Annotated in this window: 54 protein-coding genes, 5 tRNA genes and 1 pseudogene (2 of these 60 cut by a window edge); 19 read left to right on the plus strand and 41 right to left on the minus strand. The window is 61.2% G+C overall.

The window, feature by feature from the left end:
* Positions 1 to 2277: the 3' portion of a TonB-dependent siderophore receptor gene (locus HX869_RS22610; protein ID WP_178903665.1), read on the plus strand. The gene continues 18 nt to the left of window position 1, outside the view; the window shows 2277 of its 2295 coding nt (coding positions 19–2295); the start codon falls outside the window, past its left edge; its stop codon occupies positions 2275 to 2277.
* Positions 2278 to 2412: 135 nt separating this feature from the next.
* Complete coding sequence (locus HX869_RS22615) at positions 2413 to 4938, plus strand: sulfite reductase flavoprotein subunit alpha (RefSeq protein WP_178903677.1); 2526 nt, start codon at positions 2413 to 2415, stop codon at positions 4936 to 4938.
* 149 nt (positions 4939 to 5087) lie between these two features.
* Here the strand turns inward: HX869_RS22615 and HX869_RS22620 are convergent, their stop codons facing one another.
* The 4 genes from HX869_RS22620 to ptsP all read right to left on the minus strand — a co-directional run bounded on the left by HX869_RS22620 (position 5088) and on the right by ptsP (position 12319).
* Positions 5088 to 6629 (minus strand): alkaline phosphatase, encoded by a 1542-nt coding sequence (locus HX869_RS22620; protein ID WP_178903666.1) that lies wholly within the window; start codon positions 6627 to 6629, stop codon positions 5088 to 5090.
* A 186-nt stretch (positions 6630 to 6815) separates the two neighbouring features.
* Positions 6816 to 8528 (minus strand): PTS fructose-like transporter subunit IIB, encoded by a 1713-nt coding sequence (locus HX869_RS22625; protein WP_003215951.1) that lies wholly within the window; start codon positions 8526 to 8528, stop codon positions 6816 to 6818.
* Positions 8529 to 8539: 11 nt separating this feature from the next.
* Positions 8540 to 9460 carry a 1-phosphofructokinase gene (gene pfkB / locus HX869_RS22630; protein ID WP_087694617.1) on the minus strand — a complete coding sequence of 307 codons (921 nt, stop codon included), beginning with the start codon at positions 9458 to 9460 and terminating at the stop codon, positions 8540 to 8542.
* Positions 9461 to 12319, minus strand: coding sequence for a phosphoenolpyruvate--protein phosphotransferase (ptsP, locus tag HX869_RS22635; RefSeq protein ID WP_102369918.1), 2859 nt, complete (start codon positions 12317 to 12319; stop codon positions 9461 to 9463).
* A 294-nt stretch (positions 12320 to 12613) separates the two neighbouring features.
* Between ptsP and cra the strand changes: the two genes are divergently transcribed.
* Complete coding sequence (cra, locus tag HX869_RS22640; protein ID WP_003215943.1) at positions 12614 to 13609, plus strand: catabolite repressor/activator; 996 nt, start codon at positions 12614 to 12616, stop codon at positions 13607 to 13609.
* Between the two features lie 5 nt (positions 13610 to 13614).
* A complete protein-coding gene (locus HX869_RS22645; protein ID WP_178903667.1) occupies positions 13615 to 14391 on the plus strand; it encodes a TatD family hydrolase in 777 nt (258 codons plus the stop codon).
* A 32-nt stretch (positions 14392 to 14423) separates the two neighbouring features.
* On the opposite strand, the gene HX869_RS31880 is transcribed toward HX869_RS22645, so the two are convergent.
* The 5 genes and pseudogenes from HX869_RS31880 to HX869_RS22665 all read right to left on the minus strand — a co-directional run bounded on the left by HX869_RS31880 (position 14424) and on the right by HX869_RS22665 (position 20232).
* A complete protein-coding gene (locus tag HX869_RS31880; RefSeq protein WP_371135982.1) occupies positions 14424 to 15353 on the minus strand; it encodes a methyl-accepting chemotaxis protein in 930 nt (309 codons plus the stop codon).
* A pseudogene (locus tag HX869_RS31885) lies at positions 15330 to 16421 on the minus strand (methyl-accepting chemotaxis protein); the annotation flags it as partial. The pseudogene HX869_RS31885 and the gene HX869_RS31880, both read right to left, overlap by 24 nt.
* Positions 16422 to 16614: 193 nt before the next feature.
* Positions 16615 to 17451 carry a regulatory signaling modulator protein AmpE gene (gene ampE / locus HX869_RS22655; protein ID WP_178903669.1) on the minus strand — a complete coding sequence of 279 codons (837 nt, stop codon included), beginning with the start codon at positions 17449 to 17451 and terminating at the stop codon, positions 16615 to 16617.
* Complete coding sequence (ampD, locus tag HX869_RS22660) at positions 17448 to 18011, minus strand: 1,6-anhydro-N-acetylmuramyl-L-alanine amidase AmpD (RefSeq protein ID WP_003215934.1); 564 nt, start codon at positions 18009 to 18011, stop codon at positions 17448 to 17450. The genes ampE and ampD overlap by 4 nt, the downstream gene beginning before the upstream one ends.
* Before the next feature lie 61 nt (positions 18012 to 18072).
* The gene (locus tag HX869_RS22665) at positions 18073 to 20232 is read right to left on the minus strand and encodes a DUF1631 domain-containing protein (RefSeq protein WP_087694621.1); all 2160 of its coding nucleotides are present in this window, start codon (positions 20230 to 20232) and stop codon (positions 18073 to 18075) included.
* A 282-nt stretch (positions 20233 to 20514) separates the two neighbouring features.
* Between HX869_RS22665 and nadC the strand changes: the two genes are divergently transcribed.
* Entirely contained in the window at positions 20515 to 21363 is an 849-nt protein-coding gene (nadC, locus tag HX869_RS22670; protein WP_008437288.1) for a carboxylating nicotinate-nucleotide diphosphorylase, read from the plus strand.
* Positions 21364 to 21497: 134 nt separating this feature from the next.
* Here the strand turns inward: nadC and HX869_RS22675 are convergent, their stop codons facing one another.
* The 4 genes from HX869_RS22675 to HX869_RS22690 all read right to left on the minus strand — a co-directional run bounded on the left by HX869_RS22675 (position 21498) and on the right by HX869_RS22690 (position 23961).
* Complete coding sequence (locus tag HX869_RS22675; protein WP_008437299.1) at positions 21498 to 21803, minus strand: DUF6388 family protein; 306 nt, start codon at positions 21801 to 21803, stop codon at positions 21498 to 21500.
* 136 nt (positions 21804 to 21939) lie between these two features.
* A tRNA-Thr gene (locus tag HX869_RS22680) sits at positions 21940 to 22012 on the minus strand.
* Positions 22013 to 22051: 39 nt separating this feature from the next.
* The gene (locus tag HX869_RS22685; protein ID WP_178903670.1) at positions 22052 to 23461 is read right to left on the minus strand and encodes an O-antigen ligase; all 1410 of its coding nucleotides are present in this window, start codon (positions 23459 to 23461) and stop codon (positions 22052 to 22054) included.
* An 86-nt stretch (positions 23462 to 23547) separates the two neighbouring features.
* The gene (locus tag HX869_RS22690; protein ID WP_087694624.1) at positions 23548 to 23961 is read right to left on the minus strand and encodes a pilin; all 414 of its coding nucleotides are present in this window, start codon (positions 23959 to 23961) and stop codon (positions 23548 to 23550) included.
* A gap of 201 nt (positions 23962 to 24162) precedes the next feature.
* Here HX869_RS22690 and HX869_RS22695 point away from each other — a divergent pair, with 201 nt between their 5' ends.
* The 4 genes from HX869_RS22695 to yacG are packed head-to-tail and all read left to right on the plus strand — an operon-like array spanning position 24163 to position 27063.
* Positions 24163 to 25371: a type II secretion system F family protein gene (locus tag HX869_RS22695; protein ID WP_218646314.1), complete on the plus strand. Its 1209-nt coding sequence runs from the start codon at positions 24163 to 24165 to the stop codon at positions 25369 to 25371.
* A complete protein-coding gene (locus HX869_RS22700; protein WP_372865587.1) occupies positions 25368 to 26246 on the plus strand; it encodes an A24 family peptidase in 879 nt (292 codons plus the stop codon). Before HX869_RS22695 ends, HX869_RS22700 begins: the two co-directional genes overlap by 4 nt.
* Positions 26243 to 26866 (plus strand): dephospho-CoA kinase, encoded by a 624-nt coding sequence (coaE, locus tag HX869_RS22705; protein ID WP_008437307.1) that lies wholly within the window; start codon positions 26243 to 26245, stop codon positions 26864 to 26866. Before HX869_RS22700 ends, coaE begins: the two co-directional genes overlap by 4 nt.
* Positions 26863 to 27063, plus strand: coding sequence for a DNA gyrase inhibitor YacG (yacG, locus tag HX869_RS22710; RefSeq protein ID WP_003215918.1), 201 nt, complete (start codon positions 26863 to 26865; stop codon positions 27061 to 27063). The genes coaE and yacG overlap by 4 nt, the downstream gene beginning before the upstream one ends.
* Here the strand turns inward: yacG and HX869_RS22715 are convergent.
* From HX869_RS22715 to HX869_RS22725, 3 genes are all read right to left on the minus strand, one after another.
* A complete protein-coding gene (locus HX869_RS22715; RefSeq protein WP_003215917.1) occupies positions 27060 to 27275 on the minus strand; it encodes a hypothetical protein in 216 nt (71 codons plus the stop codon). The genes yacG and HX869_RS22715 overlap by 4 nt on opposite strands.
* Before the next feature lie 65 nt (positions 27276 to 27340).
* Positions 27341 to 28030 (minus strand): energy-coupling factor ABC transporter permease, encoded by a 690-nt coding sequence (locus tag HX869_RS22720; RefSeq protein ID WP_177020439.1) that lies wholly within the window; start codon positions 28028 to 28030, stop codon positions 27341 to 27343.
* On the minus strand, positions 28027 to 28494 hold the full coding sequence (locus HX869_RS22725) for an FAD/FMN-containing dehydrogenase (RefSeq protein ID WP_178903671.1): 468 nt from the start codon (positions 28492 to 28494) through the stop codon (positions 28027 to 28029). Before HX869_RS22725 ends, HX869_RS22720 begins: the two co-directional genes overlap by 4 nt.
* Positions 28495 to 28596: 102 nt before the next feature.
* Here HX869_RS22725 and HX869_RS22730 point away from each other — a divergent pair, with 102 nt between their 5' ends.
* The 3 genes from HX869_RS22730 to HX869_RS22740 all read left to right on the plus strand — a co-directional run bounded on the left by HX869_RS22730 (position 28597) and on the right by HX869_RS22740 (position 30848).
* Positions 28597 to 29226, plus strand: coding sequence for a DUF1780 domain-containing protein (locus HX869_RS22730; protein ID WP_008437312.1), 630 nt, complete (start codon positions 28597 to 28599; stop codon positions 29224 to 29226).
* Between the two features lie 89 nt (positions 29227 to 29315).
* On the plus strand, positions 29316 to 29489 hold the full coding sequence (locus HX869_RS22735) for a DUF3094 family protein (RefSeq protein WP_010174986.1): 174 nt from the start codon (positions 29316 to 29318) through the stop codon (positions 29487 to 29489).
* Positions 29490 to 29549: 60 nt separating this feature from the next.
* On the plus strand, positions 29550 to 30848 hold the full coding sequence (locus tag HX869_RS22740; RefSeq protein ID WP_003215906.1) for an NAD(P)/FAD-dependent oxidoreductase: 1299 nt from the start codon (positions 29550 to 29552) through the stop codon (positions 30846 to 30848).
* A gap of 192 nt (positions 30849 to 31040) precedes the next feature.
* Here HX869_RS22740 and HX869_RS22745 read toward each other — a convergent pair.
* From HX869_RS22745 to rluD, 7 genes are all read right to left on the minus strand, one after another.
* A tRNA-Pro gene (locus HX869_RS22745) sits at positions 31041 to 31117 on the minus strand.
* Between the two features lie 94 nt (positions 31118 to 31211).
* A tRNA-Lys gene (locus tag HX869_RS22750) sits at positions 31212 to 31287 on the minus strand.
* 5 nt (positions 31288 to 31292) lie between these two features.
* A tRNA-Pro gene (locus HX869_RS22755) sits at positions 31293 to 31369 on the minus strand.
* Positions 31370 to 31379: 10 nt separating this feature from the next.
* Positions 31380 to 31455: transfer RNA gene (locus HX869_RS22760), tRNA-Asn, on the minus strand.
* 300 nt (positions 31456 to 31755) lie between these two features.
* Entirely contained in the window at positions 31756 to 34320 is a 2565-nt protein-coding gene (gene clpB / locus HX869_RS22765; RefSeq protein ID WP_003215904.1) for an ATP-dependent chaperone ClpB, read from the minus strand.
* Between the two features lie 151 nt (positions 34321 to 34471).
* Positions 34472 to 35197, minus strand: coding sequence for a peptidoglycan editing factor PgeF (pgeF, locus tag HX869_RS22770; protein ID WP_008432852.1), 726 nt, complete (start codon positions 35195 to 35197; stop codon positions 34472 to 34474).
* Complete coding sequence (rluD, locus tag HX869_RS22775; protein WP_003215899.1) at positions 35194 to 36156, minus strand: 23S rRNA pseudouridine(1911/1915/1917) synthase RluD; 963 nt, start codon at positions 36154 to 36156, stop codon at positions 35194 to 35196. The genes pgeF and rluD overlap by 4 nt, the downstream gene beginning before the upstream one ends.
* A 149-nt stretch (positions 36157 to 36305) precedes the next feature.
* On the opposite strand from rluD, the gene HX869_RS22780 reads away from it, so the two are divergent.
* Together HX869_RS22780 and HX869_RS22785 are read left to right on the plus strand one after the other, a co-directional pair.
* On the plus strand, positions 36306 to 37331 hold the full coding sequence (locus HX869_RS22780; protein WP_102369923.1) for an outer membrane protein assembly factor BamD: 1026 nt from the start codon (positions 36306 to 36308) through the stop codon (positions 37329 to 37331).
* A gap of 126 nt (positions 37332 to 37457) precedes the next feature.
* Positions 37458 to 37691: a PP0621 family protein gene (locus tag HX869_RS22785; RefSeq protein ID WP_026078011.1), complete on the plus strand. Its 234-nt coding sequence runs from the start codon at positions 37458 to 37460 to the stop codon at positions 37689 to 37691.
* Here HX869_RS22785 and thiO read toward each other — a convergent pair.
* The 5 genes from thiO to pilV form a co-directional block, all read right to left on the minus strand.
* Positions 37678 to 38787: a glycine oxidase ThiO gene (gene thiO, locus HX869_RS22790; RefSeq protein WP_178903672.1), complete on the minus strand. Its 1110-nt coding sequence runs from the start codon at positions 38785 to 38787 to the stop codon at positions 37678 to 37680. The two genes, HX869_RS22785 and thiO, sit on opposite strands and share 14 nt — an antisense overlap.
* A gap of 62 nt (positions 38788 to 38849) precedes the next feature.
* The gene (locus HX869_RS22795) at positions 38850 to 39251 is read right to left on the minus strand and encodes a type IV pilin protein (RefSeq protein ID WP_003215892.1); all 402 of its coding nucleotides are present in this window, start codon (positions 39249 to 39251) and stop codon (positions 38850 to 38852) included.
* Positions 39252 to 39263: 12 nt separating this feature from the next.
* Entirely contained in the window at positions 39264 to 39791 is a 528-nt protein-coding gene (locus tag HX869_RS22800; protein WP_178903673.1) for a PilX N-terminal domain-containing pilus assembly protein, read from the minus strand.
* A 7-nt stretch (positions 39792 to 39798) separates the two neighbouring features.
* On the minus strand, positions 39799 to 40506 hold the full coding sequence (locus HX869_RS22805; protein ID WP_178903674.1) for a PilW family protein: 708 nt from the start codon (positions 40504 to 40506) through the stop codon (positions 39799 to 39801).
* The gene (pilV, locus tag HX869_RS22810; RefSeq protein ID WP_003215885.1) at positions 40503 to 40979 is read right to left on the minus strand and encodes a type IV pilus modification protein PilV; all 477 of its coding nucleotides are present in this window, start codon (positions 40977 to 40979) and stop codon (positions 40503 to 40505) included. Before pilV ends, HX869_RS22805 begins: the two co-directional genes overlap by 4 nt.
* Before the next feature lie 219 nt (positions 40980 to 41198).
* On the opposite strand from pilV, the gene HX869_RS22815 reads away from it, so the two are divergent.
* Positions 41199 to 41780, plus strand: coding sequence for a GspH/FimT family pseudopilin (locus HX869_RS22815; RefSeq protein ID WP_003215883.1), 582 nt, complete (start codon positions 41199 to 41201; stop codon positions 41778 to 41780).
* Here HX869_RS22815 and ispH read toward each other — a convergent pair.
* From ispH to murJ, 6 genes are all read right to left on the minus strand, one after another.
* The gene (gene ispH / locus HX869_RS22820) at positions 41734 to 42681 is read right to left on the minus strand and encodes a 4-hydroxy-3-methylbut-2-enyl diphosphate reductase (protein ID WP_003215881.1); all 948 of its coding nucleotides are present in this window, start codon (positions 42679 to 42681) and stop codon (positions 41734 to 41736) included. The two genes, HX869_RS22815 and ispH, sit on opposite strands and share 47 nt — an antisense overlap.
* Positions 42682 to 42797: 116 nt before the next feature.
* The gene (gene fkpB / locus HX869_RS22825) at positions 42798 to 43235 is read right to left on the minus strand and encodes an FKBP-type peptidyl-prolyl cis-trans isomerase (RefSeq protein ID WP_003215879.1); all 438 of its coding nucleotides are present in this window, start codon (positions 43233 to 43235) and stop codon (positions 42798 to 42800) included.
* A gap of 7 nt (positions 43236 to 43242) precedes the next feature.
* On the minus strand, positions 43243 to 43752 hold the full coding sequence (gene lspA, locus HX869_RS22830) for a signal peptidase II (RefSeq protein ID WP_003215877.1): 510 nt from the start codon (positions 43750 to 43752) through the stop codon (positions 43243 to 43245).
* Complete coding sequence (gene ileS, locus HX869_RS22835; protein ID WP_087695246.1) at positions 43745 to 46576, minus strand: isoleucine--tRNA ligase; 2832 nt, start codon at positions 46574 to 46576, stop codon at positions 43745 to 43747. Before ileS ends, lspA begins: the two co-directional genes overlap by 8 nt.
* 13 nt (positions 46577 to 46589) lie before the next feature.
* Entirely contained in the window at positions 46590 to 47528 is a 939-nt protein-coding gene (gene ribF / locus HX869_RS22840; protein ID WP_003215874.1) for a bifunctional riboflavin kinase/FAD synthetase, read from the minus strand.
* Between the two features lie 118 nt (positions 47529 to 47646).
* The gene (murJ, locus tag HX869_RS22845) at positions 47647 to 49185 is read right to left on the minus strand and encodes a murein biosynthesis integral membrane protein MurJ (RefSeq protein ID WP_008432837.1); all 1539 of its coding nucleotides are present in this window, start codon (positions 49183 to 49185) and stop codon (positions 47647 to 47649) included.
* 254 nt (positions 49186 to 49439) lie between these two features.
* Here murJ and rpsT point away from each other — a divergent pair, with 254 nt between their 5' ends.
* On the plus strand, positions 49440 to 49718 hold the full coding sequence (gene rpsT, locus HX869_RS22850; RefSeq protein WP_003215870.1) for a 30S ribosomal protein S20: 279 nt from the start codon (positions 49440 to 49442) through the stop codon (positions 49716 to 49718).
* 100 nt (positions 49719 to 49818) lie between these two features.
* Here the strand turns inward: rpsT and HX869_RS22855 are convergent, their stop codons facing one another.
* The 5 genes from HX869_RS22855 to rplU form a co-directional block, all read right to left on the minus strand.
* A complete protein-coding gene (locus tag HX869_RS22855) occupies positions 49819 to 50283 on the minus strand; it encodes a CreA family protein (RefSeq protein ID WP_008432835.1) in 465 nt (154 codons plus the stop codon).
* Positions 50284 to 50300: 17 nt separating this feature from the next.
* The gene (proB, locus tag HX869_RS22860) at positions 50301 to 51419 is read right to left on the minus strand and encodes a glutamate 5-kinase (RefSeq protein WP_003215866.1); all 1119 of its coding nucleotides are present in this window, start codon (positions 51417 to 51419) and stop codon (positions 50301 to 50303) included.
* Between the two features lie 123 nt (positions 51420 to 51542).
* Complete coding sequence (cgtA, locus tag HX869_RS22865) at positions 51543 to 52766, minus strand: Obg family GTPase CgtA (RefSeq protein ID WP_003215864.1); 1224 nt, start codon at positions 52764 to 52766, stop codon at positions 51543 to 51545.
* Between the two features lie 193 nt (positions 52767 to 52959).
* Positions 52960 to 53235, minus strand: a complete 276-nt coding sequence (rpmA, locus tag HX869_RS22870; RefSeq protein ID WP_003215862.1) for a 50S ribosomal protein L27 — start codon at positions 53233 to 53235, stop codon at positions 52960 to 52962.
* Positions 53236 to 53269: 34 nt separating this feature from the next.
* A complete protein-coding gene (gene rplU, locus HX869_RS22875; protein ID WP_003176051.1) occupies positions 53270 to 53584 on the minus strand; it encodes a 50S ribosomal protein L21 in 315 nt (104 codons plus the stop codon).
* A 239-nt stretch (positions 53585 to 53823) separates the two neighbouring features.
* On the opposite strand from rplU, the gene HX869_RS22880 reads away from it, so the two are divergent.
* The 3 genes from HX869_RS22880 (at position 53824) to HX869_RS22890 (ending at position 55777) form a co-directional block, all read left to right on the plus strand.
* Positions 53824 to 54792 (plus strand): polyprenyl synthetase family protein, encoded by a 969-nt coding sequence (locus HX869_RS22880; protein ID WP_003215860.1) that lies wholly within the window; start codon positions 53824 to 53826, stop codon positions 54790 to 54792.
* Positions 54793 to 54980: 188 nt separating this feature from the next.
* The gene (locus tag HX869_RS22885) at positions 54981 to 55322 is read left to right on the plus strand and encodes a zinc ribbon domain-containing protein YjdM (RefSeq protein ID WP_102369929.1); all 342 of its coding nucleotides are present in this window, start codon (positions 54981 to 54983) and stop codon (positions 55320 to 55322) included.
* Positions 55323 to 55519: 197 nt separating this feature from the next.
* The gene (locus tag HX869_RS22890) at positions 55520 to 55777 is read left to right on the plus strand and encodes a hypothetical protein (protein WP_003215856.1); all 258 of its coding nucleotides are present in this window, start codon (positions 55520 to 55522) and stop codon (positions 55775 to 55777) included.
* 54 nt (positions 55778 to 55831) lie between these two features.
* Here the strand turns inward: HX869_RS22890 and HX869_RS22895 are convergent, their stop codons facing one another.
* Together HX869_RS22895 and HX869_RS22900 are read right to left on the minus strand one after the other, a co-directional pair.
* A complete protein-coding gene (locus tag HX869_RS22895; RefSeq protein ID WP_034115957.1) occupies positions 55832 to 56449 on the minus strand; it encodes an FKBP-type peptidyl-prolyl cis-trans isomerase in 618 nt (205 codons plus the stop codon).
* A gap of 113 nt (positions 56450 to 56562) precedes the next feature.
* A protein-coding gene (locus HX869_RS22900; RefSeq protein WP_003215853.1) for a TIGR00645 family protein crosses the window boundary here: on the minus strand, positions 56563 to 56867 show its 3' portion. The gene runs 184 nt beyond the window's last position; the window shows 305 of its 489 coding nt (coding positions 185–489); the start codon falls outside the window, past its right edge — the gene reads right to left on this strand; the stop codon is at positions 56563 to 56565.

Raw genomic sequence — 56867 nt, forward strand, 5'->3', positions numbered from 1 at the left:
AAAACACCTGCCAGTTCACCACGTTTGCTGGCCTCGGCCATCGGCGTTGCCATCAGCGCCAGCTCTGCCGCCCAAATGGCGCAAGCTGCTGAAGACACCGAGCAGAAAGGCGAGCGCAACAGCATTTCCCTGGGAGCCACCAGCATCACCGGCCAGGAACAGGACAGCACGTCCTACCAGGTCGAAAAAGCCTCCTCGCAGAAGTACACCGCGCCGCTGGTAGATACTCCGCGCTCGGTCACCGTGGTGCCGCAGCAAGTGCTCAAGGACACCGCCGCCACCTCGTTGCAGGACGCCTTGCGCACCGTGCCGGGGATTACCTTCGGCGCCGGTGAAGGCGGCAACCCGCAGGGCGACCGTCCGTTCATTCGCGGCTTCGACGCCCAGGGCGATACCTACCTCGACGGCGTGCGCGACACGGGCGGCCAGAGCCGCGAGATCTTCGACATCGAATCCATCGAAGTCAGCAAAGGCCCCAACTCGTCATTCGGCGGCCGCGGCTCGGCCGGCGGCAGTCTCAACCTGGTGAGCAAGACGCCACAGGCGCGGGACTTCACCAACGGTGGCTTCACCTACGGCTCCGACCAGACCCGCCGCTATGTGCTCGACGTCAACCGTCAGTTCCTCGACAGCGCGGCCTTCCGCCTGAACCTGATGAGCCACGAACAGAACGTCGCCGGGCGTGATGCCGTCAACTACGACCGCTGGGGCGTGGCGCCGTCGCTGACCTTCGGCCTGGGCACTCCGACCCGAGTCAACTTCAGCTACTACCACATGGAAAGCAACGACCTGCCGGATTCGGGCATTCCGTATAGCTACAGCAACAGCGGCGCAAGAGCCGCCCACGTGCATGACAAGCCAACCGACGGCGGCGACAGCAACAACTTCTACGGCCTCAAGGATCGCGACTTCCGCAAGACCCGCGCCGACATCAGCACGTTCTCCATCGAGCACGACCTGAACGACAACATGACGCTGAAAAACACCCTGCGCCACGGCAACACCGGCCAGGACTATATCGTCACGCAACCCGACGACAGCCAGCACAACGTCAACCAGTTCGGCACCGTGTGGCGCCGAGCGAACACCCGCGTGTCCACCACCGAGACCACCACCAACCAGACCGATCTGTTTGGCAGCTTCCAGGCGCTGGGCTTCAAGAACACCTACTCCACCGGGCTGGAATTCACCGGCGAAGAAACCCGCTACAGCGGCTACACCGTCAGCCCGAACAGCAACCCCGGTTGCCCGGCGCCCGGCAAAGGCGGCCAGTGCACCTCGCTGGGCAACCCGAACCCGGACGATGCCTGGACCGGCAGCATTGCGCGCAACTACAACGGCACCAACACCAAGGCCACCAGCCGTGCCGCCTATGTGTTCGACACCATCGAGCTGGACCCGAAATGGCTGCTGAACGTCGGCCTGCGCTACGACACCTTCGACACCGTGGCCAACACCAATGCGGTGCCGACCGCCACCGTCAAGGCCCGCAGCAAGATCAAGAACGACAGCCAGTTCTTCAACTGGCAGGCGGGCCTGGTCTGGAAGCCGGTTGAAAACGGCAGCATCTATGCCTCCTACGCCACCTCAGCCTCACCGGCCGGCGGCCTGGTAGGTGAAGGCGCCGACGGCAACCCGCTGTCTGCCGGCGCCGCCACCAGCGACCTGAAACCGGAAGAGACCGTCAACTACGAGCTGGGCACCAAGTGGGACATGTTCCACGACCGCCTGTCCCTGACCGCTGCGGTGTTCCGCACCGAGAAGAAAAACACGCGGATCCTGGTGGACGCGCTGACCTATGAAAACGGTGGCGAATCCCGCGTCGACGGCCTGGAGCTTTCCGCCAGCGGCAAGCTGACCGATCAATGGCAAGTGTTCGCCGGCTACAGCTACCTGAAAAGCGAACTGGTGGACCCGGGCCTGAACGGTCGTAACGGTGTCGTCAGTGCCGGCTCGAACAAAGGCAACCAGATGCCCAACACGCCGAAGAACACCTTCAGCCTGTGGACGACGTATGACGTGACACCGAAGCTCACCATCGGCGGCGGCGCGTTCTATGTCGACGAGGTCTACGGCGATGCGGGCAACACCGTCTACGTGCCGTCCTACACCCGCTACGACGCCATGGCCAGCTACAAGCTGACCAAGAACGTCGACCTGCAGTTGAACGTGCAGAACCTCACCGACAAGACCTACTACGACAAGGCCTATGCCTCGCATTTTGCCAACCAGGCAGCCGGGCGTACGGCCCTGCTGACCACCAGTTTCCATTTCTAAACCGATACAAATGACTGCACGAAACCCCACGCATCGGATGCGTGGGGTTTTTGCGTGTAAAAAAGAATCTTTCTCGACAACTCGCGGCATAATGCGCGCCGTGAAACACCTAACCTGATGACGAGGCCGTACGACGTGTTGAAGAAAACCCTGTTCCAGTTGCATTGGTTCTTCGGCATTACCGCCGGGCTGGTGTTGGCCTTGATGGGGATCACCGGCGCAACGGTGTCGTTCCAGGATGAAATCATCGAGTTGCTGAACCCGACGGTGTTGACGGTGGAAAAGCGTCCGGCCGGGGTACTGCCGCCCGCTGAACTGGTGCACCTGCTGGAAGCCCGCGAAGGCAAAGTCGTGTCGATGCTCACGGTGCAGCCCGACAGCACCAACGCGGCCAAGGTCTGGTTCACCCCACCGCCCGGTGAACGTCGCGGGCAGATGCGCTACTTCGACCCGTACACCGGCGACTACCTGGGCGATGCCGTCGGCCAGGAATTCTTCGGCTTCGTGCTGCAACTGCACCGCTTCCTCGCCATCGGCGACACCGGCCGGCAAATCACCGGCGCCTGCACGCTGATCCTGGTGTTCTTCTGCCTTTCGGGCCTGTACCTGCGCTGGCCGCGCCAGGTGGCAAGCTGGCGTGCATGGCTGGCGGTGGACTGGCGCAAGAAAGGCCGCAGTTTCAACTGGGACCTGCACTCGGTATTCGGCACCTGGTGCCTGCTGTTCTATCTTCTGGCGGCACTGACCGGACTGTTCTGGTCCTACGAGTGGTACAGCAACGGCATGACCAGACTGCTGTCCGACGCGCCGCAGAACGAACGCGTACGCAAGCGCGGCCCGGCCCCCGAAGGGCCTGCGCCGGTGGCCAATTACGCCGCGATCTGGAGCAGCATCTACAGCAACGCCGGCCCCGGCTTGAGCGGCTACAACATCCGCATGCCCGCGGTCGCCGGCCAACCCGCCACCGTCTACTACCTGCTGAAGACCTCGCCCCACGATCGCGCGCTGAACCAGATCAACCTCGACCCGGCCACCGGCGAAGTCAAATCCCATGACACCTACGCCAGCAAAAGCTTCAAGGCGCAGATCCTGACCAGTATCTATGCGCTGCACACCGGCAGCTACTTCGGCCTGCCCGGCCGGATCATCCTGACGTTCAGCGCGCTGCTGATGCCGCTGTTCTTCATCACCGGCTGGCTGCTGTATCTGGACCGCCGCCGCAAGAAACGCCAGGTGCGCGATGCCCGCAAAGGCCTGACCGGCAACCACAGCGACGCGCCGGCCTGGCTGATCGGCTTTGCCAGCCAGAGCGGCTTTGCCGAGCAACTGGCCTGGCAGACCGCCGGGCAGTTGCAGGCCGCCGGCGTGCCAGTGAACGTGCAGTCGCTGGGCAGCGTCAGCGAAGAGGATTTGCGCCAATCGAGCCATGCGCTGTTCGTGGTCAGCACCTTCGGCGACGGCGAGGCACCGGACAGCGCCCGCGGTTTCGAGCGCAGCGTGCTCGGCCAGGACCTGTCCCTCAAGGGCCTGAACTACTCGGTGTTGGCCCTGGGTGATCGCCAGTACCAACACTTCTGCGGCTTCGCACGGCGCCTGCATTTCTGGCTGACCAACCAGGGCGGCAACCCGCTGTTCGCCCCGGTGGAAGTCGACAGCGGCGACACCGATGCGTTGCTGCACTGGCAACAACAACTGGGCCAACTGACCGGCCATGCACCCGCTGCGGCATGGGCCAGCGCGACCTATGAAAACTGGACCCTGAAGCAACGCACCCTGCTCAACCCGCACAGCAGTGGCTCCGGCGTCTATTTGCTCGGGCTCACCCCGCCAGCCCCCCGAGACTGGCTGGCCGGCGACCTGGTGGAAGTGCTGCCACGCAATTGCCCATGGGCCATCGAACACTTCCTGGAAGGCCTGGGACTGGCCGGCAGCGAAGGTGTGGTAGTCGACGGCCTTGCACACACCCTCGACCAGGCCCTGGCCGGCCGCCAACTGCCGGACAATCGCGCACACCTGGTGGGCCTGCATGCCCAGGCGCTGGTCAATGCACTGGTGCCGCTGGGCATGCGCGAATACTCCATCGCCTCGATTGCCAGCGACGGTGTGCTGGAGCTGATCGTGCGCCAGGAGCGTCACCCCGATGGCAGCGTGGGCGTGGGTTCCGGCTGGTTGACCGAACATGCACCGCTGGGTTCGACCATCAGCCTGCGAGTGCGGCGCAACAGTGGTTTCCATCTGCCGACCGAGCCGCTCCCGATGATCCTGCTGGGCAACGGCACCGGCCTTGCCGGGTTGCGCAGCCTGCTCAAGGCGCGGGTTGCCGACGGCCAGCAGCGCAACTGGCTGCTGTTTGGCGAACGCAATATCGCCCACGACTACCACTGCCAGGATGAGTTGCAAGGCTGGCTGGCCAGCGGTGACCTGGCGCTACTGGACCTGGCCTTTTCCCGGGATCAGGCAGAGAAAATCTACGTTCAGGACCGCCTGCGTGAGTCGGCGGATGTGCTGCGTAAATGGGTGGCGGATGGCGCCGCGATTTACGTCTGCGGCAGTTTGCAGGGGATGGCGGCGGGAGTGGATCAGGTGCTGCACGATGTGCTGGGCAGCGAAGCCGTCGAACGCTTGATCGAGCAGGGCCGCTACCGCCGGGATGTTTACTGACCCCCTGAAGATACACCGATCAAAATGTGGGAGCGGGCTTGCTCGCGAAGGCAGTGGATCAGTCCATACATCTGTTGACTGACACACCGCCTTCGCGAGCAAGCCCGCTCCCACATTGGCTCTTCTTCAGTAGGTAGATTGCATTGCAATCACACTGGCGCCAGCTTCTGCTCAAACACCGAAACCCCATCCAGGTCCCGCAAAATCACCGTCAGCTCCGCCGTCTGCCCGTCAATCTGCACCTCGCCAAAAAACTGGAACCCGGCAAACGGCGAGCTGTTCTGCACCGTCGGCGCCTTCTCGAACACCACTTCCGGGCCAAAGGTTTTATCCAGCGGATTAGGCCCGAAACTCCCGGCATTCAACGGCCCGGCGACAAACTCCCAGAACGGCTCAAAATCCTGAAACGCCGCCCGATCCGGATGGTAATGATGGGCCGCGCAGTAATGCACATCCGCCGTCAGCCACACGTGATTACGCACCTGCTGCGCCCGCAGAAACGCGAGCAATTCGGCAGTTTCCAACTCGCGCCCCTGGGCCGGGCCCGGGTCGCCGTTGGCGATCGCTTCCCAACGCGGCACGCCGGGGCTGACCTCACCGTCGGGCACGCCCAGGCCAATGGGCATGTCGGCGGCGATGACTTTCCACTGCGCCTGGGAGGCCTTCAATTCGCGCTTCAGCCAGTCCAGTTGCTCACGCCCAAGGAACGGTTTTTCACCGCCAAGGTTGTCATCGTTCGGCCCGCGATAGCTGCGCATGTCCAGCACAAACACATCCAGCAACGGGCCGTAGCTGAGCTTGCGATAAATCCGCCCGCCCTGGTCGGCGCTTTGCCGGCGCATCGGTGAATATTCCAGCCAGGCCTGGCGCGCACGGCCTACCAGGGTATTGATGTCGCGAGTCTTGTAGCGTTCATCCAGTTGCTTGCTCGGCGACCAGTTGTTGATCACCTCGTGGTCGTCCCACTGCCAGATCTGCGGCACTTCGGCGTTGAAGCGACGTACGTTCTCGTCCATCAGGTTGTAGCGGTAGTTGCCCCGGTATTCATTCAGGGTTTCAGCGACTTTGCTTTTGGCTTCAGTGATGATGTTGCGCCAGATGCGTCCGTCCTCGGTGGTCAGTTGCGCGGGCACCGGGCCGTCGGCGTAGATGGTGTCGCCGCTGTGAATGAAGAAGTCCGGCAGGCGCAGGCGCATGGCTTCGTAGATGCGCATGCCGCCGATGTCCGGGTTGATGCCGAAGCCCTGGCCGACGGTGTCGCCGCTCCACACAAAGCGGATATCCCGGCGCTGCTGCGGCACGCTGCGCAGGTGACCGAACCAGGGCTCGCTGGCCACGCCGGTCTGGGCATCTTCAAAGTGCACACGGTAGAAAATCGCCTGGTCGACGGGCAGGCCGGTGAGTTCGACACGGGCGGTGAAATCGGTGCGGCTGTCGGCCAGGGGCGAGACGAATTTGCGCGGGTTGCTGAATACGCTGCGGGTGTCCCACTCCACCACCATCCGGGCCGGGCGGTCGCTGCGGCTCCAGATCATCGCGCGGTCGCCCAGCAGGTCGCCGGACTGCACGCCGTCGGTGAGTTGCGGGCGATCCTTGACCGAGGCGATCACCGCAGGCGCGAGGCCCGGCAGCAACAGGCCTGCGCCGACGGCTTGCATCACGCGGCGGCGGCCGAGATTGAAGTGGCTCATGCGGGTTCCCTCTCGAGCAGCAAAAGGGAAACTTAAGCATGACGGGATGAACGAGTTATGACACCGGCCTTATTGCTCACGGAGGTCAAATGTGGGAGCTGGCTTGCCTGCGATAGCCTCAACTCGGTTGCGTTGATACACCGAGGTGCCTGCATCGCAGGCAAGCCAGCTCCTACATGAACCGCGTTATGCCTGGGCGGGTGCGACAGAAAGTTCTACGGTCTCAGGGCGCTTGAGGAATGCATACACCACGGCCGTCAACAAACTGCCCGCCACGATCGCCAGCAGGTACAGCAGCGCATGGTTGATCGCATTCGGGATCAGCATCACAAACAATCCACCATGGGGCGCCATCAGCTTGCAGCCGAAATACATCGACAGCGCACCGGTCAGCGCACCGCCGGCGATGCTTGCCGGGATTACCCGCAGCGGGTCCTTGGCAGCAAACGGAATTGCGCCTTCAGAGATAAAGCACATGCCGAGGATTAGCGCGGCCTTGCCGGCTTCACGCTCGGTCTGGGCGAACTTGCGCCGCGCCAGGAAGGTGGCGATGCCCATGCCAATCGGCGGCACCATGCCGGCGGCCATGGTCGCGGCCATGGGGGCACCGCTTTGCGCTGCCAGCAGGCCGACGGAAAACGCGTAGGCTGCCTTGTTGATCGGGCCACCGAGATCGACGCACATCATGCCGCCCAGCAAGATGCCCAGCAGCACGGCGTTGGTGGTGCCCATGGTGCTGAGAAAATCCGTGAGGCCGGTGAGCATCTTCGCCACCGGCGGCCCTACCAGGTAAATCATCGCCAGGCCGGTGAACAGACTCGCCAGCAACGGGATGATCAGGATCGGCTTGAGGGCTTCCAGGCTCTGGGGCAAACGGATCGCGCGGCTGATGAATTTGACGCAGTAGCCGGCGAGAAAGCCGGCGAAGATCCCGCCGATAAACCCCGCGCCCAAGGTGCTGGCCAGCAGGCCACCGATCATGCCGGGGGCCAATCCAGGACGGTCGGCAATCGAGTAGGCGATGTAACCCGCCAGCAGCGGCACCATCAGCATGAACGCCTGGTCGCCGACGGTTTTCAGCGCGGCGGCCAGGGTGCCTTTTTCTTCAAAGGCATGAATGCCGAACACGAATGACAGGGCGATCAGCAGACCGCCCGCCACCACCATCGGCAGCATGAACGACACGCCGGTGAGCAAGTGTTTGTAGACACCGGTCTTCTCCGGTTTGGCTGCGGCACCACTGGCAGCGGATTCCTGCTTGCCTTCGGCCAGCGCCTTGTTGAGGGTCGCCTCGGATTGCTTGAGCGCGATCCCGGTGCCGCAGCGATAGATTTTCTTGCCGGCAAAGCGCTCGGTGGCGACTTCGATGTCGGCGGCGAGCAGCACCACGTCGGCGTCACGAATCGCCTCGGGACTCAGCGGCGTGCGGGCGCCCACGGAGCCCTGGGTTTCCACCTGCAAGTCATACCCGAGGCGCTTGGCGGTTTGCTGCAACGCTTCGGCAGCCATGAAGGTGTGGGCGACGCCGGTCGGGCACGCGGTGATCGCGACGATACGCGGCGTGCTTTTCGCCGGTGCCGCGTCAGCTACCTGCACCTGGGCCTCCTCGGCTCCGCGACGCAACACCGCGTCCACATCCTGCAACGCCTGGGCGGGCGTGCTGCGGAATACGCGTTTGCCGACAAAACGCTGCATGTCCACCGGCGTGCTGCTGACCAGCAATACCCACTCGGCGGCTTCAAGGGTGGCCGCCGACAATTGGCGTTCCGGATGCTGCACGTCGACCACTTCGACGCTGGTGCTCCAGCCCTGGCGTTGCGCGGCAGCATCCAGCAAGCGGGCGCACAGCACACTGGTGACCATGCCGTTCGGGCAGGCAGTAACAATGGCTAACTTCATGACCAACCCTCTTATTGTTCTGTCAGCGGCCGCACGTGGACGCCGCTCTGCAAAGTCTCAAGCTGCGCTTCGTCGGTGATGCCAAAGCCGATCTGCGTGACCGCCATCGCGGCAATGGCGGTGGCGCGGCCCAGGGTCTGCTCCGGCGTGTCGCCACTGAGCAAACCGTGAAGCATCCCGGCCAGCAGCGAGTCGCCGGCGCCTACGGTACTGGCCACGGTTACCTTGGGCGGCGTGGCGTGCAGCGCGGTATCCGGGCTGTACCAGCTCACACCCGCGGCACCGTCGGAGACCACCACATGCTCCACACCTTGCCGATGCAGTTGGCGGATGGCATCTGTGGAATGACCAAGGGCATCGGCCAGTTCTTCGGTATTGGGTTTGACCAACCACGGGCCGGCGTTCAATCCGGCGCGCAGCGCTTCGCCGCTGGTGTCCAGGGCGACTTTCAAGCCGAGGTTTTTCAGTTGCTGCAGCAGGCCCTGGAACCACTGAGGGGTGATGCCGCGTGGCAGGCTGCCGGCCACAACGACGGCGTCGTAGCCCGGAGCAATCCGCGCCAGTTGCTCAAGCAGTGCGTGTTGCGCCTGCTCGCTGACCAACGGGCCCGGCGCATTGACATCCGTGACCCGCCCGTCCTGCTCGGCGATCTTGATATTGCTGCGGGTTTCGCCCGGCACGCGAATAAAGGCATCGGTAAAACCACGACGGGCAATCAGCATCTCGAATGCCTGGGGATTGTCCTCACCAAGAAAGCCGCCCACGGTCACCTGATGACCAAGGTCGGCCAGCACCTGGGCCACGTTCACACCCTTGCCGGCAGCGTGGGTGATCATCGCTTCGCTGCGATTGACCTCGCCCGGTTCCAGGCGCGCCAGGCGCACCGTCAGGTCCAACGCCGGGTTCAGCGTCAGGCTTAAAATCCTTGCCATTTACACGGCCTCCACAAGCGCACGCACTTCGGCGGGGGAACCCACCGCCAGGGCTTTTTGTGCCAGGCCCTGGGCCTCGCTCAGACTGAATTCACGCACCCGAGCCTTGACCTCGGGAATGCTGCGCGCCGAGACGCTCAGCTCATCCACTCCCAGGCCGATCAGCACCGGAACTGCCAACGGGTCGGCTGCCAGCTCGCCGCACACGCCGACCCATTTGCCATGGGCATGGGCGGCGCGCACGGTGATGTCGATCAGTTGCAACACCGCCGGGTGCAGGCCGTCAGCCTGGGCCGACAGCGTCGGATGGCCACGGTCGATGGCCAAGGTGTATTGGGTCAGGTCGTTGGTGCCGACGCTGAAGAAGTCCACTTCCTTGGCCAGTACCGGCGCCAGCAACGCGGCCGACGGCACTTCGATCATGATCCCCAGTTGCAGGTCGGCCACCGGGATTTCCAGGCGCAGGCGCTCGGTCATGTCCCGGGCCTGGCGCCACTCGTCAACACTGCCAACCATGGGGAACATGATGCGCAGTGGACGGTTGTCTGCCGAACGCAACAGTGCGCGCAATTGCGCTTCCATGATCTGCGGGCGTTGCAGGGTCAGGCGAATGCCGCGCACGCCGAGGAAGGGGTTTTCTTCCTTGGCGATCGGCCAGTAAGGCAGCGGTTTGTCACCGCCCACATCAAGGGTGCGCACCACCAGCGGCCGACCGCCCAGGCCGTCGAGCACGCGGCGGTATTCGGCTTCCTGGGTGGCCTCGTCGGGCGCTTGTTTGTGGGCCATGAAAATCAGTTCGGTGCGCAGCAGGCCGATGCCTTCGGCGCCCTGCTCCACCGCGCCGGCAACCCCGGCGCTTTCGCCGATATTGGCGAATACTTCGACGGCATGGCCATCGCGGGTCAGGGCCGGTTCATGGCGTTGGGCGGCGGCGGCTTGCAGACGTTGTTCGCGGGTGTCGCGTTCGACGGTGGCGCGCTGCAAGGTGGCGGCGTCGGCGTCCACATGCAGGCGACCGCGCTGGCCATCCAGCAACAACGGCGTGCCCGAAGCCAACAGCAATACAGCAGGGCCTGCACCCACCAGCGCGGGAATGCCCAAAGCACGGGCGACGATGGCGCTGTGGGCGGTGGCGCCGCCACGGGCAGTGAGGATGCCGGCGACACGCACCGGGTCCAGGCGCGCCACGTCCGAGGGACCCACTTCGTCCATCACCAGGATGTAGGGTTCGTCCGGCTCCTGGGCGGTTTCGACGCCGCACAGTTGTGCCAGCACGCGGCGGCCAATGTCACGCAGATCGGCAGCGCGCTCGGCGAGCAAGGCGTCCTGCAACGATTCCTGCTGTTTGGCGGCGGCTTCGATCACGCTCATCCACGCGGCCTCGGCGCTTTCGCCCTGCTTGAGGCGCGTCTCGACTTCGTCGGTCAGTTCCGGGTCGTCGAGCATCTCCTGGTGGGTGATGAAGATCTCGCGGATGGCCTTGGATTTGCTGCGCTCGATCAGGCCCTGGATGTCCCGGCGCACGTCGGTCAATGCCGCGTGCAGGCGCTGGCGCTCGATCACCGGCGACTCGCCGCGCAGCGGGTATTCGAAAGGTTGCAGCACCTGGATATGCGCCGGGCCAATCGCAATGCCGGGTGCGGCGGCAATGGCCTGGATCAGGCTGCCGGACACTGGCGCGCTGATGACCGGTTCGATCTCGGCCACGGCTTGTTGGGCGCTGACTGCCGGCAACGGCTCGACTTCTTCGCCGAGGCCGTCTTCCACTGCCGCCAGCAAGGCGGGCAAGGCGTCACCGGCAATGGTTGGCTCAGCGACAAACTCCAATACCTGGCCGCGACGCGCACCGAGGCTGAGCAACTTGCTCAGGCTTTTTACCGATACCGCGCCGACGTCTCCATCGACGATGCGCACACGGATTTCACCGGCAAAACTTTTCGCCAATTGCGCGAGGATCTTCGCCGGGCGCGCATGCAGCCCGTGGGCGTTGGCCAGGGCAATGCGCACGCTTGGCCAGTCGGCTGGCAGTTCACCGCCGAGCACTTCCAGTACGGCCCGGCTGCTGGTGGCGCGGCCGAGTTCCTGGCCACGGCCTTCGATCAGCAAGGCACACAGGCGTTCGAGCAAGGTCTGGTGGGCCTCGCCGAGGCTGGCCAGGCAGAACAGGCCGCTCAAGGGCTGGCCCAGGTAACGCATGGGTTTGTCCGGAGTGACGAAGGCCAGGCCGGGACGCTTCACCGTCTGTTCGCTGTGCAACCACCACAGGCCATCGCCCAGGGGCAGCGCGTCGACTTGTTGCAGCACGGCGGCAAAGCCATTGCTCACGCAATCGGCCTGGCGCAACAGGCGTGCGCCTCTCCACACCAGTTCTTCGAAATCATCAGCCGACACGCCCAGGCCAATCATCTGTGCGTCCAGCGCCAGCTCCTGCGGCGCACCTTGCAGCAGTTTCAGCAAGGCCTCGGCAGAACTGGCGCGACGCAGGGCCTGGCCCAGGTCGGTCTCGCCGAGGGCACGGGTCAGTAGTTGCAGCAGGCGCAGGTGTTCGTCGGATTTGGCGGCAATGCCGATCGCCAGGTAGACGATCTGGCCATCGCCCCAATCCACGCCGTCGGGAAATTGCAGCAGGCGCACGCCGGTGGCGAACACCTGGTCGCGTGTTTCGGGGGTGCCGTGGGGGATGGCGATGCCCTGGCCGAGAAAGGTCGAGCCTTGGGCTTCACGCGCTTGCAAGCCACTGAGGTAACCCTCGGCGACCAGGCCATCGGCCACCAGTTTTTCAGCGAGCAGTTGCAAGGCAGCAGACTTATCCACAGCCGTCTGGCCCATGGATATCTGCTCGTGGGTGAGCTCAAGCATGCCGTTCTCCTAGTTAGTGCGGCGGGCGCACTAGGTATTATTTTGAATAAATCAGTGCAAAAGCGTTCGAATAAAATTGACTGAGTGGTCAGTTGGCAGGACCACACTCGTCGCGATAATCGTAAAAATACGCTTGCTGAAACGTTTAATCTAGAATTTATGGCAGATTACGCGTTAATTTCCCATGATTGAAGAGCCACTCGGCTGTTGAGTTGCGACAATGGTCGCCTGCAGTAATCGGTTACGATTGGACAAAATGTCGGGGCAAGCTCTAAAAAACAAGGAAATCCCGGTTTGAAACTCAGTGATATCGCGCGCATTGCCGGTGTGTCTGTGACCACCGCCAGCTACGTCATCAATGGCAAGGCCGAACAGCAACGGATCAGCAGCGCAACCGTCGAACGGGTGCGCGCCGTGGTTGAAGAACATGGCTTTACGCCCAACCCCCAGGCCGCCGGGCTGCGCAGCCGGCACACCCGTACTTTGGGTTTCATCCTGCCGGACCTGGAAAACCCCAGTTACGCACGCATCGCCAAGCTGCTCGAACAAGGCGCCCGTGCCCGCGGCTATCAATTGCTGATCGCCAGCTCCGACGACGACGCCAACAGTGAGCGGCAACTGCTGCAACTGTTCCGCGCCCGCCGTTGCGATGCGCTGTTTGTCGCCAGCTGCCTGCCGGCCACCGACGACAGCTACCGCGAACTGCAAGCCAAGGGTTTGCCGGTGATCGCCATCGACCGGGTGATGGAGTCTACGCAGTTTTGCTCGGTGGTCAGCGATGATCGCCAGGCCTGCCAGCAATTGACCAGCAGCCTGCTGCACCCGCTGCCCAAGCAGATCGTGTTGATCGGCGCGCGGCCAGAGCTGAGCATCAGCCAGGAACGTACCGCCGGTTTCAAGCAAGCGCTGAAAGACTTCAGCGGCGAAGTGCTGATCGAACAAGGCGAGTCGTTCAGCCGCGACTGTGGCCGACAGCTGATGGAGCAGTTACTGCAAAGCCTGGGGCATTTGCCTGACGCACTGGTGACTACGTCCTACGTCCTGCTGCAAGGGGTGTTTGACGCGCTGCATGACTTCCCGCTCAAATCCCGGCCACTGCGACTGGGGACGTTTGGCGACACCCAACTGCTGGATTTCCTGCCGCTGCCGGTGAATGCCATGGCCCAGCAGCATCAGTTGATTGCCGACACCGCGCTGCGCCTGGCGCTGGCGGCCATTGAAGAACAGCACTACGAACCCGGCGTGCATGCCATCGGCCGTACGTTCAAGCAGCGGATTCACTCGGAGTAAGCGGTGTGGAGCTGATCGACAGCCACACCCATCTGGATTTTCCGGACTTCGATACGGACCGCCGCGAAGTCCTGAGCCGCAGTCGCCGCCTGGGCGTGCGCAGGATGGTGGTGCTCGGGGTCTATCAGCAGAATTGGCAACGGTTGTGGGACCTGGTGCAAACCGACGCGGATTTATTCGCCGCCTTCGGCCTGCACCCGGTGTATCTCGACGACCATCGCCCCGCCGACCTGACGGAACTGGGCGACTGGCTGACCCGCCTGAACGGCCACCGGCAACTGTGCGCGGTGGGCGAAATCGGCCTGGATTATTTCCTTGAAAAGCTGGACCGCGAACGCCAGCAAAGCCTGTTTGAAGCGCAACTGAAGCTGGCGGTGGATTTCCAACTGCCGGCGCTGCTGCATGTGCGCCGCAGCCACGCTGCCGTGATCGCCACCCTCAAGCGCATTCGGCTGCCACGGGGCGGAATCATCCACGCGTTTGCCGGCAGCCAGGAAGAGGCCCGCGAGTACATCAAGCTCGGCTTCAAACTGGGCCTGGGCGGCGCGGCCACGTGGCCGCAAGCCCTGCGCATGCACAAGGTGATCGCCCGGCTGCCGCTGGAAAGCGTGGTGCTGGAAACCGACTCACCGGACATGGCCCCCGTGATGTACCCCGGCCAGCGCAACAGCCCCGAACACCTGCCAGACATCTGTGCCGCCCTGGCGGAGCGCATGGGCATCAGCTCCTCAGCGCTGGCCGAGGCGAGCACCCGCACTGCCTGCGAGCTGTTCAACTGGTAGGCGCCCATCCCCGATGCATGCCTGGCCATGCCTCACACTCGAAAGGCCCCGATCAACTGCTTCAGCTCGATCACTTGCAAGGACAACTGCCGGCTGGCCTCTTCAGTCTGGTGCGCGCCCTGCGCTGCATGTTCACCGGCGCGATTGATCTCGACGATGTTCTGATCGATGTCATGGGCCACGGCAGTCTGCTGTTCGACGGCGGCGGCAATCTGCTGGTTCTGGTCGACGATCATGCCTACCGCGCCGAGGATGTTTTCGAGGGCCTGCTGGACTTTTTCCGACTGCCCCACCGTGCCATTGGCCATCTCGTGGCTGGTGCCCATGGCCTTCACCGCAGCGCCGACACCGCTGTGGAGCTTGGCAATCATCTGCTCGATCTCTTCGGTGGAGTGCTGGGTGCGCCGGGCCAAAGTGCGCACTTCATCGGCCACCACGGCGAAACCGCGTCCTTGCTCACCGGCGCGCGCGGCCTCGATGGCGGCATTCAACGCCAGCAGATTGGTCTGTTCAGCAATGCTCTTGATCACTTCCAGTACGCGACTGATGGATTGGCTGTCGATAGCCAATTGGTTGATGACCCGTACCGATTGATCGATCTCCGAAGCCAACGCCGCGATACTGCCTTGCTGGGACTGCACCAGGCCGCGTCCGCTGACGGTTTCATCGTTGACGCTGTGGGCGCTGCTGACCGCCGCCGCTGCACTGCGCGCCACTTCCTGGGCAGTGGAGGACATCTGGTTCATGGCGGTCGCCACTTGCTCGATCTGGCTGCGTTGGCCGGACACGGCCTGGTTGCTGCTGGCCGAGACTGACTCCACTTGCCCGGCCTGGTGTTCGACCTGGTTGACGGTGTGCCCTACCCGCTCGATCAGGTCATGGATCTTGGCCACGGTAGCGTTGAACACCTGGCCCAAATCCCCCAGTTCGTCGCGGCTGTGGGCGATGAAGGTGACGGTCATGTCACCGGCCGCCACCTTGTCCATCGTCGCCCCCAGGCGGCGCAAGGTGGTGCGGGTGGAGGCGTAGAAACCGGCATACAAATAGAAGATCAGCAAAAACACCGACGCCAGTGCCGCCACCAATCCGATCATGTGCGTGCGGTTTTCTGACAGGCGTTGCTCCAGTTGCTGCTCGAGAAAGGTCAGGGTGGCTTCGTCGAGCTGATAGGTCTTGGCCATCAACGTGCTGACGTCGTCGTAGAAGCCTTGCCATGGGGCGTCGAGGGTTTCGGCCACCACGACCTGCTCTTCGAACAACTCACTGCCTTGCTTGAGGCTGGCCTTGCTCGCGTCCGCCAGGCTCGCCAATGCTGCGTGGGCGGGCTTGCTGGAGCCGAGGGCATCCTGCAGTTTCAGGCCGTATTCCGCCTGGAGCTTTTCCAGTTGCTGCAGCAGCTCGTCAAAACGAGTGCTGGACGACGAATTGAGAAAACCCTGGCCCAACGAATAAGCCCCCATGGCCCGGCCTTCCCCCAGGGTCTGGGTGACTTGTGGGGTAACGCTGGTGATCAGTTCACTGAGTTGGCGCAGGTCGCCCTGGGGGTCACGGCTCAAACCCGACTGGCTGGCGATGATCTGGCTGAGCATCTGCGCCTTGTTGAGGAGTTTGCCGATCAGCGCGCTTTTGCTGAGCAGTGAAGTTTCCTGTTGCTGGGCCTTGAAGGCGGCGATCATTTCATCGCGCTTGGCTTCGAAGGCGGCGGCCTGTTCTGGGTCGGCGGACAGGGCGTGGAAGCTTTGCAGGCGCTGCAGCAGGCTGTCTTCGAGGGCGATGATTTTGTTTTCGATATCACCGGCCTTGCCTGATTGGCCGAGGGTTGCGTTGATCTGTACCTGGTTGTTCAGGGTTTCCAGGTCACGGCGCAGGGCCAGGCTGCTGCCCAGCAGGTCGAGGCTTTGCAGCTCGATGCGAGTGCCCTGGAATTCACGCCAGGAATCGCGCACCAGGTAGTAGTTGGTGGCCAGCATCGGCAACAGGAACAGCACGCTGATAAGGCTGAACTTCATGCCGAAGGTCAGGCGGTTCATGAACGCGACGGCGGGATAGAGCAAGCTCTTCACAGGTGAACTCCCTTTTCTTTTATTTTTATTGAGGGCGCAGGGCGGCGGCAGATAGCCACTATTTGGCGCTCTGTCTGTATAGCTCAATTCGAAAAGGAGGTTTGTAACTTAAGGTTAACGAGGTAGGAGCGAGCTTGCCCGCTCCTACAGGGGGGGCAAATCAGGGCAGCACGGTCCAGATGGCAAAGCCGGCGTACCACAGCACGGCGGCACGCAGCAGCAACTCCCAGATACGATCAAGGCTGTTGATGCCCTCGGCGCCTACCACCGGTGACGGGATCTCCGCGGCCACCAGGCCCACCTTCTCCACCAGTTGCGCAGCACTGATGTCCCAGCTCAGCAGCTCATGCAGCATCACCCGGCCGACCGCCACAAAGTTGCCGACCAGGGCAAAACTCGCCGCCAGCAAACGTACCGGCAACCAGTCGAAGGCATGGCGCAACTGCCCGGCACGCTCGGCCACCAGCGGGTTCTTGCTGTTCTCGGTCGCCAGCGCCAGCAGACGGTAGGCCAGGGCGGCCACCGGCCCGAGGAGGAAGTACCAGAAAATCACCGCGAAGAAGCTTTGGTAGGCCTGCCACAACAGATGGCCCTGGACCCGCTCCAGCAACTGTTCACCACTGTCGGCGCTGATGCTCAAGTCACGTTCGGCCACATGTTCGGCCGCTTGCAGGTCACCCCGGCGCCAGGCATCACGGAACGGGCCCAATCCGGCCAGGAGATCGCCACGGCCCAGGCTGTAGATCACCACCAGCAGGTGCACCGGCAGCGCCAACAGGCCATAGGCCACTGGCTCCAGCACCAGCAACAACAGCGCAAGCAAGCCCACCGGCAACAGCACCAGCAACGTGAGGATCAGCCACGGCTGCTTGCCCAGGCTGGCGCTCGACTCCAGCTTGGCCAGTTCCCGCAACCAACCGCCATCACGTTGTATACGATGACGCAGGGCCGAGAACTTCTCGATCCATACCGCCAGCACCAACACCAGAAAACTCATTGTGCGTGTCCTCCATCCTGCAAGGCGCTGCGAAAGCGCGCCCAATCAAATTCGGGTCCGGGGTCGGTCTTGCGTCCCGGGGCGATATCGCTATGGCCACAAATGCGCTGGCGGGTAATGCCCGTGTACGCCGCCAACAACTGGCGCGTCAGGGCGATCAGGGATTGATACTGGGCATCGGTGAAGGGCAGGTCATCAGTGCCCTCCAGCTCGATCCCCAGGGAAAAGTCGTTACACGTCTCACGCCCCTCGAAGCTCGATACCCCGGCATGCCAGGCCCGGTCCCGGCACGAGACAAACTGCGTCACCGCGCCATCACGCTCAATCAGAAAATGCGCAGAAACCCGTAGGTCGGCAATACCTTCAAAGTAGGGATGTTCCGTGACATCCAGGCGATTCTGGAAAAACTCGTGCACCTTGCCGGTGGCGAATTGCGCCGGTGGCAGGCTGATGTTGTGCACCACCAACAGGGAAATCTCGCCACCGGGGCGCTCGTTGAAGTTGGGCGAGGGGCAATGGCGAATGCCCTGGCACCAACCGCTGGCGGGGTCCAACTGCATACTGGTTCCTTGAACGAGGCTGGGGTGACTCAGTATGCCGCGTTCCGCTGTCTGGTTGCGATCACTTGGCGCGATGAAGTTGGCGCAGGTTGCCAATCACCGAAGCCAGGGCGCGGTCGAACAACAGCGCATCATCCAGGGTTCGCACCGCGCCACGCTTGAACTCCAGGGCCAGTTCAAGCGGATTTTTTTCCAATACCTTGAGGCCGGTTCGATTGACGAAAATGCAGGTATTGCCCGGCGCAATAATCGCCGTCAGCTTGCAACGCAGGGTGTTTTCGGCGTCTTCCTGAAATTCCACCCAGCAACCGATCCGCAGTTGCCGAACCTTGAGCAGGTCGGGATCATCTTCCGGCAGGCTCGCCTCGATGGCCGGTGCCGCGGGACTGAGGACGAATGCCTCGCGCACCTCGACTTGCGACAGCGACGGTTGTTCCTCGGCACTGCCCCGGAACGACTGGACATGCAGGGTTTGCAAGCGGGTGAAAAATTCCCGGGTAATGAAGGGATCGAATGCCGCGCCGCTCAACCCATCGCGCAAGGCTTTCAGCAAGCCTGGCAACTGCTCCAGCAGGTGCCGGCCGGCTTCGGTGTCTTCGCTGAGGCCGACACTCCAGATCAACTCGTCCATGGTGCGCAACCCGGCCAGCCATTGTGGCGAGTGCTCGCCATGCTTCAGGCACGCCAGCAACAGCACCTGGCTCCAGGCCTGTTGCAGGAACTGCACCACGACCTCGGGCAGTACTTTGCCCAGCAACCGCAGATTGAGGGCTTCGGCTACACGCTGACGAGCGATTTCGGTACGGGCGCGCCCTTCTTCCGCATCGCGGGTACGTTGCTCCAGCAATTCGCTGCGGCGTCGCTCGTCATGGGTAAACGCGGTGAACTCGGTCAGGAGCTGGGAAAAGATCGCCGGATCATCCACAAAATCGTTCAACAACCGCTGCACCACCTGCTCGATGTGCAGGTACAGGCTGTCGCGCTGATAATCGTCGCGCTGGCTCCAGCCCATGGCCGCCGAAGCGATTTCATTGAGCAAGCGTCGCGCCGGGTGATTGGTGCGGCTGAAAAAACTCTTGTCCAGCACCGCCACTTTCAGCATCGGGATCTGCAGGCGCGCGATCAGCGCCTTGAGGGATTCGGGCACCGTACCGTCATTGAGGATGAACTCGAACAGCATGGCGATCAGGTTGATCACATCCTCGTCCGCATCCTCCACCACCCGAGACTTGCCGCTCTTGACGCTGACCCGGGTCAGCAATTGTTCAAGCTGGTTGCGCAGGTCGAAATCATCCTCGACCTCAGGCTCAGGCACATATTGCTGCAAATGGGAGAGCAGGCGCAGCAAGTCACGGGTGGAGATGGGCTGGGTCTCCGCGCTGGCTTCCAGCGTGGGTGCCACGCTGCCGCGCACTGCCGACAGCAATTCCTGCAACGCCGCGAAAACTTCCTGGCCGCTGTCGTCTGCCGGGTGTCCGGCAATCGGCGGGGTGTCTTCAGGCAACTCGGCCGTGGCGACGGCGCGCCGCGATGGCACGGCCTTGAGTTCGGGCAATACGCCGGTGGCGATCAGCAACTGATTGGCTTCGCCGTACAACAGATCAGCGTCACTGAGCACGTATTTCTCAAACAGCTTGAGAATGATCAGCTTGACCCGGATTTCCACGCCAAGGCTGCGTCCTGCTTGCAGAAAAAACGCGCACAGCATTGCCGGGCCCAGGGGGTTGTCCCGATCATCCAGGCGTTTGTCGAGCAAGGCATTCAGCCGGGCTGTCAATTGCCCAAGGGCGAGCCCGTCACGGCGCAGCACCTTGCCCAGCATGGCCTCGAGCGCGACGGCTTTTTCCAGCTCATCGCCCGAGACCCCGGGCGCCGCGGTGTAGGACACCACCGGAATCAGTTGCAGCTCACCGCGCTCCACGTTGCCAAGATTGGCAAACGCTTCGTAGAGTTGCTCCATGAAGCCACGCTCGAAATTCTTGCGCTTGAGGCGCAGGTCGCGCATGGCTTCAAAGAAAATACCGTGGTCGACGTTACTGCGGGTCTTGTCGGCCATTTCGAACAGGGTGTCGTCGGCGTTATCAAACAGCTCCTGCAGTCCCTGCCTGAGTTGCTGCGCCGCCTTGTCACGGACCTGGAGCAACACCACCGGCAGGCGGGCGAGCGGCGATGGCGTCGCCCGTGCCTTATTGATCGGCACCACCTTCCCGTCATTGTGCATCCTGGCCTCCTGAAACGGCGGTATTCGATTGTGTGAAGGATCGGTGCAGCAACGGTGCGAAGCACGCCGGGGCACTGCGAAAATCGGGCTATCACCGTGACGTCAAAGCTATGACGCCAATTGCAAGGCGCGAGATTATCTTGCAAATGAGGGTTGTTGCGCCAGCGAACTCTGTGATTGCCGTGTAAATGAACATCGCGCACCGCACCCGTGGTGCCAGTTGCCTTGGGTTCAGGCCCGCCCTGCCCCTATAATCCAGGCACTTTGTTTGTGGAGCCTGTTATGCCCAATCTTCGTCTAGCCGACCTGACCGCCGAAATCGAAGCCAACGTGCGTCGCGCACTGCTGGAAGACATCGGCAGCGGGGATATCACCGCACAACTGATCCCCGCCGAACGCCTGGCCAAGGCCACGATCATCACGCGCGACGCCGCCGTCATCAGCGGCACGGCCTGGGTGGAAGCGGTGTTTCGCCAATTGGACCCACGCGTCGCGGTGCATTGGCAGGTGCGCGACGGCGAACGTGTCAGCCCCAACCAGGCGCTGTTTCACCTCGAAGGCCCGGCCCGCTCGCTGCTCAGTGGCGAGCGTTGCGCGCTGAATTTCCTGCAACTGTTGTCAGGCGTTGCCACCCGCGCCCAATACCTGGCGGACTTTGTCGCGTCCACCCAGGTCAAGCTGCTGGATACCCGCAAGACATTGCCCGGCCTGCGCCTGGCGCAAAAATATGCAGTGACCTGCGGTGGTTGCCACAACCACCGCATCGGCCTGTATGACGCGTTCCTGATCAAGGAAAACCATATCGCAGCCTGCGGCGGCATTGCCCAGGCCATCAGCGCCGCCCACAAGATCGCCCCGGGCAAGCCGGTGGAAATCGAAGTAGAAAGCCTGGAGGAACTGCGTGAGGCACTGGCGGCGGGCGCCGACATCATCATGCTGGATGAGCTGAGCCTGGATGACATGCGCGAAGCGGTGCGCCTGAACAACGGCAAAGCCAAGCTGGAGGCCAGTGGCGGGATCAACGAAAGCACCCTGCTGCCCATCGCTGAAACCGGCGTGGACTACATCTCCATCGGGGCGATGACCAAGGATGTGAAGGCGGTGGATTTGTCGATGCGGCTTAGTCTCTGAAACGCCCTTGAATGTAAGCGCCTGCTTTTGTGGCGAGGGAGCTTGCTCCCGCTGGAGTGCGCAGCGCTCCCAAGGTTTTTGGGGTCGCTTGGCAACCCAGCGGGAGCAAGCCCCCTCGCCACATCAAACTTGTGTCAGATCGCGAGATTGTTCATCCCGCAATACTCGTTCCAGTCGACACCCAACACCTCGGCCGCTTCCTTGTGCAAAGCCAGGCGAGCCGCCTCGAACGCTTCGGGGGTGGAGGTGTACTTCAGGGTCAGTTCCCATGGCTGCAGGCCCTGGGCCTCGGCCTCATCCTCAAACGCCCATTGGATCTGGTCCCTTTGATCATCGGCGCTCAGGTCCTTGATCTCATCCAGCAGTTCCGGCGATTCCGCGACGTACTTTTTGAGGGCTGCTTCGTGCCGCGCTTCCTGGGTCATTTCTTGTGTGGTCATGTCGTTCTCTTAGATCGAGGAATGGGGATGCATCTGGGTCATCAAGGTCGCGCAGATACAAAAGAACAGGCATGAATACCGGTTCGTCTGGCCTTCAGAACCATTCTGGGATCATCTGAAAACTGTGTTGCCTTTGTGCCCGAGACAGGAATCGAACCTGCGACCTTCGCGTTACGAGTGCGCTGCTCTACCGGCTGAGCTACACGGGCGGTGGGCTAAAGCTAGCACTGCCTTGGACGTCCGGCAACTCACTGCATTTCGAGGGCAATCACACCTTGCACCCAAAAGCGTGGCTGCAGGTGACCGTTGCCCAGGCCCATGTAGCGCTCGCTGCGCTCCGTGAGTCGGGGCACGTCACGAATCGCGACGAACACCAGCAAGCCCACGGCCACGACGCTCGCGGCCATCCACACCCTGTACAACGCCGGCACCGGGGCGACCGATGGAACGCGCCACACATGCAATCCCATCAGCCAGCCAACCACCAGCGCCAGCCAGAGTTGCGACACCGGCATCACGATCACCCCATCCACCTGTGCCTGGGCCAGTGCACCGATCAGCGAGGCAAACAGACACAGGCGCAGCAGGTCCACGGGCGCCAATGACAACGCACGCTCACGCAACACGCCCAAGGTTGACCAACCCGCCCACGCAACCAACGCGATCACGCACAGCGTCGACGGTACGCCCCATTCGCTGGCCCACTGCAGAATCGCCTGGTGAGGGTGAGCGGCAATGTCATTGGCGATGTCGGCAAAATGCATCGGCCCGAAACCCAGCCAGGGCCGCTCGATAATCATGCTCCAGGCCTGCCACCATATCGGCCCACGCCCCGAGAGGCTGGTGGTCAGTCGGTCTACGGCACCATTGGAAATTACAATCCCCAAGTACCCTGCCAGCACCGTGAAGACCAACCAATACAACACTAACCCACAGGCCAGTGCCGCCAACTGCCAGCCCAGCCAACGACGCCCCTGCGGCCCCAGGAACATCAGCACGCAGCCGGCAGCGCCCATACCGAGCCAGGTGCCGCGGGTACCGCCACCGATCGCGATCAGCCACCAGACACACAGCAGGGCGAACACTGCGCCCCGCGCTGGACGAGCGACGTTTGAAACCAGCAAGGGAAGCGCCAGCAGCGGCAGGGTGAAGGTCTGGAACTGACCGTAGAAACGTTTATTGGAGAACCCGGACAACAGCAAATCGGTATTCACGATTGCTTCGCCGCTGGTGAAGGCGAGGACCCCGGCGTGCAGATATTGAATGCTTTTAACCGTGCACAGCAGCAATACGAACAGGACCAATACACGATCCAGGGACTCATCCCCATTGCGCCTGGCCCGGCTGAAAGCCACAGCAGTGGCGCAACAACTGATGAGCAGCGCCAGCTCGGTCAACGCCCAGAGTGGCTGGTGGGCCAACAGGGCCGAAACCAGCCCAGCGCCCCCAATCAGCGACACCCCGAGCGCTGTCGACCTGTCGACGCATCGCTCTGCCCGCGGCAAGCACAGCCCATACACCACTGCACACAGCCCCACCGATATCTGCACCGCACGTTGCCAGTCATGACTACTGAAAGGCGCGCAGATCGCCAGCATCAGCAGACACATAACCACGATGAGGAATATGTTCCCCCGCTGCTGGACAGACGACGTCATCGGCAACCTCTACTTCCTTGTGATGGGCGTAGAGCGGTTTACACACACGCTCTTCCTTGCTGCGTAAACAGTAGACGACCTGATGATCACGCGCCGCCGGAAGCACAACCTTTAGCGGCGTATTGGTCTTCTGCCGTGGTGGTGCACTTCCAGCCGGTTGTGGCGCTACGGGTCAAGGTGATGATCTTGCCCAGGACCGGCGCGGGTGCATCGAGGATTTCACAGGCAATCGTGCCAGCACCGGTGGCGATGTCGCCGGTCACGTCAATCTTGCAGTTGGCCGTTGGGCTGGTCCCGCCAATCAACGCCAGGGTCGGTGGCGTCCCCTGGTTCAGCGTGTCTTCAAAGCCCGCCTTCAACGCGGAGACTTCGGCCAGCCCTGCGGTGAACTTGGCCTTGGCCTGGTGCTTGGTGTACATGGGCAGGCCGATGGTGGCCAAAATGCCGATGATTGCCACGACGATCAACAATTCGATCAAGGTAAAACCTTTCTGACGCATCACATTCACTCTCCAGAATAAAACCTTTCGCGAGGCGCATCCTGCACCCCGTCTCGGCAACCGCGCCAGTGTACTCACCCCCGCGCAACCAATGCTGAACAAGACGCACAAACTGACATTTTTTCGCTCACGGCGAGCCTGCCCGAATCCGTCACCTGACTAAGCTATAAATCTTCCACTGTCTGTGTGCGGAACCGTGAAATGAATGATGTTTCAGCGATCTATGCCTGGGAAGGCGTCAACCGCAAAGGGCGCAAGGTATCCGGAGAAACCCGTGGTCACAATCCCGCCCTGATCAAGGCACTGCTGCGCCAGCAAGGTATCAATCCTGGGCGCGTACGCAAGAAATTCGCCAGTTGGCCGAGCCTCTCCCTGCCGGTCAAACCGGCAGAGATCGCCCTATTCACCCGCCAACTGGCGACGCTGCTGAAGGCAGGTATCGCACTTTTACAAGCGCTGGATATCATCGCCGAGGGCTTCGACAACCGGCATATGGGGGCGCTGGTACAAGGCTTGAAGCAGGAGATCGCCGCCGGCAGCAGCCTGGCTGTCGCCTTGCAGAAATACCCACGCTACTTCGATGATCTGTACTGCAACCTGGTTGCGGCGGGTGAACAGGCGGGCGCACTCGAAGCGCTGCTGGAAAGGGTGGCCATTCACCTGGAAAAAAGCGAACAGCTGAAAGCCAGAATCAAGAAGGCCATGACCTATCCCGTGACGGTACTGGCAGTCGCCACCGCTGTCAGCGCAATCCTGCTGATTCACGTGGTGCCGCAGTTTCAGGGGTTGTTTGCCGGCGTCGATGCACAACTGCCGGGCTTTACCCTGGGCGTCATCAGCCTGTCGGAGTTCATGCAGCAAAGCTGGTGGATGCTGATCCTGGCCGCGGGTGCCGGTTTCGCAGGAATGCGCAAAGCCTATCGCTCGTCCACAGGCTTTCGCCACTGGCTCGATGCCAGTTTGTTGAAAGCTCCCGTGGCAGGCACACTGCTGAAAAAATCGGCGGTCGCCCGCTATGCTCGCACGCTCTCGACCACCTTTGCGGCGGGCGTTCCATTGGTGCAGGCATTGGATTCCGTGGCCGGCGCCACGGGTAACGGGCAGTTCAAACAGGCAATCAATCGTATGCGGCACGACGTTGCAACCGGAATCCAGCTGAATGAATCCATGGCCATAAGCGGCCTGTTTCCAGGCATGGCGATCCAGATGACGGCTATCGGCGAGGAGTCGGGCACCCTCGATAACATGCTGGAAAAAGTCGCCTGCCACTACGAGGCTGACGTCGATAACCTGGTGGACAACCTTACCAGCCTCATGGAGCCGCTGATCATGGTGGTACTCGGCGGCATCGTCGGGGCATTGGTGCTGGCCATGTACCTGCCGATCTTTCAACTCGGTACAGCCTTTTGAGCACGCCACTGACTGAGATCCTCGTTTATCAGCCGTGGGTGTTTGTGTCAGGCGCGTTGCTGCTGGGCTTGATTGTCGGCAGTTTTATCAACGTGCTGGTATGGCGCCTGCCGAAGATGCTGGAACGTGAATGGCGAGCCCAGGCCCATGAAGTACTGGGCCTTCCCGCCGAGCCCATCGCGGCTCCCTATAACCTGATGCGCCCCAACTCCTGTTGCCCACACTGCAGCCACCCGATTCGCCCCTGGGAGAATATTCCGCTGCTCAGTTATGTACTGCTCAAGGGACGTTGCTCAAGTTGCCATCAACCTATTGGCGCGCGTTATCCCATCACCGAACTGGCGTGCGGGCTGATCTCGGCGGTTGTCGCCTGGCATTTCGGTTTTGGCTGGGCAGCCGGAGCGGTGTTGTTGTTGAGTTGGGGCTTGCTGGCGATGAGCCTGATCGATGCAGACCACCAACTGCTGCCGGATGTGCTGGTGCTGCCGTTGCTGTGGCTGGGCCTGATCCTCAACAGCTTTGGCGTTTTTGTTTCATTGCCCGATGCGCTGTGGGGCGCGGTAGCCGGTTACATGAGCCTGTGGTCGGTGTTCTGGGTGTTCAAGCTGATTACCGGCAAGGACGGGATGGGGCACGGGGATTTCAAGCTGCTGGCCATGCTCGGTGCCTGGGGCGGCTGGCAGATCCTGCCGATGACGCTGTTGCTGTCTTCCCTGGTGGGTGTGATGGGAGGCCTGATTCTATTGCGCCTGCGCAAAGCCCAGGCATCCACTCCAATGCCTTTTGGTCCGTATCTGGCAATTGCCGGCTGGATTGCATTGCTCTGGGGTGGTCAAATAACCGACTTCTATTTGCAGTCTGTCGGTTTCAGATGACCACTTCTGTCGCAACACCCTGGATTCTTGGCCTCACTGGCGGCATCGGCAGTGGCAAAAGCGCGGCCGCCGAACACTTCGTCCGGCTTGGCGTGGACTTGATTGACGCCGACCACGCCGCGCGCTGGGTAGTCGAACCCGGGCGCCCTGCCCTGGCGCAGATTGCCGGGCATTTCGGTGCGGGTGTGCTGCAGCCTGACGGGCAACTGGACCGCGGCGCGTTGCGCAAGCTGATCTTCGAAGTGCCCGACGAGCGCCGCTGGCTGGAGGCGTTGCTGCACCCGCTGATAGCCGAGGAGATTCGCAGCCACCTGGCGCGTGCACAATCGCCTTACGCGATCCTGGTGTCACCGCTGCTGATCGAGTCCGGCCAGTACACCATGACCCAGCGGGTGCTGGTGATCGACGTGCCGCAATCGTTGCAGATACAGCGTACCCTGCAACGCGATGGCATCAGCGAAGCGCAGGTGCAGGCGATTCTCAAGGCCCAGGCCACCCGTGAAGACCGCCTGCGCCATGCCGATGACGTGCTGGTCAATGACCAGGACCTGGCCCGGCTGCACGCCGAGGTCGAGCGACTGCACCACTTTTACCTTACTTTGCGTGGAGGCCGATCATGAGCCAACCCTTGAACGTCGAATGCCCAACCTGCGGCGCACCTGTGGAATGGAAAGCAGAAAACGTCAACCGTCCCTTCTGTTCGGACCGTTGCAAACTGATCGACCTGGGCGCCTGGGCGTCCGAGGAACACAAGATCCCGGTCAGTCCGGACGCCGAGGACGACCTGTTCTCCGAAGACTTTCAGCCCAAACACTAAGGCCGCATAAAGCCATAGTCCTGCTGGTCGTCGAGATTCTCTGCAAGGTACTGCAGCTCGTCGGCCAGGTCTTCAAAACTGCGCACGCCCTTGCTCTGCTGCACCACCGCACTGAGCATGGCGCGCAGGGTCAAGCCCGGATCAAAGCCGATTTCCTGCGCCGCGTCCTGGCTTCTGCGTAACTCCTGCCGTGCCCACTCGTACACACTCATGATTCCGTGCTCCTGGAAATTTTGCAGAGCATGCGACCACTTGCGCGTGCGGCATTTGACCTGGATCAAGGCCGCGGATCGTCATCCTTCCAGGGCGCCGAGAGGTAGCGAGTGCGGTTGAATGTCTCCAGCCACTCGGGGCAGAACACCACCAGGGCGCTGATCACCATGCCGTTGATAAAGGCCTCGGGGAAAATGATCAGCCACAAGTAGCCGACAAAATCCTCGATCCATTCCGGCATCGCAAAACGGCCATCGAACCACAGCAGCCCCAGGCCTGCCAGCAGGCACAACAAGGCCGACAGTGCGGCGGCGAAAAAGCCCGAACAGAAGATATACACAAAGGGATTGCGTGGCCTCGCCCGCTCCACCAACAGCGCACAGCCTTCGGTGACCAGCACCGGCAACAGGATCAGCAGCATGCCGTTGATCCCCACGGCGGCCAGGTCCTGGCGGCCGAGCAACACCAGGCCGAGCTGCGCGGCAAAGCCTCCGACAATCGCCAGGGGCCAATCGAGCAACAAGGTCACGGCGGTCATGCCGATGAAGTGATAGGACACCCCGGTGTCGAAATCCCGGCGCACCAACCACAACATGAACAGTGCGAATACGGTGCCGAACAGCAAGTGCTGGCGTCGGCGGTCGGCAAACAGCTCGACCCACGGCGAACGCAGGAGCGCCCACATCACCACCGGCGCATACAGCAGCCAGCCGATGCTGAGGGTTTCCGGCGCCAACACCGCTGCGCTGATCACGGCTGCACCTGCTCCAGGGCCTGGCGCAGTTCAGCGGCGGAATCGTATTCGTGCTGCGCCACCAGCGTCCCGTGATCCAGTTGCAGCCACAGCACTTTATCCACAGGTGCGGGATAGCGCGGGCTTACACGGGCATCGCGGTCGAGCATGACGCGATAGTTGTAGGCCTGCATCGCCGGCACCGCGAACATCTTCGCGATCAGCCGGGGCATGCGCTGGATATCGGCGAGAAACACCGCATGCCGAGCCTCCAGGTAACCCTTGGGCCGGCCTTGCAACGCTGCGTCGACGATTTTGGCGGCGTCCATGCTGCGCGCTACGAGCAAGGTTTGCGCCTGGTCATCCAGGGTGTAGGCCTGGTCGAACTGATCAAGCAACGTCCAGGGTGCAACGCGCTCACCCACTTCGACGGCTTGGGCCCACACGGGCAAAAGACTCAAGAACAGCACCACAAAACACTTCACTGCATACTCCTCATGCCACGGGAAACTGTCGAGAGGCCAGTCTACACCGACCTTTTGACGCGGGACTTCCTGCGGTCATCATTTGGACGCTAAGCTGGTGACATGGATGACTCAGATTATTTGCGCCTGCTCACCGTAGCGGCCGAACAAGCCAACGCGTTCCTGTCCAATGCCCGCAAATGGGAGCGTGAGCGTTGGGTCTGCCAGCGCCTGTTGCAAGGCTTGAACGTGCCCTATCGCGCCGAAGAATTCCACGCCGCCGGGCAAGAGCCGCCGGATGTGCTGTTTCGCGACGCCAGTTTCGAAGTGTTTTTCGTGCTCGACGAAGGCCGACGCCTGAACGATGAGTGGCGTGACGAACTGCTGCGGCGGCGCAGCGCGTTTTCCCTGAGCCAACTGGTTAGGCGAGAAGCCAAGCCCCGGCGCATTCCCGCCCACGAATTCCTGTTGCGCCTGGCGCCCACCCTGCGCAAGAAGGCCCACAACTATAAAGAGCGCGGGATGGACCTGGGGGAGCTGGACCTCATCGCCTTCGCCAGCCTCAAGCGCGAAGTACTGGACCTCAACAGTCACTTCCCTCCTCCCACCGAGTACCTGCGCCAGGGCTGGCGCTCGCTGTCCCTCGTGGGGCCGACCTTCGCCCGCGTACTGTTCGCGCACCCGGACGCACCGGACTTCTTGCGCAACAATCTGGGGCGCAGCATAGTGTTTGATGTGGGCATCAGCCTGTGATCGGGTTGGCGACTATGCTTCAGGCAATGCCGCCAATCACCCGACTGTAACGTGGCGCCCTTCAGCAACGTCTACCTGACGAGGCCTTTATGACCAGCCGCCTGAACCCCGACGACCAACAGCATGTCGAAGAGTACCTGCAACTGTCCCAGAACCAAGTCGAGCGCAAGCCTTTCCGGCCCTGGCTGCTCCTTGCCGTGGTGCTGGTTGCAGTGATCGGCCTGGGTTTGCTGAGCCGCCTTTTGAGTTACCTGACGCTATGAGCTGCCTGGCGCTCGCTCGGGTAACTGCACCGATTTCCTTTAGCCTTGCGAGATATCCCCATGACCCATCGTATTATTATCGTCGGCGGCGGCGCCGGCGGCCTGGAGTTGGCTACCCGCCTGGGTAAGACTCTGGGCAAGCGCGGCATCGCCAGCGTCACCCTGGTGGATGCCAACCTCACCCACATCTGGAAACCCTTGCTCCACGAGGTGGCGGCCGGCTCGCTGAACTCTTCGGAAGACGAACTCAATTATGTTGCCCAAGCAAAATGGAACCACTTCGAGTTCCAGCTGGGGCGCATGAGCGGGCTTGATCGCGAGCAGAAAAAAATCCAGCTGGCCGCCACCCTCGACGAGGAAGGCCGGGAACTGGTGCCCGCGCGCGTACTGGGCTACGACAGCCTGGTGATCGCCGTCGGCAGCACTACCAATGACTTCGGCACCGAAGGCGCGGCGCAACACTGCCTGTTCCTCGACACCCGCAAGCAGGCTGAGCGTTTCCACCAGCAATTGCTCAATCACTATCTGCGCGCCCATGCCGGGCAGACGGACGTGGTAGAGCAGATCAGCGTCGCCATTGTCGGCGCCGGTGCCACCGGCGTCGAGCTGGCCGCCGAGCTGCATAACGCCGCACATGAACTGGCCGCCTATGGCCTGGACAAGATCAAGCCGGAAAACATGCACATCACCCTGATCGAAGCCGGCCCACGGGTGCTGCCTGCCCTGCCGGAGCGGATCGGCGGGCCTGTGCACAAAACCCTGGAGAAACTCGGGGTGACCGTCCTGACCAACTCCGCCGTCAGTGAAGTGACGGCCGACGCCCTGATCACCAGCAGCGGCCAGGTAATCCCGGCCAGCCTCAAGGTCTGGGCCGCCGGGATTCGCGCGCCGGGTTTCCTCAAGGACATCGACGGCCTGGAAACCAACCGTATCAACCAACTGCAAGTGCTGCCGACCCTGCAAACCACCCGCGACGAGAACATCTTCGCCTTTGGTGACTGCGCGGCCTGCCCGCAACCCGGCACCGATCGCAATGTGCCGCCACGGGCCCAGGCAGCTCACCAGCAGGCATCGTTGCTGGCCAAGTCGCTGAAACTGCGGATCGAGGGCAAGGACCTGCCGTCGTACAAGTACACCGACTACGGCTCGCTGATCTCGCTGTCGCGCTTCTCGGCGGTGGGTAACTTGATGGGCAACCTGACGGGCAGCGTGATGCTGGAAGGCTGGCTGGCGCGGATGTTCTATGTGTCGCTGTATCGCATGCACCAGATGGCGCTGTATGGCTTCTTCCGCACGGCGATGCTGATGCTGGGGAGCAAGATCGGGCGAGGGACCGAGCCGCGCCTGAAACTGCACTGACAGCACGTTCCGGGATAGGACTCGGTTAGCGTGGGAGCGGGCTTGCTCGCGAAAGCGGTGGTTCAGTGCCAGATGCACTGGCTGACACACCGCTTTCGCGAGCAAGCCCGCTCCCACATTTGTTTTGTGGTGAGGCCAGGATTCCGCGCACAAAAAAAATCCCCGTATCTTTCGATACGAGGATTTTTAATATGGTCGGGGTAAGGGGATTCGAACTCCTGACATCCTGCTCCCAAAGCAGGCGCGCTACCGGACTGCGCTATACCCCGGTAAAAAAAAGGCGACCTCTCAGTCGCCTTCTTCGATCAGCGCTTTTGGCCTCTGATCTTAAGATTCGATTCCAGCGTTAACTGGTCTCAAAAATGGTGGGTCGTGTGGGATTCGAACCTACGACCAATTGGTTAAAAGCCAACTGCTCTACCAACTGAGCTAACGACCCAAATATGGTCGGGGTAAGGGGATTCGAACTCCTGACATCCTGCTCCCAAAGCAGGCGCGCTACCGGACTGCGCTATACCCCGGTTTTGAAATTGGCTCCGTGACCAGGACTCGAACCTGGGACCCAATGATTAACAGTCATTTGCTCTACCGACTGAGCTATCACGGAACTACGTATTTCAAAGTGTTACGTTGTTGCATGTTACCTTCTCTTCGACGCTTCCGTATCGCTACGTTAGTGTCTCTGAGGCGCGCTATTCTACAATCTTAAAAACCCCTGTCAACCCTTTAAATTGCTTTTAAGACAATGATTTGCGCTTCTTTCTGATTTCTCCTTGGGGAGAAGAAACCGTTGGGCTGACGTTGCTGCGGGGCGCACTTTACAAGCCTTTGCCTTACAGTTCAACGCCCTATCGAAAAAAAAGGCCCCGCAATGCGGGGCCTCTTCTTATAGCAGTACCGCTTGGGCTTAGTGGAAGACGATTTCGTCGTTCTCCACCGTCGCCTCGACGCTGGTGCCCGGCATAAAGCTGCCCGACAGGATCAGCTGCGCCAACGGGTTCTCGATCCAGCGCTGGATCGCACGTTTCAACGGCCGTGCGCCATAAACCGGGTCGTAACCAACCGCGATCAGCTTGTCCAACGCCTCGCGGCTCAGCACCAGGGACAACTCGCGCTCCGCCAGACGGCTGCGCAGGCGGCCCAACTGGATCTCGGTAATGCCCGCGATCTGATCCCGCGCCAGAGGCTCGAAGATCACCACTTCATCGACCCGGTTGATGAACTCCGGCCGGAAGTGGCTGGTCAGCGCGTCCATTACCGCTGCACGCTGGGCTTCACGGTCACCCACCAGCTCCTGAATCTGTACCGAGCCCAGGTTGGAGGTCATCACGATCACCGTATTGCGGAAGTCCACGGTACGCCCGTGACTGTCCGTCAGGCGGCCATCTTCCAGCACTTGCAGCAACACGTTGAACACATCCGGGTGGGCCTTCTCGACCTCGTCCAGGAGGATCACCGAGTAAGGCTTGCGCCGTACCGCTTCGGTCAGGTAACCGCCTTCCTCGTATCCTACATAGCCTGGTGGCGCCCCGATCAGGCGAGCCACGGAATGTTTCTCCATGAACTCGGACATATCGATCCGCACCATCGCCTCTTCGGTATCAAAGAGGAATTCGGCCAGGGCCTTGCACAGCTCGGTCTTGCCCACGCCGGTCGGGCCGAGGAACATGAACGAGCCGCTCGGACGGTTCGGATCGGACAACCCGGCCCGCGAACGCCGCACCGCGTTGGACACCGCGACCACCGCCTCTTCCTGGCCGATGACGCGCTGGTGCAACAGGCTTTCCATCTTCAGCAGCTTGTCGCGCTCGCCTTCGAGCATTTTCGACACCGGGATACCGGTCCACTTCGAGACGACTTCGGCGATTTCTTCCTCGGTCACCTTACTGCGCAGCAGCTGGTTCTCGGGCTTGCCGTGCTGGTCGACCATCTGCAGGCTACGCTCCAGGTCCGGGATCACCCCGTACTGCAACTCGGCCATGCGGTTCAGGTCGCCTTTACGGCGGGCTGCTTCCAGTTCCTGACGGGACTGCTCGATCTTTTGCTGGATCTGCGCAGAACCCTGCACTTCGGCTTTTTCCGAGGTCCAGATTTCTTCGAGGTCCGAATACTCACGCTCGAGGCGAACAATTTCTTCCTGGAGTTTTTCCAGGCGTTTCTTCGCCGGCTCGTCTTCTTCTTTCTTCAGGGCCTGGGATTCAACTTTCAGCTGAATCAGGCGCCGATCCAGACGGTCCAGCACTTCGGGCTTCGAATCGATCTCCATCCGAATGCGGCTGGCCGCTTCGTCGATCAAGTCGATGGCCTTGTCCGGCAACTGCCGATCAGTGATGTAGCGATGGCTCAGTTTCGCCGCCGCGATGATCGCACCGTCGGTGATCGCGACTTTATGGTGGACCTCATACCGCTCTTTCAAGCCACGCAGGATCGCGATGGTGTCTTCTTCGCTCGGTTCTTCCACCAATACTTTCTGGAAGCGACGCTCAAGGGCCGCGTCCTTCTCGATGTACTGACGGTATTCGTTCAGCGTGGTCGCACCCACGCAATGCAACTCGCCCCGCGCCAGTGCCGGCTTGAGCATGTTGCCCGCGTCCATCGAGCCTTCACCTTTACCGGCGCCGACCATGGTGTGCAGTTCGTCGATAAACAGAATGATCTGCCCTTCCTGCTTCGACAGTTCGTTCAGCAGGGATTTGAGGCGCTCTTCGAACTCGCCACGGAACTTGGCGCCGGCAATCAGCGACCCCATGTCCAGGGACAGCAGGCGCTTGCCTTTAAGGCCGTCCGGCACTTCACCATTGATGATGCGCTGGGCCAGGCCTTCGGCAATCGCGGTTTTACCCACGCCAGGTTCGCCGATCAGCACCGGGTTGTTCTTGGTGCGACGCTGCAGGACCTGGATGGTGCGACGAATTTCGTCGTCACGACCGATCACCGGGTCAAGCTTGCCTTCTTCGGCGCGCTTGGTCAGGTCGACGGTGTATTTGTCCAGCGCCTGGCGGGACTCCTCGTGGTTAGGGTCATTTACCGCCTCGCCGCCGCGCAGGTTGTTGATGGCGTTTTCCAGAGCTTTTTTGCTCACGCCCTGGCCCAGCAACAATTTGCCAAGTTTGCTGTTGTCGTCCATCGCGGCGAGCAGCACCACTTCACTGGAGATGAACTGGTCACCCTTTTGCTGCGCCAGTCGATCCGCCTGGTTAAGCAGACGCGCCAGATCCTGGGACATGTTCACGTCGCCAGTCGGGTTTTGGATTTTCGGCAGTTGGTCGAGCTCTTTGCTCAACTCCTTGCGCAGGCTGTTGACGTCGAAGCCCACCTGCATCAACAAGGGTTTGATAGAACCGCCTTGCTGCTCCAGGAGCGCTTGCATCAAGTGCGCAGGCTCGATGGCCGGATGATCCAGGCCAACCGCCAGAGATTGGGCGTCAGATAAAGCCAACTGCAATTTGCTGGTTAAACGATCAATACGCATTAGTCACCTTCCTTTTGAGCAGGCCGGAGCTATGAACAAACACATCCTGAATGAAGAAACCTGCCAGATACCCTTATAGATGGGGTGGATTCTGGAAGATTCAAGCGGGCGACCGCTGACTTGCGTCAGTATTGACCCAAGTCAAAGGAGTCTAGCGTTCAAGCCAGACAAGGGAGGCGAACCGACCGGTGCGCGGGCTGCGACGATAGGAATAGAAGCGGGGATCCGTCACGGTGCACAAGCCGCCACCGTACACGGCAGTGACGCCGCGGGCGGCAAGCCGCAGGCGGGCCAGCTGATAAATGTCGGCCATGAACTTGCCCGGGTTCTGACTGGGCACGAACGCCTCAATCGTTTCCGGAAGTTGCTGCATAAAGGCTTCACGCACTTCCGGGCCGACTTCAAAGGCTTGCGGACCGATGGCCGGCCCCAGCCACACCAATACGTCGGCAGGCTCGGTATCCAGGCTTTCAACGGTCGCTTCCAATACGCCAGCGGCCAGGCCACGCCAGCCGGCATGGGCTGCCGCGACGCGGGTACCGGCGCGATTGCAAAACAAGGCAGGCAGGCAATCAGCCGTCATCGAAGTGCAGGCGATGCCGGGAGTGCTGGTCCAACTGCCATCGGCTTCGGCAGTCCGGCCGGGATCCGCCTCGACGACAACCACACCGTGAACCTGGCGCAACCAGGCGGGCTGGATATTGAAGGCAGCGCAGAGACGACGGCGATTTTCGAGCACGGCATCGAGGCTGTCCTCGACATGATCGCCGAGATTTAGGCTGTCGAACGGCGCCACGCTGACGCCGCCCGCACGGGTAGTAACGCAGGCTTTCACCCCGGCCGGCGCGGGCCAGTCAGGAATCAGCCAGTCACTCATCCGATAAACGCCTCGCGATCCTGCTTGAGCAGCGACAACAACCAGACAAAATCGTCTGGGAGTGGCGATTCCCAGCTCATCCGTTTACCGCTCGTCGGATGATCCAGCTCCAGGAAGCGTGCATGCAGCGCCTGGCGCGGGAAGGTTTTCAGCGAATCAACCATGGTTGCACTGGCCGCCGGCGGAATGCGGAAGCGGCCACCGTAGGCCGGATCTCCGACCAACGGGAAGTTGATGTGCGCCATGTGCACCCGAATCTGGTGGGTACGACCGGTTTCCAGCTTTACCCGCACGTGAGTGTGGGAGCGGAAACGCTCAAGCACGCGGTAGTGGCTGACGGCTTGCTTGCCGCCTTCCATCACCGCCATGCGCTGGCGCTGCTGGCCGTGGCGGCCGATCGGGGCATTGATTTTGCCACCGGCGGTTACCACGCCGATCACGATGCATTCGTAGATCCGGCTGACGCTGCGGCTCTGCAGTTGTGTGACCAGCTGCGTCTGCGCCTGAATGGTCTTGGCTACCACCATGAGGCCGGTGGTGTCCTTGTCCAGGCGGTGCACGATGCCGCAGCGCGGGACATTGATGATGTCCGGCACGTGGTGCAACAAGGCATTGAGCAGCGTGCCATCAGCGTGGCCGGCGGCCGGGTGCACCACCAGGCCGGCAGGTTTGTTGATCACCAGGATGTCGTCGTCTTCGTAGACGATGTCCAGTTCAATGTCCTGGGCGATCCATTCTCCCTGGGCTTCCTGCTCGGCAGTCAGCTCAAGAATCGCACCACCATGGACTATGTCTCGCGGGCGGATAACCGCTCCATCCACAGTCAGGCGGCCGTCTTTGATCCAGGCGGAAAGGCGCGAGCGCGAGTGCTCAGCGAATAATTGTGCGGCGACTTGATCGAGGCGTTGGCCGCCCAATTCGGACGGCACCTCTGCGCGAAGTTCAATTTTATCGGACATGCTCAGACTAGGCGTGGCACAGCCTTTGGTTTCGGCTGCGCGCTTGTGGTTAAATACGGCGTCTTTTGCCCCGAGGCTTTCCAAGGGGCGCTCATCATAACAGGACGGCCCCGCCCAAGACAGCGGCCGTCATAGGGACGCAAGCCGCCATGCAAGTGAAACACCTGCTGCTGATCGCCATCCTCGCCATGACTGCTGCTTGCTCGTCAACAAAGGAAGTCGTCGACGAAAACCTGAGCGAGGTCGAGCTGTACCAACAAGCTCAGACCGACCTGAACAACCACAGCTACACCAGCGCCACGGCAAAACTGAAGGCACTGGAGTCGCGGTATCCGTTCGGGCGCTACGCCGACCAGGCCCAGCTCGAGCTGATCTACGCCAACTACAAGAACGCCGAGCCGGAAGCTGCCAAGTCCGCCGCCGAGCGTTTTATCCGCCTGCACCCTCAGCACCCGAACGTGGACTACGCCTACTACCTCAAGGGCCTGACCTCGTTTGACCAGGACGTTGGCCTGCTGGCGCGCTTCCTGCCGCTGGACATGACCAAGCGTGACCCGGGCGCTGCCCGCGACTCCTACAACGAGTTCGCCCAGTTGACCAGCCGCTACCCGAACAGCCGCTACGCGCCGGACGCCAAGCAGCGCATGATCTATCTGCGCAACCTGCTGGCTTCCTACGAGATCCACGTAGCCGACTACTACCTGACCCGCCAGGCGTATGTTGCTGCCGCCAACCGTGGCCGTTACGTAGTGGAAAACTTCCAGGAAACCCCATCGGTGGGTGACGGCCTGGCCGTGATGACCGAGGCTTACCAGCGCCTGCACCTGGACGCCCTGGCGGCCACCAGCCTGGAAACCCTGAAGCTCAACTACCCGGACCACCCAAGCCTGAAGGACGGCCAGTTCGTACCGCAGGTTGCCGAAGCCGACAACCGCTCGTGGTTGAGCAAGTACACCCTGGGCCTGATCGAGTCCCGTCCACCGCTGCCGCCGGGCGAAACCCGCGCCAACCAGGACATCATCAAGCAATACCAGGACGCCAAGGATTCGATTCCATCGGACCTCAAGCCGCGTGACGAAAACGGCGACATCATCGAAGAGCAAGGGCCTCAAGCCCTGGGCAATAACGAAGATCGCTCGTGGTTCAGCTACATGACTTTCGGTATCTTTGACTGATTGTTCGCCGCGATGCAAAAAGGGAGCTCCTCGGAGCTCCCTTTTTTATTGCGCTGCATAATTGCGCTGTGCGCCCATCACGTCCTTGGCTAAACTGCGGGATTCCTTGTCGAGAAGCTGCCCACCATGGTTCGTCTACTGTTCTGGATCGCCGTTATTGCTGCCGCGGTATGGTTTTGGCGCAAATTCAAAAGTCCGGCCGCCAAACAGCAGCGGCCCAGCGAACAGGGCCCGATCCAGATGGTTCGTTGCGCCCACTGTGGCCTTCACCTGCCACAGGATCGAGCCTTGAGCCTGCGCCAGGAATGGTATTGCACCCAGGCACATCTGGAGCAAGGGCCGAAATCTATCCAGCGTTGATTCGGCCTGCCGGCGCATACGGGGCCGGATCAATGATCGGCTCATGTCCCAGCAACAAATCGGCAAACAGTTGGCAGGACGCCGGCGCCAGCACCAGGCCGTTGCGGTAATGCCCGCAGTTGAGCCACAGCCCGTCGAAACCTGGCACCTTGCCAATATAGGGAATGCCCTCCGGCGAGCCGGGCCGCAAACCGGCCCAATGCCCCACCACTTCGGCATCGGCCAGGGCCGGAATCAACTCGACGGCAGAGGCTTTCAGGCTTTCCAGTGCAGAGTCGGTGGGCGTCTTGTCGAACCCCTCGTGCTCCAGAGTGCTACCAATCAGAATGTGCCCATCCCGCCGAGGAATCGCATAACGCCCCTTGGCCAGGACCATGCACGACAAGAAGTCCGACGCACACTTGTACAAGATCATCTGCCCCTTGACCGGCTCCACGGGCAACTCAAGCCCCAGGCGGCCCAGCAACTCACCGCTCCAGGCGCCGGCCGCCAGCACTACCTGATCGCCATGGATCGGCCCGAGCGCCGTACTCACCCCAACAACCTTGCCGCCCTGCTGAATAAACCCATCAACCGCACACTGCTCGTGAATCGTCACGCCCGGCAGGGCCAACAAGGCCGCCTTGAGGGATTTGACCAACCGCGGATTACGCACATTGGCCACATCCGCCATATAGATCGCCTGGGAAAACCCGGCACCCAGCACCGGCACAGCGTCATGGGCAGCTGAAACATCCACCTTGCTCAGCGGGCGCCCTTCGCGGGCTGCCCAGGCAAGCGCCTCGGTTTCATCATCCAGGTCCAGCCAATACAGGCCGGTGGTGTGAACTTCCGGGTCAATGCCAGTAGCCGCGAACAGACGCTCTGCCAGTTGCGGATAAAAATCCTGGGACCAGTGCGCCAGGGCCGTCACGGCGGGGCTGTAGCGCCACGGGTAGAGCGGGGAGACAATGCCGCCGCCGGCCCAGGAAGACTCCTGACCGACCGCCGAACGATCCAGCAGCACAACCGCTTGCCCTTGGGTCGCCAGGTTGAACGCCGTCAACAACCCGATTACCCCACCACCCACAACCACTACTTGCTGTTGCTTAGCCATTGTTCGATCCAGCCGATAAAAAGAAAAAGGCACGCCCGGCGCCCAATCGTCCAGCTTCCTCATCATTGCCCCCAGCACGCCTTGCGCGTCATATCAGGCGCGGCTCCCGGATTGCTTCGCGCACCGGTACTGCTCAGGCTGAAGGCGGCACAGGGATCGCCCGCCATCACCGAGTCAATTGCCGGCGTGGCAAGCAGAACGAAATCCTGAGGGTTCAATGCAGGGGTGATTCTATAGCGATCATTGCCGGCTATGACGCCAGTCGCATCAATAAAAGTGCCGTTCCTCGCGTAATAACGCTCAAGGTACTGTGCCTGCTCACTCAGCAACCCGGCAATTTCCGCGCGATAGACCTTTTTCATATGGCTGAGATACCCGGGATAGGCGACGCCCGCCAGGAGTCCGACGATCGCCACGGCGATCAGTAATTCGATCAGGGTGAAGCCTGTGCAATCCTTGCCCATCGTGCTGCTCACCTATTGAAGTTGTCGCCACATGATTCGTCGAAAACGCTCGCCAGGCCCGCTGCCCACACGGGCATACACACACTCCAGGACGGAGCGTGAGTGCCCACTGACGCCCACTGATGTCACGCGATAGACCGTGGCCTGGGCCTCTGCCGGGAGCTGAGCCAAACCCGTTCCCGGCCCCAGGTTTTGAATACCGTAGACGCCATCTTTCATCCCTATCCAGGTCACAGTCGATACGGGATTCGTCCCCGGCCCCACTACCGAAACCGATTCGGCAGGTGGCGCGCACGCAGCCGTCGAGTGGCAAGGGCGCAGGGCGAAACCTGACGCCTGCACCAAAGACTCGCCAAGCCTGAGGCCGCTTTCGGCCTGCTGAAACGACTGGTTGCGCTGCCGAAGGCTGCCGGTAATTTTTTCTTGCGAGATTGCTCCCTGCATCGAAGACACTCCGAGGAGTGCCAACAGCAGCAGGAATACCAGGCTGATCAGCAAAACCATGCCTGCCTGCCTCGAACGGGAGAGGTAATAACCCATGGGCACGCTACTCCAGGCGATTACGTAGTGCCGCGACCACGCTGTAGGCCTGGTCTTTCACCAACCCATTTGGATCCTGAAGTGTCAGCAGAATCCGCACGCTGCGGATGAGCGACTCATCGCCGGGGTTGGGGTCATAGCGGCTGACAACCGTTGAGCCTGGCTTCTCGGCCACGCCGAAACTGATATCGAATGCCCCCACGTTATCCACCAGCACCGCTTTGCTCGGGGCCGCCAGCGTGCTGAACTTCAGCTGCCCGCCCTCAAAGGTGTAGGTCAGCTTGCGCAGTGGGAAGTGGATTTGCCCGGGCGTCGCTGCCGGCGGGCTTCCAACATAGGCGTGGGCAGAGCCGGTGCAATCGGAAAGCACCGCCCAGTCCGGCTTGCTGCCACCCTCCCCGACGTCGGCGGTCACCAGCGTCAGGGACCGGGAACTGCCGGTGGTACTCCATCCAATGGGACGATCAAAACCTGCGGGAGCGTTGCTGATTGATGCAGCGGACAAGCAGCCAAACATGCCCGCCTGGCGTATTTCCTGAATCAGCTTGCCAAGGGCGAACCGTGCATCATCCTGCAACAGCGAAGCCGCACTCTGGCTGGCATAAGTGGTTCGGGAGCTGAGTGCAATCTGGGTCACCCCCAGGATCAACATCAGGCCGAGGGCCAATGCCAGCAGCATCTCCACCAGGCTGAAACCGCACACTGGACCTCTCATGGCAACACCCTCGGGTCGACTGCAACCCGGCTGGTCAGGGTGAATGTTTCCCGGGTGCCTTGAGCCTTCGCTCCACGGGAGTCGTCCCAACTGATGCTGATGGTCACTTCTCGCTGATTGACCGCAACCGACCCCTTGGCGCTTTCCCCGGCGAACCCGACGATATTCGCTTCAAAGTCGTGCAGGTCCAGATCACGCACACTCGCGACCGAGGTGCTGGAGGGCGCGCGTTCACCCTGGCCCCAGGAGTAATCAGCACCCGAATTGGCGCGGATCCGGTCGAGCATGTCGTAGGCAATGAAACTGGCCTGACTGGTCATCCTGGAACTGTCGGTGTATTTCAATGCATTGAGCTGAATGACTGCCGCCCCTAGCAGGCCGACAGCGAGGATCAGCACAGATACCAGGACCTCGATCAGGGTCATTCCGGCCTGGGTCGGTTGCGGGTGGGGCGTTACGGGAAAAGCGTTCATTACCATCGCCATCCATGTCGAAGGTCATCAGAAAGCAGCGCAAACCTGCTGTGCGACGCAAGACTAGCGCCGGTATTGCCTGAGCGCTGCCCCCCCGGAACAAAGCGAAATACTTTGGACAGAATGGCCACCATTCGACCCGCCGGACTGGGCGCTATAACTATGTCTGCCATCCGGCACCGACTGAAAAAGCACACCGCGTCCACGGAGGGACGGCCCATGAAACAACGAGGTTTCTCGCTGATTGAACTGATACTCGGCCTGTTCCTGAGCGGCATCCTGGCCAATCTGGCAGTGCCGAGCCTCAAGGGGCTGCTCGAGTCGCAACGACGCCAGAGCGCCGCCGAATCCCTTGCCGGCGGACTGCGATATGCCCGCACAGAAGCCATCGCACGCAATCGCACGGTGGTTATCCATGCATTGGACGATGACTGGAGCCGGGGTTGGAGGGTGATACTGGACCTGAACGGTCGCGGCCATCTGGACGACAAAAACCCGGTGCTGCTGGAGCGCCAGGACAGTGGGCAGATACCGATTGTGGGGAATACGCCGGTGAGAACCCAGATACGCTTCAGCAGCCTGGGCGAACCGCTGCTGTCAGCAGGGGCATTCAGCGCCGGCACCGTCCACGTGTGTGCGACGGACCAGCAACTGAGCCTGTATCAAATAGTGCTGGCCGCCAGCGGGCGTATCAGCCTGCGCAGTAACAAGACCGAGCAGGCTTTGTGCCGGGGCTATGCCGGTACTCCGGGCCTCAGAGCAGCGAACGAACCCGCAGCTCCTTGGGCATGGAGAAAGTGATGTTCTCTTCACGGCCAGCCAGTTCATCAGCGCCCGTGGCGCCCCAGGCCTGCAGTTGCTGAATAACGCCACGCACCAGGACTTCCGGGGCCGAGGCTCCGGCAGTGATGCCGATGCGTTCGACACCGTCGAACCAGCTGCGCTGCATGTCCTCGGCACCATCGATCAGGTAGGCCGGGGTGGCCATGCGCTCGGCCAGTTCGCGCAGGCGGTTGGAGTTGGAGCTGTTGGGGCTCCCCACCACCAGCACAACATCGCATTCGTCGGCCAATTGCTTGACCGCATCCTGGCGGTTCTGGGTGGCGTAGCAGATGTCATCCTTGCGTGGACCGCCGATGGCCGGGAAGCGCGAGCGCAAGGCATCGATGACGCGGCTGGTGTCGTCCATGGACAAGGTGGTCTGGGTAACGAAAGCCAGCTTTTCAGGGTTGTGCACCTGCAATGCAGCGACGTCTTTTTCGTCTTCCACCAGGTAGATCGCACCACCATTGCTGCCATCGTACTGGCCCATGGTGCCCTCGACTTCCGGGTGACCGGCGTGGCCGATCAGGATGCACTCACGACCATCACGGCTGTAGCGCGCGACCTCGATGTGCACCTTGGTCACCAGCGGGCAGGTGGCGTCGAACACTTTCAGGCCACGGCCTGCTGCTTCGGTGCGTACCGCCTGGGAAACGCCGTGAGCGCTGAAGATGACGATAACGTCGTCCGGCACCTGGTCCAGTTCTTCAACGAAGATGGCCCCGCGGCTGCGCAGGTCTTCGACCACAAACTTGTTGTGGACGACTTCATGGCGCACGTAAATCGGCGGCCCGAAAACTTCCAGGGCGCGGTTGACGATTTCAATCGCCCGGTCCACGCCGGCGCAGAAGCCACGGGGGTTGGCGAGTTTGATTTGCATGCTGTGCCTCGTGTCTTGCCCTGTAGGATCGAGCTTGTGTGGCGAGAGCGCTTGCTCCCGCTGGGCTGCGAAGCAGCCCCAACAAGCTCGCCTCTGCAGTAGGCCGATTTCGTTAGTTACAGCGCTTTAACGTCGATGATTTCAACATCAAAGGTCAAGGTTTTCCCGGCCAACGGGTGGTTGAAGTCGATGGTCACTTGCGCGTCATCAAAGGCTTTCACCACACCCGGCAGCTCGGTATTCGCCGCATCGTTGAAGATCACCAGCAAGCCTTCCGACAGCTCCATGTCCTGGAACTGCGAACGCGGGATGATCTGCACGTTTTGCGGGTTGGGCTGGCCAAAGGCGTTTTCCGGCAGGATCTGCAGGTTGCGCTTGTCGCCGGCCTTGAAACCGAACAGTGCCGCTTCAAAACCCGGCAGCAGGTTGCCGTCGCCGACCTTGAAGGTCGCCGGGGCCTTGTCGAACGTGCTGTCGACCGTGTCGCCATTCTCCAGGCGCAATGCGAAATGCAAGGTGACTTCCGTGTTCTGGCCAATGCGTTGCTCAGCCAATACCTGTTCAGTCATGAACGGTCTCTCCGGTTTTCTTGCTTTTGAACATATCCAACGCCAGCATGATTGCACCGACGGTGATGGCGCTGTCGGCAAAGTTGAACGCCGGGAAGTACCAGCGGTTCTGCCAATGCACCAGAATAAAGTCGATCACATGGCCCAGGGCAATGCGGTCGTAGAGGTTGCCCAATGCGCCACCCAGCACCAGCGCCAACGCAACGGCCAGCCAGGTGTCGTTACGCCCCAGGCGCTTGAGCCAGACTACCAGCACGGCACTGACCACCACGGCGATCAGGGCAAACAGCCAGCGCTGCCAGCCGGAGCTGTCAGCCAGGAAGCTGAACGCAGCGCCGGTGTTGTAGGCCAGGGTCCAGCTGAAGTAGTCGGGAATCACCACGATCTGCTGGTACATCTCCAGGGCGCCTTCGAAGTGAGCCTTGCTGAGCTGGTCAATGACCAGCACCAGCACGCTCAACACGAGCAAGCCCAGGCGTCCAAAACGACTGGCTTCAGGCATAGTGACGAACCTCGCCAGCGCCAGAGATGTTGTCGACACAGCGACCGCAGATTTCCGGATGCTCAGGGTTCACGCCGACATCTTCACGGCAGTGCCAGCAACGGGCGCACTTGGCGAAGGAGGACTTGACCACCTTGAGCTTGAGACCCGGGACTTCGGTCGCGACGGCATCTGCAGGCGCCTGGGCAAACGGCGCCAGGCTGGCGGTCGAGGTGATCAGGACGAAGCGCAGTTCGTTGCTCAGCTTGGCCAGGTCAGCGGTCAGGCCTTCTTCGGCAAACAGCGTGACTTCGGCCTGCAGGTTGCCGCCAACGGCCTTCGCCGCGCGCTGCACTTCCAGCTCCTTGTTCACGGCAACCTTGACGGCCATTACGCCTTCCCAGTACTCGCGGCCCAGCTCGAAGTCGGCCGGCAATTCGGTCAGGCCTTCGTACCAGGTGTTGAGCATCACGGACTCGTTCCGCTCGCCCGGCAGGTATTCCCACAGTTCGTCGGCGGTGAATGCCAGGATCGGGGCGATCCAGCGCACCAGCGCTTCAGAGATGTGGTACAGCGCGGTCTGCGCCGAACGGCGGGCCTTGCTGTTGGCGCCGGTGGTGTACTGGCGGTCCTTGATGATGTCGAGGTAGAAACCACCCAGCTCCTGCACGCAGAAGTTGTGGATCTTCGAGTAGACGTTCCAGAAGCGGTATTCGCCGTAGTGCTCTTGCAGCTCGCGCTGCAGCAACAGGGTACGGTCCACGGCCCAACGGTCCAGGGCGAGCATTTCCTCGGCCGGCAGGATGTCGGTGGCCGGGTTGAAACCGGTCAGGTTCGACAGCATGAAGCGTGCGGTATTACGGATCCGGCGGTAGGCATCGGCGCTGCGCTGCAGGATCTGCTCGGAAACGGCCATCTCGCCCGAGTAATCGGTAGAGGCAACCCACAGGCGCATGATGTCGGCGCCCAGGGTGTCGTTGACCTTTTGCGGCGCGATCACGTTGCCCAGGGACTTGGACATCTTGCGACCGTTCTCGTCGACGGTGAAACCGTGGGTCAGCAGCTCGCGGTACGGGGCGTGATCGTCGATCGCGCAACCGGTCAGCAACGAGGAGTGGAACCAGCCACGGTGTTGGTCCGAACCTTCCAGGTACAGGTCGGCACGCGGGCCGGTCTCGTGGCCCATCGGGTGCGAGCCGCGCAGTACGTGCCAGTGGGTGGTACCCGAGTCGAACCAGACGTCGAGGGTGTCGCTGATCTTGTCGTACAGCGGCGCTTCGTCGCCCAGCAACTCGGCGGCGTCCAGCTTGAACCAGGCTTCGATGCCCTCTTGTTCAACGCGCTGGGCAACCTCTTCCATCAGCTCGACGGTACGTGGGTGCAACTCGCCACTTTCCTTGTTCAGGAAGAACGGAATCGGCACGCCCCAGTTGCGCTGGCGGGAGATGCACCAGTCCGGACGGTTGGCGATCATCGAGTGCAGGCGCGCCTGGCCCCAGGCCGGAACGAACTTGGTGTCTTCGATCGCCTTGATCGCACGCTTGCGCAGGGTTTCGCCGCGGGTCGGCTCCTTGTCCATGCCGATAAACCACTGCGCAGTGGCGCGGTAGATCAGCGGGGTCTTGTGACGCCAGCAATGCATGTAGCTGTGGGTGATGGTTTCGGTGTGCAGCAGCGCACCGACTTCCGCCAGCTTGTCGACGATCGCCGGGTTGGCCTTGAAGATGAACTGGCCACCGAAGAATTCCAGGGACGGCACGTACACGCCGTTGCTTTGCACGGGATTGATGATGTCGTCGTTGACCAGGCCGTACTGCTTGCAGATCACGAAGTCGTCAACGCCATAGGCAGGCGAGCAGTGAACCACGCCGGTGCCGGCGCCCAGCTCAACGTACTCGGCCAGGTAGATTGGCGACAGGCGGTCGTAGAACGGGTGACGGAAGTTGATCAGTTCCAGCGCGGACCCGGTAGTGGTCGCGATCACCGAGCCTTGCAGGTTGTAGCGGGCCAGGCACGCCTCCACCAGCTCTTCAGCCAGCACCAGCAGTTTGTCACCGACGTCCACCAGGGCGTAGGTGAATTCCGGGTGCACGTTCAGCGCCTGGTTGGCCGGGATGGTCCACGGGGTGGTGGTCCAGATCACAATAGAGGCTGGCTTGGCCAGGCTCGCCAGACCGAAGGCTTGCGCCAGTTTGGCTTCGTCGGCGATCGGGAAGGCCACGTCGATGGTCGAGGACTTCTTGTCTTCGTACTCGACTTCGGCTTCAGCCAGGGCCGAGCCGCAATCGAAGCACCAGTTCACGGGCTTGAGGCCCTTGAACACGAAACCGCCCTTGACGATTTCGGCCAAGGCGCGGATTTCACCGGCCTCGTTCTTGAAGTTCATGGTCTTGTACGGGTTGGCCCAGTCGCCCAACACACCCAGGCGGATGAATTCGGACTTCTGCCCTTCGATCTGCTCGGTGGCGTAGGCACGGCACAGTTCGCGGGTTTTATCCGCGCCCAGGTTCTTGCCGTAGGTCACTTCGACCTTGTGTTCAATCGGCAAGCCGTGGCAGTCCCAGCCCGGGACATAAGGCGCGTCGAAACCCGAAAGGGTTTTCGAGCGGATGATCATGTCCTTGAGAATCTTGTTCAGCGCATGACCGATGTGAATCGTGCCGTTGGCATAAGGAGGGCCGTCGTGCAGGACGAATTTCGGACGATCCTTGCCAATCTCGCGCAACTTTCCGTACAGGCCAATACTGTCCCAGCGCTGCAGGATCTGCGGTTCGCGCTGTGGCAGGCCGGCCTTCATTGGGAAGGCGGTGTCCGGAAGGTTTAGCGTGGCTTTATAGTCGGTCATTTAAGGCTCTTCATTAGCGATGGGCGCTAGGTGCGGCTAGTGCACGGGCGGCGGCGACATCCGCATTGATCGCCGTTTTCAACGCCTCCAGGGAGGCGAAACGCTGCTCTTCACGCAGCTTTTGGTGGAAAGCCACCGTCAAACGCCGGTCATACAAATCACCGGCAAAATCCAAAAGGTGAACTTCCAGGTGGGCTTTGCCATCACCTGCAACCGTGGGCCTGACGCCTATGTTGGCGACTCCGGGCCACGATTGGCCGTCGATGTCGACACTCACCAGGTAAACCCCGGTCAGTGGCACACGACGGCGCTTGAGCTGCACGTTGGCGGTTGGCGTGCCCAGTTGGCGCGCCAGCTTCTGGCCGTGCAGCACCCGCCCGGCAATCCGGAACGGGCGACCGAGCAAACGCTCGGCCAAGGCGAAGTCGGCAGCGGCCAGGGCGTTACGCACCTGGGTACTGCTCACGCGCAGGCCGTCCAGTTCGACGGTTTGCGCGGCTTCGACGGTAAAACCCTGGGTGACGCCGGCCTGCTGCAGGAAATCGAAATCCCCTACCCGGTCGCAACCGAAACGGAAGTCGTCGCCGACCTCCAGATGCTGCACGCCGAGGCCGTCCACCAGGATACGGTCGACGAACTCGGCGGCGCTGAGGCTGCGCAAGCGCTGGTTGAAAGCCAGGCAGAGGACGCGGTCCACACCTTCTTCAGCCAGCAGTTGCAGCTTGTCCCGCAGGCGGGCCAGACGCGCCGGCGCCGTCTGCGGGGTAAAGAATTCGCGCGGCTGTGGTTCAAAAATCACCACGCAGCTGGGCACGCCCAACTCAACCGCACGCTCACGCAGGCGGGCCAGGATAGCCTGGTGGCCACGGTGAACACCGTCAAAGTTGCCAATAGTGGCGACGCAGCCCCGATGCTGGGGGCGCAGGTTGTGGAGACCTCGAACCAGCTGCATAACGCGCTTCTTGCTCATAAAGTGGTCGATTATAACCACACCCGGCCCCGGACGACAGGCAACAGCGCAGGCCATTTGCGCGAATCGATAAAACAACCGTCTTATCGACGAAAAGTCTCTAGCTCAGCGACTTGCGATTGAAATCCCGCAAGCGGAAGCCCATCAGCAGCAACATGCCGAAGTACACCAGCACACCAGCCGCCACCAACGCTCCCAGGCGCATGAAGCGCTCGAGCATATGGCCCTGCTCCCAGGCCGGCATGAAGTGCATCAGGCCCAGCAGTACCGCGGCCATCGTCCCCACCGCCACCACCAACTTGAGCGCAAACGAGCCCCAGCCCGCCTGAGGCTGGAACATTTTCTGTTTACGCAGCTGATAAAACAGCAGCCCGGCGTTGATGCAGGCCCCCACACTGATCGCCAGCGCCAGCCCGGCATGCTTCAGCGGACCGATGAACGCCAGGTTGAGCAGTTGGGTAACCACCAGGGTGAAGATCGCGATCTTTACCGGGGTACGGATGTTTTGTTGAGCATAAAAGCCGGGGGCCAGCACCTTGATCACGATAATGCCCAGCAGGCCGACGGAATAAGCGATCAGCGCACGCTGGGTCATCGAGGCGTCAAACGCAGTGAACTGGCCGTACTGGAACAGCGCGACCGTCAGCGGCTCGGCGAGCAACCCCAGGGCCACGGCACACGGCAGCACCAGCACGAAGCACAGGCGCAGGCCCCAGTCGAGAATCCGCGAATATTCGTGGCGGTCTTTGCTGGCATAGGTACGCGACAGCGTTGGCAGCAGGATGGTGCCGAGTGCCACGCCGAGCACGCCGGACGGCAATTCCATCAGACGGTCGGCGTAGTACATCCACGACACCGAACCCGAGACCAGCAGCGAGGCGAAGGCGGTGTTGATGATCAGGGAAATCTGGCTGACGGAAACCCCGAGGATGGCCGGCAGCATGTTGCGCATCACCCGCCAGACGCCGGTGTCCTTGAGATTCAAACGCGGCAGCACGAGCATGCCGATTTTCTTCAGGTGCGGCAGCTGGTACAGCAGTTGTGCCAGGCCACCCGCCAGGACCGCCCAGCCGAGGGCCATCACAGGCGGATCGAAATACGGTGTCAGGAACAGCGCAAAAATAATCATGCTGACGTTAAGCAGGGTCGGCACGAAGGCCGGCACCGAGAAACGGTTCCAGGTATTGAGGATCGCCCCGGCCAGGGACGACAGGGAAATCAGCAATATATAAGGAAAGGTCACCCGCAACAGATCAGTGGTCAGGGCGAATTTTTCCGGTGTATTGGCAAAACCGGGTGCCGTGGCCCAGATCACCCAGGGCGCGGCGAGCATCCCGGCGATCGTCACCAGCGTCAGCACCAACGTCAGCAAACCCGAAACATAGGCAATGAAGGTGCGGGTCGCCTCCTCGCCTTGCTGGGCCTTGTACTCCGCCAGAATCGGCACGAATGCCTGGGAAAAAGCCCCCTCGGCGAAGATCCGCCGCAGCAGGTTGGGCAGTTTAAAGGCAATGAAGAAGGCATCCGTGGCCATGCTGGCGCCAAAAATACGTGCCAGCAGCGTGTCACGCACAAACCCCAGAACCCGGGAAATCATAGTGATAGAGCTGACAGCGGCCAACGATTTGAGCAGATTCATTGAAAGAGTTTTTGCCTATAGATAAAGAGCAGGCGAACAAACGGCCCACATATGCGATACTCCGCGCCTGCAACAAGCACAGAGCCAAAGCTCGCGAGTTTACAGGTCAAGCGCCGGAAATAAATCACCCGCCTCTTAAGATCGACCACTCAGCAGTTCGCATCACACGCCCTTGACAAGACTTCAACTCATCGGCATGATTCGCGGCCTATTTTGTTTGCTATTTCCTAAAAAGTCTTTCGAGGAGCTCGACGGTGGCCAACACACCTTCCGCCAAAAAACGTGCAAAACAGGCTGAGAAGCGTCGCAGCCACAACGCCAGCCTGCGTTCCATGGTTCGTACCTACATCAAGAATGTAGTTAAAGCCATTGACGCAAAAGACGCTGAAAAAGCTCAAGCTGCTTACGTTCTGGCTGTGCCAGTTATCGACCGTATGGCCGATAAAGGTATCATCCACAAGAACAAAGCTGCTCGCCATAAAGGTCGTCTGAATGGCCACATCAAGGCTCTGAACCTTGCTGCTGCAGCCTAAGCGATAAGCTTGTTAAAAAACCGACCCCAGGGTCGGTTTTTTATTGCCTGCGATTTGGGAAAGCCAAAAAAAGAGCCGGCATGCCGGCTCTGCTTCAGATTTATTGCGCTGTGGGCCACGGCAGGATCGGAATCGCCGTCACCGCATTCTGCGGGCTGCCTTCGATCAAGCGGTCGCTGTAGACCAGATACACCAGGGTATTGCGCTTCTTGTCGAGGAAACGCACCACCTGCATGGTCTTGAAGACCAGGGACGTGCGCTCCTTGAACACCTCATCCCCATCCTTCAGCTCGCCCTTGAAGCGAATCGCACCTACCTGGCGACAGGCAATCGACGCCTCGGCGCGATCCTCCGCCAGACCCAACCCACCCTTTACCCCGCCCGTCTTGGCGCGAGACAGGTAGCAGGTCACGCCATCCACCTTCGGGTCATCAAAGGCCTCGACCACGATCCGGTCATTTGGGCCGACAAACTTGAACACCGTCGACACCTGGCCAATCTCTTCGGCCGACGCCAGCAACGGCATCGCCAGCAGCAAACCGAGCAATCCCTTCATTACGCGCATCGAGACTTCCTTTTTACTTAAACCAGAATCAGGTTATCCCGGTGAACCAGCTCCGGCTCAGCCATGTAACCCAACAGACCGACAATCGCCTCAGACGACTGCCCGATGATTTTCTGCGCCTCAAGGGCGCTGTAGTTGGCAAGGCCACGGGCAATCTCACGACCATCCGGCGCCACACACACCACCATTTCGCCACGGCGGAAGCTGCCCTGGACCAGTTTTACACCCACCGGCAACAAGCTTTTGTTGCCTTGGGACAACGCTGAAACCGCACCAGCATCCAACACCAGGGTACCGCGCGTCTGAAGATGCCCCGCCAGCCACTGCTTGCGCGCCGCCAGCATTCCGCGCTCAGGCGACAGCAGCGTACCGATGCGCTCGCCCGCCTTGAGACGATCCAGCACCCGCTCAATCCGACCGCCAACGATGATGGTATGTGCGCCGGAACGCGCCGCCAGACGTGCCGCACGCAGCTTGGTCTGCATGCCGCCACGCCCCAGGGCACCGCCGACACTGCCAGCCACCGCATCCAGCGCCGGATCATCGGCACGCGCTTCGTAAATCAGCTGAGCCTCAGGGTTATTGCGCGGGTCAGCGTCGAACATGCCGTCGCGATCCGTGAGGATCACCAGCAAGTCAGCCTCAACCAGGTTGGCCACCAGCGCTGCCAGGGTGTCGTTGTCACCGAAGCGAATCTCGTCGGTCACCACGGTGTCATTCTCGTTGATCACCGGGATCACCTTGAGTTCAACCAGGGCACGCAGGGTGCTGCGGGCGTTCAGGTAGCGCTTGCGGTCGGACAAGTCGTCATGGGTCAGCAGAATCTGCGCCGTGTGGCGCCCGTGCTCGGCAAAGCTGGACTCCCAGGCCTGTACCAGGCCCATCTGACCAATGGCGGCGGCAGCCTGCAGCTCATGCATCGCGCTGGGTCGCGCGGTCCAGCCGAGGCGGCTCATGCCGGCGGCAACCGCCCCGGACGACACCAACACCAACTCGACGCCGGCCTCATGCAAGGCCACCATCTGGTCCACCCAGACACTCATGGCCGCACGATCCAGCCCCTTGCCATCCGCCGTCAGCAGCGCGCTACCGATCTTAACGACCCAACGCTGCGCACCTGTCACCTTGCTCCGCATCATCTTCAACCTTAGATAGAGGGCCGCGCGACCCAGCGCCGCCCATAACGTTATTCGTGACTACCGATTTCCAGATACCAAAACGCCGCTCGATTGAGCGGCGCTTAAGTTTACTGCAACGAATCAGTCGCGCACGTAAATGATTTCCGGACCATCTTCATCATCCACGTCTTCCTCGTCCCAATCATCGTCACCGATATCATGGACCGACTTGACGCCACTGCGACGCAGGGCACGCTGATCATCCAGCGCCTGCAACTGGGCACGAGCCTCGTCTTCGATGCGCTGATCCAGTTCAGCCAGCTCGGCCTTGTAGACAGGGTCGGCGGCCAGGCGATCGGCACGGTCTTCGAGGTAACGCATGATGTCGCGAGTCAGGCGCTCAGTGCCTTCTTTGGCAATGGCCGAGATCACGTAGACCGGACCGGTCCATTCCAGGCGATCAACGATCTCCTTGACGCGCTCTTCGTGCTCTTCCTCGAGGATCTGGTCGCACTTGTTCAGCACCAACCAGCGATCACGCTCAGCCAGGGACGGGCTGAACTTGGTCAGCTCGCTGACGATCACTTCAGCAGCGTCCGGTGCACTGGTGTCATCCAGCGGCGCCATGTCGACGAGGTGCAGCAGCAAACGGGTGCGGGACAAGTGCTTGAGGAAACGGATCCCCAGGCCTGCGCCGTCGGAAGCGCCTTCGATCAGGCCCGGAATGTCCGCAACCACGAAGCTTTTCCAGCGGTCGACGCTGACCACACCCAGGTTCGGCACCAGGGTAGTGAACGGGTAATCGGCGACTTTCGGCTTGGCAGCAGACACCGAGCGAATGAACGTACTTTTGCCGGCGTTCGGCAAGCCCAGCAGGCCCACATCAGCCAGTACCTTCATTTCCAGCTTGAGGTCACGCTGCTCGCCTGGCTTGCCCGGCGTGGTCTGGCGTGGCGCACGGTTGGTACTGGACTTGAAACGGGTGTTGCCCAGACCGTGCCAGCCGCCATGAGCCACCAGCAGGCGCTGACCGGCTTTGGTCAGGTCACCAATGACTTCCTGGGTTGCGGAGTCGATCACGGTGGTGCCGACCGGAACCCGCAGTACCAGTTCTTCGCCTTTTTTACCGGTGCAGTCGGTGCTGCCGCCGTTGGAGCCACGCTCGGCATCAAAGTGCCGGGTGTAACGGTAGTCCACCAGGGTGTTGAGGTTTTCGTCGGCGATCATGTAGACCGAGCCGCCATCACCGCCATCACCGCCGTTAGGACCACCGTTTTCGATGAATTTTTCCCGACGGAAACTCATGCAACCGTTACCGCCGTCGCCAGCTTTTACTCGGATCGAAACTTCATCAACAAACTTCATAACAAAACGCCTCTCGCCACACGGACGAGCTTAAGAAACCAAGACATAAGACTCTTGCAAAAATGAGCGCAGCGACCTCAAGCAACGACCGCAAATCCACTGCTTTCGCCCATCACAAACAGCTTTGCAAGAGACTCACCCCACAAACGAAAAAGCCCCGTCGCGAGACAGGGCTTTTCCAGCAACTACGTAATTATGCCGCGACGACTTCAGTCTTCGGGACAATGCTCACGTAACGGCGGTTGAAAGCGCCTTTTACTTCAAACTTGATCACGCCGTCGATTTTAGCGAACAGAGTGTGATCTTTACCCATGCCAACACCGTAACCGGCGTGGAATTGGGTGCCGCGCTGACGCACGATGATGTTGCCCGGAATGATAACCTGGCCGCCATACATCTTCACGCCAAGGCGTTTGGCTTCTGAGTCGCGACCGTTACGGGTACTACCACCAGCTTTTTTGTGTGCCATGAGTCAATTCTCCTAGTGAGGAATTAGGCTGAAATTAAGCCTGAATACCGGTGATTTTGATCTCGGTGTACCACTGGCGGTGGCCCATACGCTTCATGTGGTGCTTACGACGACGGAACTTGATGATGCGGACTTTATCGTGACGACCTTGGGAGATCACTTCAGCCACAACGGTAGCGCCTGCAACAACTGGAGCGCCGATGTTCACGTCATCGCCATTGGCGACCAACAGAACGCGATCAAAAGTAACGGATTCGCCAGTAGCGATTTCCAGCTTCTCGATCTTCAGGTATTCACCTGGGGCGACCTTGTATTGCTTGCCACCAGTAACAATTACTGCGTACGACATGGTATTTCTCCGATAATCCTGCTCACCCAGCGCTTTATAAGAAGAGGTATTGGCTGGCATGGCTGCATGGGATGGACGTCCCGAATGCAATTGCGTAAGGCAGGTGCTGCCCAGGAAGTTCAGGGTGCGCGATTGTACGCAAGCTATGGAGGTGTTGCAAGTAGCCGTCTATCGCGCCTTGACACTACGGGACGCGGGTCCTAGCATGCCGCGCAACCCTTCTGGAGCGACTGTCGCTGATGCAACCCCAAGCTTTCTACCGCGCGGTGGCGGACGATTTTAGCGCCGTCGACGGCATCATCAAGAAGCAGCTGACTTCTAAAGTGCCGCTGGTCTCCAAAATTGGCGACTACATTACGTCGGCCGGCGGTAAACGCCTGCGTCCTTTATTAGTGTTGCTGTGTGGCAAGGCCCTGGGCCGCGAAGGCGATGACCTGCGCCTGCTGGCCGCGACCATCGAGTTCCTGCACACCGCCACCCTGCTGCACGACGACGTGGTCGACATGTCCGGCATGCGCCGTGGTCGCGAGACGGCCAACGCGATGTGGGGCAATGCGCCGAGCGTGCTGGTGGGCGACTTCCTGTACTCGCGCTCGTTCGAAATGATGGTCGAGCTGGGCTCGATGCCGGTGATGAAGATTCTTTCACAGGCCACGCGCATCATCGCCGAAGGCGAAGTGTTGCAGCTGTCGAAGGTTCGCGACGCCAGCACCACCGAAGAAACCTACATGGAAGTGATTCGCGGCAAAACCGCGATGCTCTTCGAAGCCTCGACCCACAGCGCCGCCGCCCTGTGCGAAGCGACGCCCGAGCAGAGCGAAGCCCTGCGCACGTTCGGCGATCACCTGGGCGTGGCCTTCCAGCTCGTGGACGACCTGCTGGACTATCGCGGCGACGCCGAAACCCTGGGCAAGAACGTCGGTGACGACCTGGCCGAGGGCAAGCCGACCTTGCCACTGATCTACACCATGCGCGAAGGCACGCCGGAACAGGCCGCCCTGGTGCGCAAGGCGATCCAGAAAGGCGGGATCGAAGACCTGGAAAGCATCCGCGAAGCCGTGGAAGCCTCGGGTTCCCTCGAATACACCGCGCAACTGGCCCGTGACTACGTGGCTCGCGCGATCCAATGCCTGGAAGCCCTTCCAGCCAGCGAATACCGGGACGCCCTGGTTGAGCTGAGTGAGTTCGCGGTCGCCCGTACTCACTGATTCTGCTCTGCTCCATGCAGGAGCTGGCTTGCCTGCGATTGCATCACCGCGGTGTAACAGACAAACCGAGGTGCCTGCATCGCAGGCAAGCCAGCTCCCGCAGCGTTCTCTGGCGTTGCTGCCCCCTGCCCGGCTAAAACCCTATACAATGTGCGCTTTTTAGCCATCCTGAAACCAAAGGAGCTTTAGTGAGCACGTTGCCACCCTGCCCGAAATGCAATTCCGAATACACCTACGAAGATGGCGCCCAGCTGATTTGCCCGGAATGCGCCCATGAGTGGGCCGTCGGCGGCGAAGCCGAGGCGACCAGCGATGAATCCGTGAAAAAAGACTCTGTGGGCAACGTCCTGCAGGACGGCGACACCATCACCGTGATCAAGGACCTCAAGGTCAAGGGCACGTCCCTGGTGGTCAAGGTCGGCACCAAGGTCAAGAACATCCGCCTGTGCGATGGCGACCACGATATCGACTGCAAGATCGACGGTATCGGCCCGATGAAACTCAAGTCCGAGTTCGTCCGCAAGGTCTGAATATGCTGCCTCCATCCCGTGCCCTGCACGGGATGGCGCTTCACCCTCCCCGCGTCAGTTCCGCACTGGCGGCAAAAGGCCAGGCCTTTTGATCAAAAACAATATCCACACAGAAAAGTCCGGAAATGGCCAATAGGGACTTGCTATTCTACGAATAAGAATTATTCTCATTGAAACCCATCAAGGAGATACTTCCCATGACTTATTTGATCGATGCCTGGCTGGACCGTCCACACCCTTACCTGCGAATCCTCCATCGGGAAACCGGGGAAGTCTGCGCGGTGCTGGAAGAAGAGGCGTTAAGCGAACTGCAGGATCAGGGCGACCTGGACGTCAATGGCCTGAGTTCCAGTGAGCCCGGGGTGCTGAAGGAAGTGGTGAGAAATCTATTTCTGTTCTGCTATGCCCGAGCGTTGCGCCCGGTGACGGATCTCAATGGCAAGTTTCATCCATGAGCAACCGCGCAAAACACTGCAGGAGCGAGCAGGCTCGCTCCTGCAGGTAAGGTCTTACAGAACGTCGAGCAGCTCGACGTCAAACACCAGAACGCTGTGCGGCGGGATGCTGCCAACACCTTGAGCGCCGTAAGCCAGTTCGCTCGGCACGTACAGGCGCCATTTGCTGCCGGCATTCATCAGTTGCAGGGCTTCGGTCCAGCCGGCGATCACGCCGCCAACCGGGAATTCCGCAGGCTGGCCGCGCTCGTAGGAGCTGTCGAACACAGTGCCGTCGATCAGGGTGCCGTGGTAGTGAGTACGCACCTGGTCTTCGCGGGTCGGCTTGGCGCCGGTACCGGCAGTCAGCACTTCAAATTGCAGGCCGGAAGCCAGGGTGGTGATGCCGTCACGCTTGGCGTTTTCAGCCAGGAAAGCCAGGCCTTCGCCAGCAGCAGCTTCAGCCTTTGCAGCGGCTTCGGCTTGCATGATTTCGCGGATGACCTTGAAGCTGGCGGCCATTTGCTCCTGGTCCACACGGCTAGGCTTGCCGGCAAAAGCGTCGGTCAGGCCAGCCAGGATCGCGTCCAGGCTCACGCCCGGTGGCGGGTTGTCGCGCAGCTGGTCGCCCAACTGACGGCCAATGCCGTAGCTCACGCGGGTTTCGTCGGTGGACAGATTAACTTCGGACATGGAAAGGCTCCGCTGTAGGACGACACAGGTGCCGTCCAAACTAAAAGGGCGAGCAGACTAGCACACAAGCCACGCCCTTGATGAGCCCCGCGCAGGAGAGCGCCAGGGGCTGATTAATGCTTGGTAACCTTGTCCAAGTAGCCCATGGCAAACGCCGACACCACGAAGGTCATGTGAATGATCACATACCATTTCAGGTGCTCGGGATCGACGTTCTTGGCGTCCATGAAGACCCGCAGCAGATGGATCGACGAAATCGCTACGATGGACGCCGCGACCTTCATCTTCAGCGACGAGGAGTCCATGGTCCCCAGCCAGTTGAGCTTCTCCTTGCTTTCGTCGATGTCCAGCTGGGAGACGAAGTTCTCGTAGCCGCTGATCATCACCATCACCAGCAGGCCGCCCACCAGGGCCATGT

This window comes from Pseudomonas sp. P7779 (genome assembly GCF_013386315.1).
Classification (GTDB): Bacteria; Pseudomonadota; Gammaproteobacteria; order Pseudomonadales; family Pseudomonadaceae; genus Aquipseudomonas.

Bases quoted from the DNA above. Each gene is read 5' to 3' on its own strand.
- HX869_RS22620 (WP_178903666.1), bottom strand. From the start codon at position 6,629: ATGAGCCACTTCAATCTCGGCCGCCGCCGCGTGATGCAAGCCGTCGGC.
- HX869_RS22625 (WP_003215951.1), bottom strand. From the start codon at position 8,528: ATGAAGTTAGCCATTGTTACTGCCTGCCCGAACGGCATGGTCACCAGT.
- pfkB (WP_087694617.1), bottom strand. From the start codon at position 9,460: ATGGCAAGGATTTTAAGCCTGACGCTGAACCCGGCGTTGGACCTGACG.
- ptsP (WP_102369918.1), bottom strand. From the start codon at position 12,319: ATGCTTGAGCTCACCCACGAGCAGATATCCATGGGCCAGACGGCTGTG.
- HX869_RS31880 (WP_371135982.1), bottom strand. From the start codon at position 15,353: ATGACCGTCACCTTCATCGCCCACAGCCGCGACGAACTGGGGGATTTG.
- ampE (WP_178903669.1), bottom strand. From the start codon at position 17,451: ATGAGTTTTCTGGTGTTGGTGCTGGCGGTATGGATCGAGAAGTTCTCG.
- ampD (WP_003215934.1), bottom strand. From the start codon at position 18,011: ATGCAGTTGGACCCCGCCAGCGGTTGGTGCCAGGGCATTCGCCATTGC.
- HX869_RS22665 (WP_087694621.1), bottom strand. From the start codon at position 20,232: ATGCACAATGACGGGAAGGTGGTGCCGATCAATAAGGCACGGGCGACG.
- nadC (WP_008437288.1), top strand. From the start codon at position 20,515: ATGCCCAATCTTCGTCTAGCCGACCTGACCGCCGAAATCGAAGCCAAC.
- HX869_RS22675 (WP_008437299.1), bottom strand. From the start codon at position 21,803: ATGACCACACAAGAAATGACCCAGGAAGCGCGGCACGAAGCAGCCCTC.
- HX869_RS22685 (WP_178903670.1), bottom strand. From the start codon at position 23,461: ATGACGTCGTCTGTCCAGCAGCGGGGGAACATATTCCTCATCGTGGTT.
- HX869_RS22690 (WP_087694624.1), bottom strand. From the start codon at position 23,961: ATGCGTCAGAAAGGTTTTACCTTGATCGAATTGTTGATCGTCGTGGCA.
- HX869_RS22695 (WP_218646314.1), top strand. From the start codon at position 24,163: ATGAATGATGTTTCAGCGATCTATGCCTGGGAAGGCGTCAACCGCAAA.
- coaE (WP_008437307.1), top strand. From the start codon at position 26,243: ATGACCACTTCTGTCGCAACACCCTGGATTCTTGGCCTCACTGGCGGC.
- yacG (WP_003215918.1), top strand. From the start codon at position 26,863: ATGAGCCAACCCTTGAACGTCGAATGCCCAACCTGCGGCGCACCTGTG.
- HX869_RS22715 (WP_003215917.1), bottom strand. From the start codon at position 27,275: ATGAGTGTGTACGAGTGGGCACGGCAGGAGTTACGCAGAAGCCAGGAC.
- HX869_RS22730 (WP_008437312.1), top strand. From the start codon at position 28,597: ATGGATGACTCAGATTATTTGCGCCTGCTCACCGTAGCGGCCGAACAA.
- HX869_RS22735 (WP_010174986.1), top strand. From the start codon at position 29,316: ATGACCAGCCGCCTGAACCCCGACGACCAACAGCATGTCGAAGAGTAC.
- HX869_RS22740 (WP_003215906.1), top strand. From the start codon at position 29,550: ATGACCCATCGTATTATTATCGTCGGCGGCGGCGCCGGCGGCCTGGAG.
- clpB (WP_003215904.1), bottom strand. From the start codon at position 34,320: ATGCGTATTGATCGTTTAACCAGCAAATTGCAGTTGGCTTTATCTGAC.
- pgeF (WP_008432852.1), bottom strand. From the start codon at position 35,197: ATGAGTGACTGGCTGATTCCTGACTGGCCCGCGCCGGCCGGGGTGAAA.
- rluD (WP_003215899.1), bottom strand. From the start codon at position 36,156: ATGTCCGATAAAATTGAACTTCGCGCAGAGGTGCCGTCCGAATTGGGC.
- HX869_RS22780 (WP_102369923.1), top strand. From the start codon at position 36,306: ATGCAAGTGAAACACCTGCTGCTGATCGCCATCCTCGCCATGACTGCT.
- HX869_RS22785 (WP_026078011.1), top strand. From the start codon at position 37,458: ATGGTTCGTCTACTGTTCTGGATCGCCGTTATTGCTGCCGCGGTATGG.
- thiO (WP_178903672.1), bottom strand. From the start codon at position 38,787: ATGGCTAAGCAACAGCAAGTAGTGGTTGTGGGTGGTGGGGTAATCGGG.
- HX869_RS22795 (WP_003215892.1), bottom strand. From the start codon at position 39,251: ATGGGCAAGGATTGCACAGGCTTCACCCTGATCGAATTACTGATCGCC.
- HX869_RS22800 (WP_178903673.1), bottom strand. From the start codon at position 39,791: ATGGGTTATTACCTCTCCCGTTCGAGGCAGGCAGGCATGGTTTTGCTG.
- HX869_RS22805 (WP_178903674.1), bottom strand. From the start codon at position 40,506: ATGAGAGGTCCAGTGTGCGGTTTCAGCCTGGTGGAGATGCTGCTGGCA.
- pilV (WP_003215885.1), bottom strand. From the start codon at position 40,979: ATGAACGCTTTTCCCGTAACGCCCCACCCGCAACCGACCCAGGCCGGA.
- HX869_RS22815 (WP_003215883.1), top strand. From the start codon at position 41,199: ATGAAACAACGAGGTTTCTCGCTGATTGAACTGATACTCGGCCTGTTC.
- ispH (WP_003215881.1), bottom strand. From the start codon at position 42,681: ATGCAAATCAAACTCGCCAACCCCCGTGGCTTCTGCGCCGGCGTGGAC.
- lspA (WP_003215877.1), bottom strand. From the start codon at position 43,752: ATGCCTGAAGCCAGTCGTTTTGGACGCCTGGGCTTGCTCGTGTTGAGC.
- ileS (WP_087695246.1), bottom strand. From the start codon at position 46,576: ATGACCGACTATAAAGCCACGCTAAACCTTCCGGACACCGCCTTCCCA.
- ribF (WP_003215874.1), bottom strand. From the start codon at position 47,528: ATGCAGCTGGTTCGAGGTCTCCACAACCTGCGCCCCCAGCATCGGGGC.
- murJ (WP_008432837.1), bottom strand. From the start codon at position 49,185: ATGAATCTGCTCAAATCGTTGGCCGCTGTCAGCTCTATCACTATGATT.
- HX869_RS22855 (WP_008432835.1), bottom strand. From the start codon at position 50,283: ATGCGCGTAATGAAGGGATTGCTCGGTTTGCTGCTGGCGATGCCGTTG.
- proB (WP_003215866.1), bottom strand. From the start codon at position 51,419: ATGCGGAGCAAGGTGACAGGTGCGCAGCGTTGGGTCGTTAAGATCGGT.
- cgtA (WP_003215864.1), bottom strand. From the start codon at position 52,766: ATGAAGTTTGTTGATGAAGTTTCGATCCGAGTAAAAGCTGGCGACGGC.
- rpmA (WP_003215862.1), bottom strand. From the start codon at position 53,235: ATGGCACACAAAAAAGCTGGTGGTAGTACCCGTAACGGTCGCGACTCA.
- rplU (WP_003176051.1), bottom strand. From the start codon at position 53,584: ATGTCGTACGCAGTAATTGTTACTGGTGGCAAGCAATACAAGGTCGCC.
- HX869_RS22880 (WP_003215860.1), top strand. From the start codon at position 53,824: ATGCAACCCCAAGCTTTCTACCGCGCGGTGGCGGACGATTTTAGCGCC.
- HX869_RS22890 (WP_003215856.1), top strand. From the start codon at position 55,520: ATGACTTATTTGATCGATGCCTGGCTGGACCGTCCACACCCTTACCTG.
- HX869_RS22895 (WP_034115957.1), bottom strand. From the start codon at position 56,449: ATGTCCGAAGTTAATCTGTCCACCGACGAAACCCGCGTGAGCTACGGC.